General features: G+C 73.8%; 47 protein-coding genes (2 of these 47 running past the window's edge). 25 read left to right on the top strand and 22 right to left on the bottom strand.

Features of this window, described 5'->3' with window-relative positions; genetic code table 11:
• Together FGE12_RS13685 and FGE12_RS13680 are read left to right on the top strand one after the other, a co-directional pair.
• Positions 1-894 carry the 3' portion of a COX15/CtaA family protein gene (locus tag FGE12_RS13685; RefSeq protein WP_153866902.1) on the top strand. Its footprint begins 75 nt before the window's first position, so the window shows 894 of its 969 coding nt (coding positions 76-969); the start codon falls outside the window, past its left edge; it ends in the stop codon at positions 892-894.
• A gap of 44 nt (positions 895-938) precedes the next feature.
• Positions 939-2,303 (top strand): site-2 protease family protein, encoded by a 1,365-nt coding sequence (locus FGE12_RS13680; protein WP_153866901.1) that lies wholly within the window; start codon positions 939-941, stop codon positions 2,301-2,303.
• A 7-nt stretch (positions 2,304-2,310) separates the two neighbouring features.
• On the opposite strand, the gene FGE12_RS13675 is transcribed toward FGE12_RS13680, so the two are convergent.
• The 7 genes from FGE12_RS13675 to FGE12_RS13645 form a co-directional block, all read right to left on the bottom strand.
• Positions 2,311-3,162 (bottom strand): hypothetical protein, encoded by an 852-nt coding sequence (locus tag FGE12_RS13675; RefSeq protein ID WP_153866900.1) that lies wholly within the window; start codon positions 3,160-3,162, stop codon positions 2,311-2,313.
• 13 nt (positions 3,163-3,175) lie between these two features.
• Positions 3,176-3,826 (bottom strand): YceI family protein, encoded by a 651-nt coding sequence (locus FGE12_RS13670; protein WP_153866899.1) that lies wholly within the window; start codon positions 3,824-3,826, stop codon positions 3,176-3,178.
• Positions 3,827-3,899: 73 nt separating this feature from the next.
• Positions 3,900-4,466, bottom strand: a complete 567-nt coding sequence (locus tag FGE12_RS13665) for a DapH/DapD/GlmU-related protein (RefSeq protein ID WP_153867049.1) — start codon at positions 4,464-4,466, stop codon at positions 3,900-3,902.
• Between the two features lie 166 nt (positions 4,467-4,632).
• Positions 4,633-6,123: a methyl-accepting chemotaxis protein gene (locus FGE12_RS13660; RefSeq protein ID WP_153866898.1), complete on the bottom strand. Its 1,491-nt coding sequence runs from the start codon at positions 6,121-6,123 to the stop codon at positions 4,633-4,635.
• A gap of 126 nt (positions 6,124-6,249) precedes the next feature.
• Positions 6,250-7,131 (bottom strand): fatty acid desaturase, encoded by an 882-nt coding sequence (locus FGE12_RS13655; protein ID WP_153866897.1) that lies wholly within the window; start codon positions 7,129-7,131, stop codon positions 6,250-6,252.
• A 129-nt stretch (positions 7,132-7,260) separates the two neighbouring features.
• Entirely contained in the window at positions 7,261-8,751 is a 1,491-nt protein-coding gene (locus tag FGE12_RS13650) for a glycine betaine ABC transporter substrate-binding protein (RefSeq protein WP_194797858.1), read from the bottom strand.
• Positions 8,748-9,491, bottom strand: a complete 744-nt coding sequence (locus FGE12_RS13645; RefSeq protein ID WP_153866896.1) for an ATP-binding cassette domain-containing protein — start codon at positions 9,489-9,491, stop codon at positions 8,748-8,750. Before FGE12_RS13645 ends, FGE12_RS13650 begins: the two co-directional genes overlap by 4 nt.
• A 177-nt stretch (positions 9,492-9,668) precedes the next feature.
• Here FGE12_RS13645 and FGE12_RS13640 point away from each other — a divergent pair, with 177 nt between their 5' ends.
• Positions 9,669-11,144, top strand: a complete 1,476-nt coding sequence (locus FGE12_RS13640) for a DUF2252 domain-containing protein (protein ID WP_153866895.1) — start codon at positions 9,669-9,671, stop codon at positions 11,142-11,144.
• A gap of 101 nt (positions 11,145-11,245) precedes the next feature.
• Positions 11,246-11,671, top strand: a complete 426-nt coding sequence (locus tag FGE12_RS13635; protein ID WP_153866894.1) for a thiol-disulfide oxidoreductase DCC family protein — start codon at positions 11,246-11,248, stop codon at positions 11,669-11,671.
• Positions 11,672-11,674: 3 nt separating this feature from the next.
• Here the strand turns inward: FGE12_RS13635 and FGE12_RS13630 are convergent, their stop codons facing one another.
• Positions 11,675-12,919 (bottom strand): phosphatidylserine/phosphatidylglycerophosphate/cardiolipin synthase family protein, encoded by a 1,245-nt coding sequence (locus FGE12_RS13630; protein ID WP_153866893.1) that lies wholly within the window; start codon positions 12,917-12,919, stop codon positions 11,675-11,677.
• A gap of 105 nt (positions 12,920-13,024) precedes the next feature.
• On the opposite strand from FGE12_RS13630, the gene FGE12_RS13625 reads away from it, so the two are divergent.
• The 3 genes from FGE12_RS13625 to FGE12_RS13615 all read left to right on the top strand — a co-directional run bounded on the left by FGE12_RS13625 (position 13,025) and on the right by FGE12_RS13615 (position 15,689).
• The gene (locus tag FGE12_RS13625) at positions 13,025-13,801 is read left to right on the top strand and encodes a DUF481 domain-containing protein (RefSeq protein WP_194797857.1); all 777 of its coding nucleotides are present in this window, start codon (positions 13,025-13,027) and stop codon (positions 13,799-13,801) included.
• A 74-nt stretch (positions 13,802-13,875) separates the two neighbouring features.
• Positions 13,876-15,174, top strand: coding sequence for a sensor histidine kinase (locus FGE12_RS13620; RefSeq protein WP_153866892.1), 1,299 nt, complete (start codon positions 13,876-13,878; stop codon positions 15,172-15,174).
• Positions 15,171-15,689, top strand: coding sequence for a response regulator transcription factor (locus FGE12_RS13615; protein WP_153866891.1), 519 nt, complete (start codon positions 15,171-15,173; stop codon positions 15,687-15,689). Before FGE12_RS13620 ends, FGE12_RS13615 begins: the two co-directional genes overlap by 4 nt.
• 108 nt (positions 15,690-15,797) lie before the next feature.
• Here the strand turns inward: FGE12_RS13615 and FGE12_RS13610 are convergent, their stop codons facing one another.
• From FGE12_RS13610 to FGE12_RS13600, 3 genes are all read right to left on the bottom strand, one after another.
• Positions 15,798-16,205, bottom strand: a complete 408-nt coding sequence (locus FGE12_RS13610) for a tetratricopeptide repeat protein (RefSeq protein WP_228530778.1) — start codon at positions 16,203-16,205, stop codon at positions 15,798-15,800.
• 86 nt (positions 16,206-16,291) lie between these two features.
• Positions 16,292-17,176, bottom strand: coding sequence for a hypothetical protein (locus FGE12_RS13605; protein WP_153866889.1), 885 nt, complete (start codon positions 17,174-17,176; stop codon positions 16,292-16,294).
• 59 nt (positions 17,177-17,235) lie between these two features.
• Positions 17,236-17,847 (bottom strand): LysE family translocator, encoded by a 612-nt coding sequence (locus tag FGE12_RS13600; RefSeq protein ID WP_153866888.1) that lies wholly within the window; start codon positions 17,845-17,847, stop codon positions 17,236-17,238.
• 75 nt (positions 17,848-17,922) lie between these two features.
• On the opposite strand from FGE12_RS13600, the gene gcvA reads away from it, so the two are divergent.
• Entirely contained in the window at positions 17,923-18,825 is a 903-nt protein-coding gene (gcvA, locus tag FGE12_RS13595; RefSeq protein ID WP_153866887.1) for a transcriptional regulator GcvA, read from the top strand.
• Positions 18,826-18,832: 7 nt separating this feature from the next.
• Here the strand turns inward: gcvA and FGE12_RS13590 are convergent, their stop codons facing one another.
• Positions 18,833-19,510 (bottom strand): helix-turn-helix transcriptional regulator, encoded by a 678-nt coding sequence (locus tag FGE12_RS13590; RefSeq protein WP_153866886.1) that lies wholly within the window; start codon positions 19,508-19,510, stop codon positions 18,833-18,835.
• An 87-nt stretch (positions 19,511-19,597) separates the two neighbouring features.
• Here FGE12_RS13590 and FGE12_RS13585 point away from each other — a divergent pair, with 87 nt between their 5' ends.
• The 7 genes from FGE12_RS13585 to FGE12_RS13555 all read left to right on the top strand — a co-directional run bounded on the left by FGE12_RS13585 (position 19,598) and on the right by FGE12_RS13555 (position 26,580).
• Entirely contained in the window at positions 19,598-20,224 is a 627-nt protein-coding gene (locus tag FGE12_RS13585) for a flavin reductase family protein (protein ID WP_153866885.1), read from the top strand.
• Positions 20,225-20,321: 97 nt separating this feature from the next.
• Positions 20,322-20,849, top strand: a complete 528-nt coding sequence (locus FGE12_RS13580) for a hypothetical protein (protein ID WP_153866884.1) — start codon at positions 20,322-20,324, stop codon at positions 20,847-20,849.
• 189 nt (positions 20,850-21,038) lie between these two features.
• Complete coding sequence (locus FGE12_RS13575) at positions 21,039-22,148, top strand: S-(hydroxymethyl)glutathione dehydrogenase/class III alcohol dehydrogenase (RefSeq protein WP_153866883.1); 1,110 nt, start codon at positions 21,039-21,041, stop codon at positions 22,146-22,148.
• Positions 22,148-23,008, top strand: a complete 861-nt coding sequence (fghA, locus tag FGE12_RS13570) for an S-formylglutathione hydrolase (protein ID WP_153866882.1) — start codon at positions 22,148-22,150, stop codon at positions 23,006-23,008. The genes FGE12_RS13575 and fghA overlap by 1 nt, the downstream gene beginning before the upstream one ends.
• 236 nt (positions 23,009-23,244) lie before the next feature.
• A complete protein-coding gene (locus FGE12_RS13565) occupies positions 23,245-23,457 on the top strand; it encodes a hypothetical protein (protein WP_153866881.1) in 213 nt (70 codons plus the stop codon).
• Positions 23,458-23,512: 55 nt separating this feature from the next.
• Entirely contained in the window at positions 23,513-25,966 is a 2,454-nt protein-coding gene (locus FGE12_RS13560) for an ADOP family duplicated permease (protein ID WP_153866880.1), read from the top strand.
• Positions 25,967-26,220: 254 nt separating this feature from the next.
• Positions 26,221-26,580, top strand: coding sequence for a VOC family protein (locus tag FGE12_RS13555; RefSeq protein ID WP_153866879.1), 360 nt, complete (start codon positions 26,221-26,223; stop codon positions 26,578-26,580).
• 68 nt (positions 26,581-26,648) lie between these two features.
• Here the strand turns inward: FGE12_RS13555 and FGE12_RS13550 are convergent, their stop codons facing one another.
• Positions 26,649-27,545 carry a metallophosphoesterase gene (locus FGE12_RS13550; RefSeq protein WP_153866878.1) on the bottom strand — a complete coding sequence of 299 codons (897 nt, stop codon included), beginning with the start codon at positions 27,543-27,545 and terminating at the stop codon, positions 26,649-26,651.
• Positions 27,546-27,686: 141 nt separating this feature from the next.
• Between FGE12_RS13550 and FGE12_RS13545 the strand changes: the two genes are divergently transcribed.
• Together FGE12_RS13545 and FGE12_RS13540 are read left to right on the top strand one after the other, a co-directional pair.
• Positions 27,687-28,904 carry a glycoside hydrolase family 18 protein gene (locus FGE12_RS13545; RefSeq protein ID WP_153866877.1) on the top strand — a complete coding sequence of 406 codons (1,218 nt, stop codon included), beginning with the start codon at positions 27,687-27,689 and terminating at the stop codon, positions 28,902-28,904.
• Positions 28,905-28,973: 69 nt separating this feature from the next.
• Positions 28,974-31,379 (top strand): ABC transporter permease, encoded by a 2,406-nt coding sequence (locus tag FGE12_RS13540; RefSeq protein ID WP_153866876.1) that lies wholly within the window; start codon positions 28,974-28,976, stop codon positions 31,377-31,379.
• 80 nt (positions 31,380-31,459) lie between these two features.
• On the opposite strand, the gene FGE12_RS13535 is transcribed toward FGE12_RS13540, so the two are convergent.
• Positions 31,460-32,842: an aminopeptidase P family protein gene (locus FGE12_RS13535; protein ID WP_153866875.1), complete on the bottom strand. Its 1,383-nt coding sequence runs from the start codon at positions 32,840-32,842 to the stop codon at positions 31,460-31,462.
• A 115-nt stretch (positions 32,843-32,957) separates the two neighbouring features.
• Here FGE12_RS13535 and FGE12_RS13530 point away from each other — a divergent pair, with 115 nt between their 5' ends.
• The 3 genes from FGE12_RS13530 to FGE12_RS13520 are packed head-to-tail and all read left to right on the top strand — an operon-like array spanning position 32,958 to position 34,910.
• Complete coding sequence (locus FGE12_RS13530) at positions 32,958-33,731, top strand: alpha/beta hydrolase (RefSeq protein WP_153866874.1); 774 nt, start codon at positions 32,958-32,960, stop codon at positions 33,729-33,731.
• 16 nt (positions 33,732-33,747) lie between these two features.
• The gene (locus FGE12_RS13525) at positions 33,748-34,314 is read left to right on the top strand and encodes a DUF2378 family protein (RefSeq protein ID WP_153866873.1); all 567 of its coding nucleotides are present in this window, start codon (positions 33,748-33,750) and stop codon (positions 34,312-34,314) included.
• A complete protein-coding gene (locus tag FGE12_RS13520) occupies positions 34,311-34,910 on the top strand; it encodes a DUF2378 family protein (RefSeq protein ID WP_370458977.1) in 600 nt (199 codons plus the stop codon). The genes FGE12_RS13525 and FGE12_RS13520 overlap by 4 nt, the downstream gene beginning before the upstream one ends.
• Here FGE12_RS13520 and FGE12_RS13515 read toward each other — a convergent pair.
• The 3 genes from FGE12_RS13515 to ettA all read right to left on the bottom strand — a co-directional run bounded on the left by FGE12_RS13515 (position 34,907) and on the right by ettA (position 39,782).
• On the bottom strand, positions 34,907-36,067 hold the full coding sequence (locus tag FGE12_RS13515; RefSeq protein ID WP_194797856.1) for a carboxylate--amine ligase: 1,161 nt from the start codon (positions 36,065-36,067) through the stop codon (positions 34,907-34,909). The two genes, FGE12_RS13520 and FGE12_RS13515, sit on opposite strands and share 4 nt — an antisense overlap.
• 106 nt (positions 36,068-36,173) lie before the next feature.
• Positions 36,174-38,096 (bottom strand): PAS domain S-box protein, encoded by a 1,923-nt coding sequence (locus FGE12_RS13510; RefSeq protein ID WP_153866871.1) that lies wholly within the window; start codon positions 38,094-38,096, stop codon positions 36,174-36,176.
• Positions 38,097-38,102: 6 nt separating this feature from the next.
• On the bottom strand, positions 38,103-39,782 hold the full coding sequence (ettA, locus tag FGE12_RS13505) for an energy-dependent translational throttle protein EttA (protein WP_153866870.1): 1,680 nt from the start codon (positions 39,780-39,782) through the stop codon (positions 38,103-38,105).
• A gap of 111 nt (positions 39,783-39,893) precedes the next feature.
• On the opposite strand from ettA, the gene FGE12_RS13500 reads away from it, so the two are divergent.
• From FGE12_RS13500 to FGE12_RS13485, 4 genes are all read left to right on the top strand, one after another.
• Positions 39,894-41,255, top strand: coding sequence for a hypothetical protein (locus FGE12_RS13500; protein ID WP_153866869.1), 1,362 nt, complete (start codon positions 39,894-39,896; stop codon positions 41,253-41,255).
• A gap of 92 nt (positions 41,256-41,347) precedes the next feature.
• Positions 41,348-42,286, top strand: coding sequence for an ABC transporter ATP-binding protein (locus FGE12_RS13495; protein WP_153866868.1), 939 nt, complete (start codon positions 41,348-41,350; stop codon positions 42,284-42,286).
• A gap of 578 nt (positions 42,287-42,864) precedes the next feature.
• Positions 42,865-46,590, top strand: a complete 3,726-nt coding sequence (locus FGE12_RS13490) for a PAS domain S-box protein (protein WP_194797855.1) — start codon at positions 42,865-42,867, stop codon at positions 46,588-46,590.
• A 32-nt stretch (positions 46,591-46,622) separates the two neighbouring features.
• Positions 46,623-47,369: an ABC transporter permease gene (locus FGE12_RS13485; RefSeq protein ID WP_255449914.1), complete on the top strand. Its 747-nt coding sequence runs from the start codon at positions 46,623-46,625 to the stop codon at positions 47,367-47,369.
• Here the strand turns inward: FGE12_RS13485 and FGE12_RS13480 are convergent.
• From FGE12_RS13480 to FGE12_RS13470, 3 genes are all read right to left on the bottom strand, one after another.
• On the bottom strand, positions 47,359-48,363 hold the full coding sequence (locus FGE12_RS13480; RefSeq protein ID WP_153866865.1) for an aldo/keto reductase: 1,005 nt from the start codon (positions 48,361-48,363) through the stop codon (positions 47,359-47,361). The two genes, FGE12_RS13485 and FGE12_RS13480, sit on opposite strands and share 11 nt — an antisense overlap.
• A gap of 117 nt (positions 48,364-48,480) precedes the next feature.
• Positions 48,481-49,062 carry a DUF2378 family protein gene (locus tag FGE12_RS13475; protein WP_194797854.1) on the bottom strand — a complete coding sequence of 194 codons (582 nt, stop codon included), beginning with the start codon at positions 49,060-49,062 and terminating at the stop codon, positions 48,481-48,483.
• A gap of 116 nt (positions 49,063-49,178) precedes the next feature.
• Positions 49,179-53,744 (bottom strand): DNA topoisomerase 3, encoded by a 4,566-nt coding sequence (locus FGE12_RS13470; protein ID WP_153866863.1) that lies wholly within the window; start codon positions 53,742-53,744, stop codon positions 49,179-49,181.
• Between the two features lie 254 nt (positions 53,745-53,998).
• Here FGE12_RS13470 and FGE12_RS13465 point away from each other — a divergent pair, with 254 nt between their 5' ends.
• The gene (locus FGE12_RS13465; RefSeq protein ID WP_153866862.1) at positions 53,999-54,463 is read left to right on the top strand and encodes an HIT family protein; all 465 of its coding nucleotides are present in this window, start codon (positions 53,999-54,001) and stop codon (positions 54,461-54,463) included.
• On the opposite strand, the gene FGE12_RS13460 is transcribed toward FGE12_RS13465, so the two are convergent.
• Together FGE12_RS13460 and FGE12_RS13455 are read right to left on the bottom strand one after the other, a co-directional pair.
• Positions 54,450-55,139, bottom strand: coding sequence for a hypothetical protein (locus tag FGE12_RS13460; protein ID WP_153866861.1), 690 nt, complete (start codon positions 55,137-55,139; stop codon positions 54,450-54,452). The genes FGE12_RS13465 and FGE12_RS13460 overlap by 14 nt on opposite strands.
• Positions 55,140-55,215: 76 nt before the next feature.
• Positions 55,216-55,460 carry the 3' portion of a GFA family protein gene (locus FGE12_RS13455; RefSeq protein WP_228530777.1) on the bottom strand. It continues 247 nt past the right edge of the window, so the window shows 245 of its 492 coding nt (coding positions 248-492); its start codon lies off the right edge, out of view; its stop codon occupies positions 55,216-55,218.

Here is a 55,460-nt window from a genome sequence, read left to right as displayed (position 1 = left end):
CTCTGGGGCGCGTTCGTGCGCGCCACCGGCTCGGGGGCGGGCTGCGGCGACCACTGGCCGGTGTGCAACGGCCAGGTGCTGCCGCGCACCCCCACGGTGGCCACGCTCATCGAGTACACGCACCGGCTCACCAGCGCGCTGGTGGGGCTGGGGGCGGTGGCGCTCTTCGTGTGGGGGCGGCGCGCGCACCCGCGCGGCCACCCGGTGCGCCTGGGCGTGGCGCTGGGGCTCGCGCTGATGCTGCTGGAGGGGGCGCTGGGCGCGGGGCTGGTGAAGCTGCAGCTGGTGGCGCAGAACCCCTCGGCCATGCGCGCCTTCGCGATGAGCGCGCACCTGGTGAACACCTTCCTGCTGCTCGCCGCGCAGGCGCTCACCTGCGTGTGGGGGGCCGGGGGGCGCGAGCGCCCGCGGCTGCGCGGCCAGGGCCCGGCCGGCCCGCTCGTGCTGCTGTGCGCCGGCGGGATGCTGGTGCTCGGGGTGAGCGGGGCCATCGCTGCGCTGGGCGACACGCTCTTTCCCGCGAGCAGCCTCGCGCACGGCTTCGCGCAGGACCTGGACCCCGGCGCGCACTTCCTCCTGCGCCTGCGCGCGCTGCACCCGCTGCTCGCGGTGCTGGTGGGCGCGGGCGTGGTGGGCGCGGCGGCGCTGGTGGCGCGCGCGCGCCCCCACTCCCCGGAGGTGCAGCGCGCCGCGCGCACCCTGGGGCTGCTCTACGCGCTGCAGCTCGCGGCCGGGGTGGTGAACCTGGTGCTGCTCGCGCCGGTGGCGATGCAGCTGGTGCACCTGCTGCTCGCGGACCTGGTGTGGATCTCCCTCGTGCGCCTGGGCGCGCTCGCGCTGGCGGCGCCCGCGCCCGCGCCGCTGCCGACCGAGCAGCGGCCGGTCGCCGCCTGAGCGGCGATTGAACCCGGAGGGCCGGGCGTGAGAAGAAGTGGGCGATGTCATCGCGCGCCCGTGGCCCCCTCGAGCTGAGCTTCAACGTCGGCCCCTTCCCCGTCACCGTCGAGCCCTTCTTCTGGCTGACGACGGCCCTGCTGGGGGCCAGCTCGCGCATCACCACGCCGGTGGAGGCCGCCGTGTGGGCCGCGGTGTGCTTCGTCTCCATCCTGGTGCACGAGCTGGGGCACGCGCTGGTGGGGCGCGCCTTCGGCGCCCGCTCCTACATCCGGCTGCACTGGATGGGCGGCACCTGCCACGCCGACCGCGCGCTGAGCCGCTGGCGCGACGTGCTGATGTCCGCCGCGGGCCCTGGCGCGAACTTCCTGCTCGGCGGCCTCGTGGGGCTCGTCGCGCACGTGCTGCCGCCCACCAGCTTCCTCGGCTACTTCACCTACGGGATGCTGCAGGCGGTGAACTTCGGCTGGGGCCTCTTCAACCTGCTGCCCGTGCTCCCGCTGGACGGAGGCCACATCCTCGCCGGCTTCCTCGGCCCCACGCGCCGCCGCGCGGCGTACTTCCTCAGCACGGTGGTGGCGCTGGCGGTGATCGCGCTCGCCCTGCACGAGCAGGCGCGCTTCCGGGTCATCTTCTTCGCGCTGCTCGCCCTGCAGAACGTGCAGGCGCTGCTCGCCGAGCAGTCCGCGCCGCGCGTGCGCCGCCAGCGCCCCGCCCCGCCCGAGCCGGACGCGCTGCCGCGCGGCTGGACGGCGCTGCACGCAGGCCAGCTGCACGAGGCCGCGCGCCTCGCAGGCCTCGCGCGCAGCGCCGCGAGCACCGCCGAGGCGCTCAACGCCGCGCGCGACCTCGCGGCCTGGGTGGCGCTCGCCGAGGGCGACGCCGGGGCGGCCCTGCGGCACCTGGAGAAGGTGGCTCCGCCGAGCGCCGCGCGCGCCCTGAGCTGGGCGCTCGCGATGGAGGCGGCCGGAGCGCCCGAGCGCGCCCTGCCCCACGCGCTGCGCGCGCTGCAGCAGGAGCCCTCGGACACCACCGCCTCGCTCGCCGTGCGGCTCCTGCTGGGCCAGGGCCAGCTCGAGGAGGCCGAGCGCGCGTGCACCGCGCACGCGTGGAAGAGCGCCGCGCTCGCGGACTCGCAGCGCGGCGCGGTGGCGCTCGCGCGCGGGCAGCACGCGCTCGCGGCGGGGCTCTACGCCGCGGCCTTCGGCAGCGCCGCGCGCGCCGCGGACGCGGTGCAGGCGGCCACGGCGCACGCGCGCGGGGGCCAGCTCGAGCAGGCGGCCCAGTGGCTCTCGCGCGCCCTGGACGCGGGCTACGAGGACCTCGCGCAGCTCGCCTCGGACCCCGCGCTCGCGCCCGTGCTGCAGGCCGCGCCGGGGCTCGCCGCGCGCCTCGCCGCCAGCGCGTGAGGCCCCCCTAGCGCAGGCGCGCGAGCGCGAAGCGCACCTGCTGGCCGGGCACCGGGTGCTCGGCGTAGCGCGCGGCGAACTGGAAGCCCACGGGCACGCCGCGCCCGTCCACCTCGAAGCGGATGTAGCCCGCGCCCGCGCCTCCGCGCCGCTCTTCGGCGTCCCGTACGTCCGGGTAGCTGCGGCAGGCGGCATCCTGCGCCGCTGCCGCCGCGCGCGCGCGGGCGTCATGGCCCCGGGCGGCGAGCGCCGCCTGCACGTCGTCGCAGCCGTAGTGCTCGAGCGAGGAGGCGTCCAGCGCGAGCACGAAGGCGTGCGTCGCGTCCTGCCACGCAGGCGGCGCCGCCACGATGAGCAGGTGCCCGGTGTCCCCGCGCACGTGCGCGGGCCGCGCGGGCTCGCACCATGCCCCGAGGCACCACGCCACGAGGTCTCCGGGGCGCAGGTCCGCGAGCCGCGCCACGCGGGCGTAGGGTGCACCCGGAGGCAGGGCGGAGAGGTAGCGCCAGAAGAGGTAGGCGCGCGGGTACGGGAGGTGGCGCTCCTGGGGCTCGGCGTCCTTCAGCGCGAGCACGGCGCGGTAGTAGCGCGGGTCCGCCAGGTGCTGCAGCTGGTAGCTCACCCAGCCCGAGCAGTCCGCGTCCACCGAGACGCTCCCGTCCTCCGCCTGCGCGACCTGGGCGCCGTGCCCGTCGCCCTCGTGCCGGTAGCGCGTGGCGCGCAGGCTGCGGGTGAGCCCCTGCACGTGCTCGAGCAGCTGCAGGCCCGGCGACTGCGCCACCGCCCCGGCGGCCGCCGCCGCAATCGAGCCCAGCACCCCCGCGAGCCTCGCGCTGCGTCCCCTCGCGCTGCATCCCATCTTCCGGCTCTCCTCAGGGCAGCGCGGTGGCCGCGAGCTGCACCTCCACCTGCACCTCGTCGCGCACCGCGACGGTGCCCAGCAGCTTCTTGTAAGGCTTGATGCCGAAGGCGCTCTGCTTGAAGGTGACGGCCCCCTGCGCGCGGAGGTGGCCTGCGTCCCAGTGCAGGTCCACCGGGAGCGAGAGCGGCGCGCGGTGGCCGTGCAGCTCGAGCCACCCGGTGAGCGTGGCGCGCATCCCCTGGCGGTCGGCCCCCCGGCTCTGCACGAGCAGGTGCTGCAGCGCGAAGCGCGCCTCCGGGAAGCGCTGCACGTCCAGCACGCGCGGGCTGCGCATCTCCTGCTCCACCTTCTGGTGGTCCTCGTCCGAGAGCCCGGGCTCCACGTCGTGCAGCGAGTCGAGCTGCGCGCTCAGCTGCAGGGTGGCCTCCGCAGGCGCCTGAGGGTCGAAGCGCAGCGCCGCGCTCCAGCGGTCCGCGACGAGGTGGTGGTCGTGCAGCTGCGAGGCGAAGGCGCCCGCGCGAAACACCCGCACCCCGAGCGAGCTGTGCGCCGGATCCACGCGCCACGCGGCGGCCTGCACCGCGGCGGGCCACAGCGCGAGGAGGAGCAACAGCAGCCCCGCCTGCCGTCCAGCCCCGTCCTGCGCGTGCCCGAGCCGCATCCTCGCAGCCTCGTCCCTCAGGCCTGGTTGCCCATGGGACCGCGGTACGCCCAGCGCGCCGGCCAGGCGCCTGCTAGCGCCGCTCGCGCCGGTCGCCGATGACGCGCGCGGGGACGCCGGCGACGATGGCGTAGGCGGGCACGTCGCGCGTGACGACGGCGCCCATGCCCACCACCGCGTGGTCTCCCACCGTGACGCCGTCGGTGATGCCCGCGTTGGCGCCCACCCACACGTCGCGCCCGAGCACGATGCCGCGGCTCTTCACCGGCTGCTCGCGCACGGGGCGCTCGGGGGCGAGCCCGTGGTCGAAGGCGTAGAGCGTGGCGCCGGTGGCGATGCGGCTGCCCTCGCCGATGCGGATGCCGCCCGCGCCGCCGTCCAGGCTCACGCGCGCGTTGAGGCTCACGTGCGCCTCGAGCACCACCGGCCCGTGCACGAAGGCGTCCGCCGCGATGCTGCAGCCGGGGCCCACGCGGATGGCGCGCCCCGGCTCCGCGAAGAGGCGCGCCTCGGGCGCCACGAAGCAGCCCTCGGCGATCTCCACCGTCTCCAGCTCGCAGAAGTGGCGCTGCACCTCGCGCTGCCAGGCCTCCGCCCACGCGCGGTGGCGGGGCTTGAGGGTGAAGTAGAGCCAGGGCATCCAGGACAGGCGCAGCTTGTGCTGCTCGCGCCGGCGCAGCGCAAGCGCGGCACTGTCCGCCGCATCGCTCGCGTGGGTCTCGGCGGACGCGTCGGCTTCGGGCTCTGGAGGCGGGCGGCGCGAGGAGGACACGGGGCGTCTGCCTACCACGCCGGCCCCGGGCGCGTCAGGCGGGCGCGCCGGAGGCCTCGGGCAGCAGCGCCCGCAGCCCCGCGGCCAGCGTGCCCAGCTGCTGGCTCGTCCGGGTCACCTGCCCGGCGAGCAGCGCCTGGGCCTCCATGCGCTGCAGCAGCTGCGCGGTGCGGCGGGAGATCTCCTCGGTGGCGCCCGCCTGGGCGACCGCGTCCTGCGCGTTCTCGCGCATCGCGCCCTCGGTGTCCGCCACGCTGACGAGCACGTGGCCCAGCGTCTCGTGCGTCTCGGCGTAGATGGCGAGGAAGCGCCCGGTGCGCTCGCGCACCGCGTCCACGCTCGCCACGGTGCCGTCCATCTGCCGCTGCAGCTCGAGCACCACCGTGCCCACCTCGCGGCTGCTCGCCGCGCTCGCCTGCGCGAGCTGGCGCACCTCCGCCGCGATGACGGCAAAGCCCGCCCCCTGCGCTCCCGAGCGGCTCGCCTCGATGCCCGCGTTCACCGCGAGCATCTGCGTCTGCGCCGCCATCTCCTGCACCCCGTCCACGAAGCGGCCGATGCGCTCCGCGTGCGCCTGCAGCTTGCGGAAGGAGGCCTCGCTGCGCGCCACCGCCTGGTCGATCTCGCGCGCCCCCTCCTCCACGCCGGCGAGCAGGCTCTGCACCGTCTGGGCGTAGGCCTGGGCCTCCGCCGCCGTGCTCGCGCCGCCGCGGCTGCGCTCCTGCAGCGCGCGTGCGGCGCGCGCCATCTGCTCGGTCGCGGCCGCCATCTGCTCGCTCGCGCTGCGGCTCTCGGCGCTGCCGTGCGACAGCTCGTTCGCGCCCTGAGCGAGCTGCGACACGGAGCCGGCGAGCGTGGCCACCGCCTGCGTCACCTGGCCGCGGCTCGCCTCGAGCGCGCCGAGCGCCGTCTGCATCTCCTCGCGCAGGAGGAAGCTGCGGCGGTGGGCGCGGAAGAGGTTGTCCACGAGGTAGGCCATGGCCGCCGCGGCCAGCATCAGCACGGCGGTGTCCCACACCTTGAGCGAGAGCGCGCGCCCGCCGCCCCACGCGAGCTCCACCCCCAGGTGCCCCAGGCCGAACAGCGCGAGCAGGCCCAGCCGCGCCCCCGCGTGCAGCGGCAGGTAGCTGAGGCAGGCGAGCAGGATGATGGAGAGCGCCGCCAGGTGCATGGAGGAGCCCAGGCCCTGGCCGAGCTGGAAGTAGCCCCGGTCGATCCCCGCGAAGTACGCCGCGCTCATGGGCAGCACCACGAGCGCGCGCAGGCGCGCGGGCAGCCGGTACAGCCCCAGGCTCGCCAGCGGCAGCAGCGCCCAGGGCAGGCGCAGCAGCGCGAGCGTGCCCCAGGCCGGAGGACTGCGGCCCACCAGCACGGCCTCGAGCCGGTCGGCGAGCACCAGCAGGGGGCACATCACCACCGCGAGCACACCCAGCGCGCGCAGCCGCGTGCGCCAGCGTCCGTCGAGGTAGTGCGCGTAGGCGCGCAGCTGCGGGGAGGAGAAGCGACTGCGGGGACGGGGGCTCATCGAGGCGGGCACGGTTCGCGGCGCATCGTCGCGGCCTGCCCCGGGTTTGTCCAACCCGCCTGGACACCCGGTGCGCCGCACGGCAGGCAGGCAGCCTGCGGCGGCGCGGCCCGGGGGCCTGTGCGACTAGGTGGGCTGCGCCTCGACGGCCGCCCCCGCCTCCTGCGGCGGGAAGGTGGTGGAGGGCGCACCGCGCACCAGCGGGCGCAGGATGAACATCCGGAACATGAAGCCCCACCAGCTGCGCACCAGCAGCTCCGGGTGGATGTTCTGCGCCACCTGGGCGTGCAGCGCCGGCGTCTGGCTCCAGTGCACGCCGGGCTTCTGGTGGTGCACCGTGTGGTAGCCGTTGTTGAAGAGCAGCGCGTTGAGCACCGGCGAGACGAAGTTGCGGGAGTGGTTCCACTGGCTCCCGGTGTGCGTCTCGATGTGCTGCACGTAGTTGAAGACCTGGATGGTGAAGAGCGAGACCTGCTGCGGGATGAAGACGAAGACGAGCGCCTTCCGCCAGTCGAGCAAGAACAGCAGCGCCATCACCCCGAAGAGCACCCCGAACTCGCTCGCGGCCATGCGCCACGCCTTGGGGTCGCGCCGGCGCAGGTCGCGCATGTAGGCGCGGATCTCCGGCCCCTGCGCGATGCCCGTGAGCGTGGGGTACACCAGCAGGCTCAGCAGGTGGTTGCCCTTGAAGAACTTGGGGCCGCGGCTGCTGTCGCCGGGCGCGAAGTTGAGCTTGTGGTGCGCCTGGTTGTGCGTGGGCACCCAGCTCACCGCCGGCACGCCGTAGAACATGGCGATGACGTAGCTGGTGAAGAGGTTCGCCTTGCGGCTCTTCCACATGCCCAGGTGGTTGTGGTTGTGGCTGATGACCGCCACGGTGATGCCCATGAACAGGCCCAGCACGTACAGCGGCCACACGAAGTGCGGCAGGTTCCACTGCAGCGCGCACAGCGCCACGGCGAAGACGAGATAGGCGACCGTGCGGCGGTCGGCAGAGTAGCGGAGCAAAGCAGGGCCTCCTCGCGAGGCGGTGACGGGGGGAGCCGGGGACGACGGGTCCCCACCCTACCCGACCCCGGGGTGAACACGCAGCGCCATCCTTCCCCCCAGGTTCGCCTGCCGGGCAGCCGGGCGGCCTCAGTCCCCGCGCAGGCCTCGCGGGACCAGCAGCCGCTCCGCGCCCTCGAAGAGGGCGTGCACGGAGAGTGCGAGCAGGGCCGCCGGCACCGCGCCCTCCAGCAGCAGCGCGGTGTTCGCGAGCCGGATGCCGCTGAGGATGGGCTGCCCGTAGCCGCCCGCGCCCACCAGCGCGCCCAGGGTCGCGGTGCCCACGTTGATGATGGCCGCCGTCTTCACGCCCGCGAGCACGCTGCGCGAGGCGAGCGGCAGCTCCACCCGCCACAGCTGCGTGCGCGGCGGCAGCCCCAGCGCCTCGGCGGACTCGCGCACGTCCGCGGGGATGGAGGCGAGCCCTGCCGCCGTACTGCGCACGATGGGCAGCAGGCTGTAGAGGAAGAGCGCCGCGATGGCCGGCCGCGCCCCGATGCCCAGCAGCGGGATGAGCAGCACCAGCAGCGCGAGCGAGGGCACCGTCTGCAGGAGCCCCGTCCCCGCGAGCACCGCCTGCCCCAGCCGCGGGCGCCTTGCCGCGAGCACGCCCAGGGGCAGCGAGACGAGCAGCGCGGCGAGGAGGCTCACCCCCACCAGCGTGAGGTGCTCGCGCGTGCGCTGCAGCAGCCGGGCAACGAGCCGCGGCTCCGTTGACCGGGCCGCCGCGGACGGGGCGAGCCCGAGGCGCTGCTGCAGGAAGTCGCGCGCCACCTGCGCCTCCGGCACGTGCTCGAGCTGCGCGCGCGCATTGAGCGCCACCATGGTGGGCGCATCCAGCGCGCCCTCGAGCCGCGCGAGCGCGTGCGCGACCTCCGGTGCACCGTGCGCCCACGCCTCGCGCGTGAGGAGCACGGCGTCGTAGGCGGGGAAGTGGTGCAGGTCGTCCTCGAGCACGCGCAGGGAGAGGGACTTCACCTCGGGGTCGGTGGAGTAGAGGTCCGTGACCTGGATGGCGTTGCTCACCAGCGCCCGGTAGGCGAGGTCGTGGTCCAGCCCCGTCACCCGCGCGGGCGAGAGGCCGTAGCGCTGCGCGAGCGCGCGCCAGCCGTCCGCGCGCCCCATGAACTCGTTGCTGAAGCCCAACGCGAGCGCCGGGTGGCGGCGCAGGTCGCTGATGCGCCGGATGCCGAGCCGCTCGGCCTCGCTCTCGCGCATCCCGAGCGCGTAGGTGTTGTTGAAGCCGAGCGGGCGCGACATGCGCACGCCCACCTTGCCGAGCGCCCCCGCGAGCGCCGCGTCGTCCGGGAGCTGCTGCCCCGCGAAGAGCTCCTGGCGCAGCGTGCCGGTGTACTCGGGGTATGCATCGAGCTCGCCGCGCAGGAGCGCCTCCCAGAGGACGCGCGTCCCCCCCAGCTCGCGCCGGTGCTCCACCCGCGCGCCCGCGCTCGCCGCCACCTGCGCCGCGAGCTCGCCCAGCAGCACCGACTCGGTGAACTTCTTGCTCCCCACGCGGAAGGTGGGCGCCTGCGCGTGCGAGCACGCGAGCAGCGCGAGGAGCAGCAGCGCCGCGCGCCTCACGGCAGTTCCTCCGGGCGGGGGCGCGCCTGCGCCTCGAGGAAGCGGGTGACGAAGGGGTCCGCGGGCGCGCGCGCGAGCTCGCCCAGGGTGCCCTCCTGCACGAGCCGCCCCTCGCGCAGCAGCACCACGTGCTCGCCGAGCACGGCGGCCTCCGCGAGGTCGTGCGTGACGAGCACCACCGTCTTGCGCAGCTCGGCGAAGAGCGCGCGCAGGTCCTGCTGCAGCTCGGCGCGCACCAGCGGGTCGAGCGCGCCCAGCGGCTCGTCGAGCAGCAGGACCATGGGGTCCAGCGCGAGCGCGCGCATGAGGCTCACGCGCTGGCGCTGCCCGCCGCTCAGGCCATTGGGAAAGCGCGCGAGGCCCTCCTCGGGGAAGCGCGTGAGGGCGCACAGCGCGTGCAGCCGCTCCTCGCCGCGCGCGCGGTCCCAGCCGAGGTGGCGCGGCAGGAGCAACACGTTGTCCCGGGCGCTCAGGTGGGGAAAGAGCCCGCCACCCTGCAGGCAGTAGCCCATGCGCCTTCGCGCGGCGCGCACGTCCTGTGTGGAGAGCGGCTCGCCGTCGAAGAGGACGCGGCCCGAGTCCGGCAGCAGCAGCCCGTTCATCAGCTTGAGCAGTGTGCTCTTGCCGCAGCCGCTGGGGCCGAGCAGCACGGTGGTGCGGCCCGTGGGGATGCGCAGTGAGAGCGGGTGCAGGGCCTGCGTGGCTCCGAAGCGCTTGGACACCCCCTCCAGCTCGAACATGCGCCCTTCATAGCGACGCGGGCCTTTTGCGTGCGACCCCACGGCGTCCGATGTGTCCTCCCTCTCCCTCTGCGAGAAGGTCGGGGTGAGGGAGGTGGACGCTCCCTCGCCTGCTCAGCAAGCACCCGTCCGCGACCGCGCTTCCGCCCCCGCCCCGCCGCCTCCACCCTTGGCCCGATGGAGCGAGACGCGACACCGGAGCTGGGCAAGACCGAAGTCCCCCTCGTGGCCGCGGCGCCCACGCCCCTTCCCGAGCCTGCCGCGTCGCGCCGCCGCCGCCCCGCGCGCCTGCCGGAGGGCGACTTCCGCAGCGTGGACGAGCGCATGGCGGAGGGGCGCGCGCTGCGCAAGAAGTGCCCGCGCAAGAGCCACGCGGAGTGCGGGCTCGCGCGCGGGAGAGACCCGCTGAAGCAGCTCGCCGCGTCGGACCGCGGGCGCCTCCCCTGGCTCGTGCCGGTGCGCCACGAGCGCATGGCGGAGTCCGCCTTCGCCTTCCTGCGCGGCACGCCCTTCGTGATGGCGGCGGACCTCTCGCGCACGCCGGTGTCGGGGCTGCGCAGCCAGATCTGCGGCGACGCGCACCTCGCCAACTTCGGCCTCTTCGCCACCGCCGAGCGCCACCTCGTCTTCGACCTCAACGACTTCGACGAGACGCTGCCCGGCCCCTTCGAGTGGGACGTGAAGCGGCTCGCGGCGAGCTGCGTCGTCGCGGCGCGCCAGAGCGGTCTCGGGGGCAAGCTGGGGCAGAAGGCGGCGCGGCGCGCGGTGCGGGCGTACCGCAAGCAGATGCGCCAGCTCGCGGGCCTGGGGCTGCTCGAGGTCTGGGGCCTGCGTACGGATGCGCATGCGCTGTACGCGGAGTCCGAGCGCTCGCGGGCGGTCGCGGCCGAGGCAGTGGAGAAGGCGCGCAAGCGCACCAGCGCGCACGCGGTGGAGAAGCTCACCGTGGAGCGCGACGGGGAGCGCCACCTCGCCTACCAGCCGCCGCTGCTCTTCCCCCTCTCCGCGGTGAAGATGGACATCAGCGAGGCCGAGCTGCAGCGGCGCATGCGCCGCCTCACCCACGGGTACTTCGCCTCCCTGGACCCGGCGGTGCGAGACCTCTGCATGCGCTACCGGCGGCGGGAGTGGGGCTTCAAGGTGGTGGGCGTGGGCAGCGTGGGGATGCAGGCCTACGTCGTGCTGTGCGAGGGCAACGGCGCGGAGGACCCGCTGGTGCTGCAGGTGAAGGAGGCGCAGGCGAGCGTGCTCGAGCCCTACCTCGGCGCGAGCCCCGCGCGCAGCGCCGGAGAGCGCGTGGTGGTGGGGCAGAAGCGCATGCAGGCCGGCTCGGACCTCTTCCTCGGCTGGACGCACGTGCGCGGCATGGGCTCCTTCTACGTGCGCCAGCTGCGCGACATGAAGGGCGGCCTGGACGTCGAGGAGCTCGAGGCCGACGTCTTCCTCGACTACGCGGACGCCTGCGGCGCCACGCTCGCGCGCGCCCATGCCCGCACGGGGGACGCAGCGGCCATCGCGGGCTACCTCGGCAGCGGCGAGCACTTCGACCACGCGGTGGCGGACTACGCCTGCAGCTACGCGGACCAGGTGGAGCAGGACGCCGAGCGCTTCGTGGAGGCGCGCCGTAAGGAGACCCAGGCCCTCACGCACTGAGGCGAGGCAGTCCCCTCTCCCTCTGGGAGAGGGCCAGGGTGAGGGATAGACGCCGAGAGCGCACGCGCCGATTGAGCGTTAGTCTTCGAGACAGCGACGCTATGTCCCCCGACTCCGACACCCCGGTGCTGCTCTACGACGGCCTGTGCGGCTTCTGCGACCGCGCGGTGCAGTTCGTGCTCGCGCGCGACCGCCACGCCCGCCTGCGCTTCGCGCCGCTGCAGGGGGAGTTCGCGCGCGGGGTGCTCGAGCGCCACCCGCAGCTTCGCCAGGTGGACTCGCTCATCTTGGTAGAGCCGGGGGCCGCTGCCGGCGAGGAGCGCGTGCACGTGCGCAGCAGTGGGGCGCTGCGGGTGGCGCATTACCTCGGAGGTGCGTGGCGCGCGGCCGCCTTGCTGCGAGTGGTGCCGCGCCCACTGCGAGACCTCGCGTACGACGCCTTCGCGCGCTTGCGCTACCGCGTCTTCGGCCGGCACGACACCTGCCCCATCCCGGCTCCCGAGCACCGCGCGCGCTTCCTGGCCTGAGCGCTAATCCACCACCCACCAGATGGCCTTGCGCAGGAAGCTGTACCAGGGGCTGTGCGACTCGGGGTCGCCGGGGTGGATCTCCTTCGCGTGGGTGAGGTCCTGCTGGAACACCTGCGCGAGGCGCGCCGCCACGGCCGGATCCTCGACCACGAGCGAGCCCTCCTCGAGTTTCTCCATCGAGTAGGGGTCCAGGTTGTTGCTGCCCACGGCGATGACCGCGTCGTCCACGAGGATGGTCTTCGCGTGCATCATCGAGGGCTGGTACTCGTAGATGCGCACGCCGGCGGCGAGCAGCTTCTTGTAGGTGCCGCGCTGCGCGTCTCGGATGGGCTTGATGTCGTGGATGGGGCCCGGCGCGAGCACGCGCACGTCCACGCCCTCCTGCGCCTTGCGCTCCAGCTTCATCACCAGCGCGTCGGAGGGCACGAAGTAGGAGTTGGAGATCCACAGCCGCTTGTGCGCCGCGCTGAAGAGCACCTGGCTCATGCGCTCGCCGTAGGTCACGCCGGCCTCGGAAGAGGACGCGACGAAGGTGGCCTTCGCGGTGCCGCTCGGGTCCGGCTCGGGCTCGGGGTAGGCCGCGGGGGGCAGCAGCTTTCCGCCGGCCTCGAGCCAGTTCTCGGTGAAGGCGAGCTGCATCGCGCGCACCGCCGGGCCGCCGGTGACGCGCGCGTGCTCGTCGCGCCACTCCTCCTCGCTGAGGCCGTTGCCCTCCCAGCTCTTCCAGACGCCGAAGCCACCGGTGACGCCCACCTTGCCGTCCACGATGAGCAGCTTGCGGTGGTTGCGGCTGGAGAAGTCGCGCTCGCCGTCGCCCGGCTTGTTGAACACCTTCACCCCGCAGCCGATCTGCTCGAGCCGGGGCTTCACCTCCTCCTCGAACTTCGTGCTGCCGATCTTGTCCGCGATGACGCGGCAGGTGACGCCCGCGCGGGTGCGCTCCGCGAGCGCCTCGATGAGGCGGTCGGAGGGGTGCGAGGGGCGCCAGATGTAGGCGACGATGTTGACGGAGGACTGCGCCTTCTTGATCTCCTCCACCATCACGTCGAAGACGCGTCCGTTCTCGATGAGGTCCACCCGGTGCCCGGGCTCCCCCACTGCGGACGTGGCCTCCTCCAGCGCGAGCCAGAAGCCCGGCCCGGAGGACGGCACTTCCGCATCTGCCAGGTACTGCACGCTCCCCTCCTCCGACCGACAGGCGAGCAGGAGCGCGCCGCCGAGGAGGAACGCAGAGAATCGGTTCATTCCGCGAAGCTAGCCACGGCGGGCGGCAAGGCAGCCCCGCGGCCCGGGCGCTGCTCACCACCACACGTCTTGGCGCTCCCGGCAGGCCCTGCTAGAGCGCCGCGCGTGGCTCCCCGCTCCCTCCCGCCTCTCGCCCTGCTCGCCCTCGTGCTCGCGGCCCCGGCTGCTCGCGCGCAGATCGTCAACGTCCAGTCGCTCTTCACCGAGGAGGCGCCCCTGGGCCCCTCCGCCAGCGGCGAGGTCTCGGTGGAGTGGCGCACGGGCGCCAACGACCTGTTCTCCGCGCGCGGCTCCCTGGTGGGTCAGTACCGCACCGAGCGCGAGGCGCTGCTGGGGGTGGTGCGCGGCGAGTACGGCAAGAGCAACGGCGAGCGCATCCTCGCGCGCACGCTGGAGCACCTGCGCGGCCGCCAGCAGCTCTCCGAGCGCTGGGCGGCGGAGGCCTTCGCCCAGCACGAGTACGACGCCTTCCGCCGCCTGCAGCTGCGCATGCTGCTGGGCGCCGGGCCCCGGGTGCGCCTGCTCACGGCCGAGCGGCTGCAGCTGACGGGCGGGCTCGCGGTGATGTTCGAGCGCGAGCGGCTCGCGAATGACGCGCAGGTGGACGCGGGCGAGCGCAGCACGGCCCTGCGCCTGTCCAGCTACGGGCTGGGCAAGTGGGTGCTGGGCGAGAACGTGAGCCTGGTGGAGACCTTCTACGTGCAGCCGCGCGTGGACCTGCCCGCTGACCTGCGCCTGCTCAACGAGACCTCCTTCGTGGTGAAGGCGAACAAGCACCTGAGCCTCGCCGTGAGCTTCACCGCCACCTACGACAGCCGCCCGCCCGCCACCATCCCCCGCGCGGACACCCAGCTGCGCACCACGCTGGGCTTCACGCTCTAGCTGCGACATCGGGTCGCAGGTGCGCGGGGCGCCGGACGCGGTATGACGGGGCGGAAGGCCTGCCGGTGCCGACGATGACCCCTCCGCCCTCCCCTGCCGCCGCGCTCCCCGGGCGCATGCACATCAACCTGCGCTGGTTCCTGCGCCTGCGCAGCTGGGCGCTGGTGGGTCAGGCGCTGCTGGTGCTCGCGATGCACGCGGGCCTCGGCGTGGCGCTGCCCCTGACCGCGCTGGTGGCGCTGCTCGCGCTGGAGGCGGCGAGCACGGTGCTCTTGCGCGTGTGGCTGCCGCGAAGGGTTCACCTCACCGCGCGCACGCTCGCGGGCGTGATGCTGTGGGACTGCGCCGTGCTCACGCTGCTGCTCTTCCTCATGGGCGGCTCGTTCAACCCCTTCACCACGCTGTACCTGGTGAACATCGCGCTCGCCGCGGTGCTGCTGCCCGCGCGCCTCGCCTGGGGGGTGCTCGCCGCGACGCTGCTCGCCTTCGCCTCGCTCTTCGTGCTGCAGGAGCGCCCGGCGCCCTTCGGCCTCCAGCTGCCCGGGCATGCGGAGATGATGCGCCTGCACCTGCACGGCATGTGGGTGGCGTTCGCGGTGGCCGGCGCCTTCATCGTGCACTTCGTGCAGCGGGTCACCAGCGCGCTCGCCGCGCGCGAGGCGGAGCTGGCGCGCGCGGTGAGCTTGTCCGCGCGCAAGGACAAGGTGGCCTCGCTCGCCACGCTCGCCGCGGGCGCCGCGCACGAGCTCGCGAGCCCCCTGGGCACGATTGCCGTCGCGAGCCGCGAACTGGAGCGCGCGCTGGAGGGTGGCCCCGCGCGAGAGGACGTGCAGCTCATCCGCCAGCAGGTGGCGCGCTGCCGCGACATCCTGCAGCAGATGGCCGCGGACGCAGGGCAGCTGAGCGGCGAGCCCTTCGTGCAGCAGCCGGTGGCCGCGTGGGTGGAGGCGGCGCTCGCGGAGCTGCCGGAGGCCGCGCGCGTGGAGCGGCCCGTGGGGCCCGCGCTGCAGGCGACGGTGCGCGGCCCGCCGCGGGCGCTCGCGCGGGTGCTGCGCGGGCTGGTGAAGAACGCGCTGCAGGCCTCGCCCGCGGAGGCGAGGGTGCGCGTGAGCGCCGAGCGGGTGGACGGCGCGCTGCGGGTGGCGGTGCAGGACTCGGGGCGCGGGATGAGCCCGGAGACGCTCGCGCGCGCGGGCGAGCCCTTCTTCACCACGAAGGCCCCCGGCGAGGGCATGGGACTCGGGCTCTTCCTCACCCGCGCGCTGCTCGAGCAGCTCGGAGGCTCGCTGGAGCTCAGCTCGCGGCCGGGCGAGGGGACCACGGCGGCGCTGGTGCTGCCCGCGTCCGAGCAGGAAGCAGAGGTCGCGTCATGAGCGCGCCGAGCGTGCTGCTGGTAGACGACGATGCACCCCTGCGCGAGCGGCTCGCGCGGGCGCTGCGCGACCGGGGCTACGAGGTACGCAGCGCAGGAAGCACGGACGAGGCGCTCTCGCTCGCACACGAGGAGTCGCCGGAGCTCGCGGTGATCGACCTGCGCATGCCGGGGCGCAGCGGGCTGGAGCTGCTCAAGGAGCTGCGCGCGCAGGACCCGGGCACGCAGGTGCTGGTGCTCACGGGCTACGGGAGCATCGGCACGGCAGTCGAGGCGACGAAGCTCGGTGCGGTGGGCTACCTGCAGAAGCCGGTGGACGCGGACGAGCTGCTCGCGGCCTTCGCAGGGCAGACCGCGCCCGCGAGCATCGAGACGCCGTCGCTGGAGCAGGTGGAGTGGGAGCACATCCAGCGCGTGCTCGCCGATTGCGACGGAAGCATCAGCGAGGCGGCGCGCCGGCTCGGGCTGCACCGCCGCAGCCTGCAGCGCAAGCTGAGCAAGTACGCGCCGAAGTAGGAGGGGCCACGGAAGCCCCGCCTGGTCCCACCGCGTCCTCCCTCTCCCCCTGGGTGAGGGTGCCGGGCGAAGCTGCGTCGTCCTGGAAAAGTGAGCAGACGAGAGACGTCACGCCTTCCGCGTGAGCGCTTGCGCATACCGCGCCAGCGAGCGGTTGTACCGCGGCAGGTGCCGCGAGAGCGCCCCGAGCGCGAGCCCCACCGCCTCGCGCTCTCGGCCCACCTCCACGAGCGCGAGCGCGAGAAACGCACTCACCGCGTCATCCAGCTCATCCGAGCCCGCGGCCCGCTCCTCGGTGAGCAGCGCCACGCTCTCCTCGACCTGTCCCAGGTTGCGCAGCGTGCTCGCGAGCTGAATCGTGGCCCGCCGACGCCGGATTCCCGTGAGCCCCGCGGCGAGCGCCTGGCGATACAAGGGCGCAGCCTCCGCCTCGTGGCTCGTGGAGTCGTGCGCGGAGGCGAGCTCGAAGAGCGCCACCGCATTGCCCACCGGGACCTCTGCCGCGAGTGCCCGCATCCGGGCAAGGAAGTCCTGTGGTGGCATCTCATCGAGAGCAGCCCACAGCGCTGCAATGCGTTGTTCCCATTCGGTACCAGCGGCCGTCATCCGTGAAGTCCTTTCGCGTGGGGCGCCTCTTCCTGGAGGATTCGCCGAGCGGCGTCCACGGAGGTCTGGACCGGACCGCGGGCGAGTCCCCATGCGGCGAGCAGACGGACGAAGGGGTGATGCGCCTCCAGGCCCTGCTCGAGCACTGGAAGGCGTTCGCTCTCGGCCCTTCCAGCGGCGACATCGATCGCCGCCCGCTGGACCTGGAGGGCCATGCGCATCTCGCCGGCGCCGGGCCACCAGGGTGGCACCTGGGACAGTCGCTGCACCGCGCTGTGGAGGCGCTCTGCCTCGGCGAGGTCATGCTGGCAGAGCAGTGCAATCCACAGCTCGGCATTGAGCCGGCATGACTGCACGAGCGGAGCGCGCCCCTCCCAGCGCACCGCATCCAGCTGCTGACGGGCTGCCACCTCTTCACCGAAGAGCGCGTACAACTGCGCTCGCGACTGCGCTTCGTACGCATCGCGGTCGGGGATGCGCCGCATCCGCTGCATCTCGCTGTGGACGTACGAGAGGCCATCGAAGACGTCCGATGAGCGCAGCGTCCGCGCGAGCTGGCGATAGCGCTCCCTGCGCCTCCGCTTTGCCACCACGAAGCCATTGCCGAGGACGAGCAGGAAGATTCCGCCCGCTACCGCCATGCCCATCAGCGGGCGAGGTGGGGTGGAGGGACGCTCACTGCGCTCCACGCGGTGGGCGTCCAGGGGCTGCGTGCCTCCGGTCGCGGGAGCAGTGCGCGCGAGATAGAAGTAGTAGGCGCTGAAGAGTCCCAGCAGCGCCACCCAGAGCGCAGCCATGCGGAGCAGCCGCTGCCGGGTGCGTGCCTCGTGCGTCCCGGTGAGCACCTTCAGCAGGTAGGCGGTGTTCTTCTCGCGACTCATGGCTGCAGCGTTCTACCGCATCCTGCACTGCCCAGCCGCACGCCCTCCTGGACGGCCCTTCACGGGTGCAGCGGAAGCGCCGCCCCGAACGCGACGAAGATGCCGCCGCACACCCGGTTGAAGCGCTTGCCCACGCGCGCGAGCCAGGGGCGCACCCGGCCCGCGGCGCTCGCAAGGGCGTACTCGACGGCAAACTCCGTCACCGCGTAGGTCACCGCCAGCGCCGCGAACTGCGCCGCGAGGCCCCGGTGCGGGTCGATGAACTGCGGGAGGAAGGCGCTGAAGAAGAGCAGGACCTTGGGGTTGGTCGCGGCCGAGAGGAAGCCCTGGCGGAAGAGCGTCCCGCCCCGGGCCTCGGTGGGCGCGGCACGCACCTCGGTGTCGACGGCGGGAGAGCGCCACACCTGGATGCCGAGCCACACGAGGTAGGCGCCGCCCATCCACTTGAGCGCCACGAGCCACGTCACCGACGCCCGCACCAGCGTCCCGATGCCGAAGAGGCAGAGCGCGATGATGCCCACGAAGCCCAGCACGCCCCCGAAGACGGTGAACAGCGTCTTGCGGCTCCCGTGCAGCGCGCCGTGCGTGAGGACGAGGAGGCTGTTGGGACCCGGCGTGAGCGACAGGCCGATGCAGGCGACGAGGTAGACGAGCCAGGTGTCGAAGCGCATGCCTGAAGCCTGTGAGGCCGCGGGCCTTGCCGACAAACCATTCGTCGTCACAGGATGCGTGAGTCTGGCTCACACATGTTCGACCGCCTCCCGCCCCTGCAGACCCTGCGCGCCTTCGAGGCCACCGGCCGGCTGCTGAGCATGACGCGGGCGGCGAAGGAGCTGCACGTCACCCACGGCGCCGTGAGCCGGCACATCAAGACGCTCGAGGAGGACCTCGGGGTGGCGCTGTTCCGCAGGCTCACGCGCCAGCTCGTCCTCACCGAGGCGGGCGCGGAGCTGCTCGTGGCCGTCACCCGCGTACTCGGGGAGCTCACGCGCGAGGCCGAGCGCCTCCGCACCCAGGACCGCGTGTCGCGCCTCACCATCAGCACCAGCATCTCGTTCGCGAGCAAGTGGCTCGCCCCGCGCCTGCACCGGCTGCAGGCCCGCCACCCTGAGCTCGACATCCACCTGGACGTGACGGACGCCGAGGTGGACCTGAACGACGGCCAGGTCGACGCTGCCATCCGCTACGGCAACGGTCCCTACCGGCGCGCGCTCTCCGAGCGCATTCTCCAGGAGACGGTGACGCCGGTGTGCAGCCCGGCCTACCTCGCGCAGCACGGCGCGCTGCCCTCCCCCGCGAGCCTCGTGCGCTGCACGCTGCTGCACGAGGACCGCATGCTCGCGAACTGGGAGCAGTGGCTCGCCCTGGCGGGAGTCGACCGGGCGCGCCACGGCAGGGGTCCTGCCTACAGCCACGGCAGCATGGCCATCGACGCGGCCATCCGCGGCGAGGGCGTTGCGCTGGGGCGCAGCGCGCTGGTGGCGGACGACATCGCCGCGGGGCGACTCGTCGCGCCCTTCCCGCAGCTGCGGCTCACGGCCGAGCGCGGCTATGACCTCGTCTACCGCACGGGCAATCGCAGCCACCCCAAGGTGTGCGCGCTGCGCGACTGGCTCGAGGAGGAGCTGCGGCCATTCCGCACGGAGTGACCCCGGGTCATGCCCAGGCGAGCCCGAGGTCGCGCTCGAAGCCCTGCCGACCCGTGACGGTGAGCCGCACGCCGCGTCCCTCCGGTGCGCGCGCCACCCACTTGCGTTCGAAGAGGCACTCGGCGAGCGCGGCGCCCAGCGCGCCTGCGAGGTGCGGCCTGCGCTCGCTCCAGTCGAGGCAGGGCCTCGCGAAGGCGCGCTTGCCGCGCGCGAGCCGCTCCAGGTCCACGCCGAGGTGCGCGAAGTAGCGCTCGCCCTCCGCAGTGAGCGCGTAGGCATCCTCGCCGCCGGCGAGGTGCCCCTTGCGCTCCAGCGCGCCGACGAGGTCCACGGCGAGCTTCCCCGCGAGGTGGTCGTAGCAGGTGCGCGCGAAGCGCAGGGGCTCGGGCACGCGCGCGGCGGCGCGGGCCGCGGGGGTGAGGAGGCTGAGTGCTTCCAGCGCGCGCGCGACCTCGGGGCCCGCGAGCCGGTAGTAGCGGTGGCGGCCCTGCGCGGCCACCTGCACGAGGCCTCCCTCGAGCAACTGGGCGAGGTGCGCGCTCGCGGTCTGCGGGGTGATGCCGGCCTCGCGCGCGAGCTCTCCGGCAGTGCGCGCCGCGCCGTCGAGCAGGCGGGTGAGCATGTGGGCGCGGGCGGGCTCGCCGATGAGGTGGGCGGGAAGCGCGAGGTCGAAGTGGCGGGACATGGTGAGTGAAAGAGTAACGGGCGCCGGGCGCGGACGTTTCGCTCCGCACCGAAGCATCGCGGGGCCTCGCAGGTCCAGCCTCCTCGCATGCCTACGCCCCGCCACCGCGTCATCCAGCCGCGCATCCTCTATTTCGGCACGCCCGTCGCCCTGCTGAGCACCCTGCAGCCGGACGGCAGCGCCAACCTCAGCCCCTTCTCCAGCGTGTGGGCGCTGGACGATCGGCTCATCGTAGGGCTCGGCCTGCTGGGCCAGGGGCTCGCGAACCTGCAGCGCACGCGCGAGGCGGTCGTGAACCTGCCCTCCCCTGCGCTGTGGGAGCAGGTGGAACGGCTGGGGCCCACCACGGGGCGAGACCCGGTGCCGGTGGAGAAGCGGCAGATGGGCTACCGCTTCGAGCCGCGCAAGTTCGAGCGCGCAGGACTCACGCCCTTGCCCTCGGACACGGTGGGCGCCCCACGGGTCGCCGAGTGCCCGCTGCAGCTGGAGACGCGGCTCCTCGAGGTGCGCGGCTCGTGGCAGACGCCCGAGCAAGACGAGCCTGGCTTCGCCATCGCCGAGCTGCAGGTGACGCGCGTGCATGCGCACGAGGACATCACCGTGCCGGGCACGCACCACGTGGACCCCGCGCGCTGGGGCCCGCTGCTCTACGTGTTCCGGCACTACGTGGGGACCAGTGGCGCGCTCGGGCGCAACTTCCGTGCGGAGACGTGAAGCACTGTCCCCTCTCCCTTTGGGAGAGGGTCGGGGTGAGGGATTCCTACTCGCACCCTCGAGCCCACGAGGCCCCGTGGCGATACAGTAGGCGCGCATGCTCCGCGCCCCTTCCATCGTCGCACTCTGGCTGCTCGCCTCTGCGTGTGCGGGGCACCCGCCGAGCCCTTCGAGCGCCGGGGCGTCAGGTCTTCCTTCGGCGGATGCGCTGCTTCGGGAGGTCGACCGTGACGGCGCCCAGCAGGTCGTCACACGCCTGTGGAACGCGCCCGGGCAATGGGAGTCGCTGTGCGCGCGCGTCCAGTCGGGAGCGGCCGCATGGATCGAGGTCGCGCGCAGGTTGCGGCCGGGTACCGATGCGGGACCTTCCGAGGATCTCGCCATCTCTCTCGCGCTCGCGTTACCCGAAGCCCCGGAGAATGTGCTGCACCTCGTGGTCGGGGACCTTCTGCCGCTGGAGACGGTGTGCACCCCGCCGCACCTAGAGCCCGCGTCGGGCGTGGCCGAGCGCTGGACGGAGCGAGCCTTGAAAGCGCTCGGCCAGGTGGAGGCCCCTGCCCTGCGGGAGCGACGCGACGCGTGCCGGGCAATGCTCCTCCAACAACTCCATCCGCAAGCGCAGTAGGCACGCGCAGCGCGCCGGCATCCTGGTGGCCCGGCAGGCGTGGGACCGAGCCGCACGCGGGGCCCGCTGCCCGGCGACGCGCGGCGGACGGATGTTGCCGGCACGCTCACCAACGGACGCATCGCCGCACGCGTCCGGCCGCTCGGTGCGCGCCGCTCCCTATCCTCACCCCCCGGAGGAACGCCCCGCATGAAGACCCGCGCCGCCGTCGCCTACGAAGCCGGAAAGCCGCTCGTCATCGAGGAGGTGGACCTCGAGGGCCCGCGGGCCGGCGAGGTGCTCGTGGAGATCAAGGCCACGGGCGTGTGCCACACGGACGAGTTCACGCGCTCGGGCGCGGACCCGGAGGGGCTCTTTCCCGTCATCTTCGGCCACGAGGGCGCGGGCATCGTGCGCGAGGTGGGCGCGGGCGTCACCAGCGTGAAGCCGGGCGACCACGTCATCCCGCTCTACACGCCCGAGTGCCGCAACTGTAAGTCCTGCCTCAGCCGCAAGACGAACCTGTGCACCGCCATCCGCAGCACGCAGGGACAGGGGCTGATGCCGGACGGCACCAGCCGCTTCAGCATCAAGGGCAAGAAGATCCACCACTACATGGGCTGCAGCACCTTCGCGAACCACACGGTGCTGCCGGAGATCGCGGTGGCGAAGGTGCGCTCCGACGCCCCCTTCGACAAGATCTGCTACATCGGCTGCGGCGTGACCACGGGCATCGGCGCGGTGCTCTTCACCGCGAAGGTGGAGGCGGGCGCGAGCGTGGTGGTGTTCGGCCTGGGAGGCATCGGGCTCAACGTCGTGCAGGGCGCGAAGCTCGTCGGCGCGGACAAGATCATCGGCGTGGACGTGAACCCCGCGCGCGAGGCGCTCGCGCGCCAGTTCGGCCTCACCCACTTCGTGAACCCGAAGGAGGTGCAGGGCGACCTGGTCGCGCACCTGGTGGAGCTCACCGGCGGCGGCGCGGACTACAGCTTCGAGTGCGTGGGCAACGTGAAGCTGATGCGCCAGGCGCTCGAGTGCTGCCACCGCGGCTGGGGGGTGAGCACCATCATCGGGGTCGCGGGCGCGGGGCAGGAGATCTCCACCCGCCCCTTCCAGCTGGTGACGGGGCGCGTGTGGAAGGGCTCGGCCTTCGGCGGGGCGCGCGGGCGCACGGACGTGCCGCGCATCGTGGACTGGTACATGGACAAGAAGATCGAGATCGACCGGCTCATCACCCACAAGCTGCCGCTCGAGCGCATCAACGAGGCCTTCGACCTGATGCACGAGGGCAAGAGCATCCGCACGGTGGTGGAGTTCTGATGGCCGCGGCGCCGAGCCACACCGTGCGCAGCGAGCACCGCGCCTTCGGCGGCGTGCAGGGCTTCTACGAGCACGCGAGCGAGGCCTGTGCGGGGCCCATGCGCTTCAGCGTCTTCCTCCCGCCCGGCGCCGTCCCGGGGCGCGAAGCGCCGGCGCTCTACTACCTCGCGGGCCTCACCTGCACCGAGGAGACCTTCATGGCGAAGGCCGGGGCGCAGCGGGTGGCCGCGGAGCTGGGCCTCGCGCTCGTCACCTGCGACACCTCTCCGCGCGCCGCGCGCTTTCCCGGCGACGACGCCGCGTGGGACTTCGGCCAGGGCGCGGGCTTCTACCTCGATGCCACGCGCGAGCCCTGGCGCCAGGCCTACCGCATGGAGACCTACGTCACCCGCGAGCTGCGGCAGGCGGTGGAGGCGGGCTTCCCCGTGCGCAAGGACGTGCGCGGCCTCTTCGGCCACTCGATGGGCGGCCACGGCGCGCTCACCCTCGCGCTGCGCCACCCGCAGGACTACGCGAGCGTGAGCGCCTTCGCCCCCATCGTGGCGCCATCTCGAGTCCCATGGGGCCAGAAGGCCTTCGCGGGCTACCTCGGCGAGGACCGCGCGGCGTGGGCCGAGCACGACGCGGTGGCGCTGCTCGAGTCGGGGCGACGCCTGCCCGGCACCCTGCTCGTGGACCAGGGCACGGCGGACAAGTTCCTCGAGCGCGAGCTGCGCCCCGAGCTGCTCGAGGCCGCGTGCCGCAGGGCCGGCCAGCCGCTGCAGCTGCGCCGCCACGAGGGCTACGACCACGGCTACTACTTCATCGCCACGCTCGTGGAGGAGCACCTGCGCCACCACGCGCGCACATTGAAGCCGTGACGACGCCCTGACGCGCACCCGAGCCGCGCTTCTCCTGCGCAGCAGTGAGCCTGAGCACATGCGGTTGCGGTACAGGCCGTGCCCGCTAGAGTTCGACGCGTGTGCAGCGGCGTCGCGGCGCCTGCGCGGCAGGGAGCGAGCGGACGCTCGGCTCCTCGCGGCCCCGGTCGCTGCGCACACGAGGGCCGGCCCTTTCGCGCCGGAGGGCCCACAGCGGGCGTGGACGGAGAGGTGACATGGACATCTTGATCTTCGTGGGCGGCGCCGTGGCCTTCACCGCCCTGACGATGCTGCTCGGGCCCTGGATGTGGAGCTCGAACTGGCACAACTGGCGCATGTTCCGGGACAAGAACGCGCCCCCGCCGCCTCCTCCGGGGCCGGAGCACGCCCGCCAGCCGCCCCTGCCGCCCCGCGACTCCCGGCCGCCCGACTCCGCGCCGCGCGAGTAGCTGCAATCGCCGCCCTGCGCGCCCGTAGGCCTCCCGGACTGGCTTCGGAGGCCCCATGGACACGTTCACCGGTGACCTGCGCCACGCGCTGCGGGGCCTGCGCCGCACCCCTGGCTTCGCGCTCACCTGCATCTTGATGCTGGCGGTGGGCATCGGGGCGAGCACCGCCCTCTTCAGCGTGGTGGAGGGGGTGCTGCTGCGCCCCCTGCCCTACCCCCACCCCGAGCGCCTCGTGCGCGTCTCGCAGGTGGCCACGGACGGGCACCTGATGCAGTTCAGCGACCCGAACTTCGAGGACGTGCAGGCGCGCGTGCACGGCTTCGAGGCGCTCGCACAGCTCGCCGCCGGCCAGGAGGTGGCAGTCACGGGGGCGGACGCGCCCACCTTCGCCGAGCTGGCCATGGTCTCGCGCGACTTCTTCCGGATGATGGGAGTGCAGCCCACGCAGGGCCGAGGCTTCCTCCCCGAGGAGCAGCAGCCGGGCGGCGCGCCCGCGGTGCTGGTGAGCGACGCCTTCTGGCGCCGGCACCTGGGCGCACGGCCCCTCACGGCCGAGCAGCGCACCCTGCGCTTCGAGGGCCGCGCGTACACGGTGGTGGGCGTGCTCCCGCCGCGCTTCGACTACCCCGCGGGCACCGAGCTGTGGACGGCGCGCGAGCTGGAGCCGCGCTACGCGAGCCGCACCGCGCACAACTGGCAGGTGGTGGGGCGGGTGCGCGAGGGCGTCGCGCTGGAGGCGGTGGGCCGCGAGCTCTCGGCCGTCGCGCGCGAGCTGAAGGCGCAGTACGGGGTGGACACGCGCATGGCGGACGCGCGCGCGGTGCCGCTGCGCGAGAGCCTGGTGGGCGGCGCGCGCCCCACGCTGCTCATCCTGCTGGGGGCCGCGGCCTTCCTGCTGCTGGTCGCGGGCGCCAACGTGACGCACCTGCTGCTCGCCCGCGCGGCCACGCGGCGGCGAGAGCTCGCGGTGCGCGTGGCGCTGGGGGCGGGGCGCGGCGCGCTGGTGCGCCAGTTCCTCACCGAGACGCTGCTGCTCACGCTCGCGGGCGGTGGGCTCGGCGTGCTGCTTGCCGCGTGGAGCGTGCAGGGGCTGCTCGCGCTCGAGCCCGGGGACCTGCCGCGCGCGGGCGAGGTGGGGGTGAACGGCGCGGTGCTCGCTTTCGCACTGGGCCTGAGTCTCCTGCTCGCGCTCGGGCTCGGGTGGGTGACGGCGCTCAAGGCCGCGGGGCAGAGCCCGTGGGAGGCGCTGGTCTCGGGCGGACGCTCGCTCGCGGGCGGCGGGGGCCGCGGGCGCGCGGCGCTGGTGGTGGGGCAGCTCGCGCTCGCGCTGGTGCTGCTGGTGGGCGCGGCGCTGCTCGCGCGCAGCTTCCTGCGCCTCTTGCAGGTGGACCCGGGCTACCGCACGCGAGGAGTGGCGATGCTGAGCGTCGTCCTGCCGCCCGCGCAGGACGAGGCCGAGGGCCTGCGCCAGGTGCGCCAGCAGCAGGTGCTCTCGGAGCGGCTGCGCGCGCTGCCCGGCGTGCAGGAGGTGGGCAGCGTGAGCGACATCCCGATGGAGGGCTTCCACCCGGACGGCACCTTCCTCGTGCTCGAGCGTCCGGACGAGGTGAAGACGCTGGAGGACTTCGGGCGGCTCGCGCGAGAGCCCACGCGCACGGGCCAGGCCGCCTACCGCATCGCGAGCGAGGGCTACTTCCGCGCGATGGGCATCCCCCTGCTGCGCGGCCGGCTCTTCGGCCCCGGCGACACGCACGACGCGCCGCACGTGGCGCTCGTCAGCGAGTCGCTCGCCCGCGCGCGCTGGCCCGGCGAGGACCCGCTGGGCAAGGTGGTGCAGTTCGGCAACATGGACGGAGACCTGACGCCCTTCACCGTGGTGGGCGTGGTGGGCGACGTGCGCGACGAGTCGCTCGACGCCGCGCCGCAGCCCACGCTCTACGGCTCCAGCCAGCAGCGGCTGAAGGACGCGGGGCGCTTCCACCTCGCGGTCTCGGGGGACAGGCTCTCGTCCGCGGCGCTCGCCCAGGCGGCGCGGCCGGTGCTGCGCGAGCTGATGCCCGAGGTGCCGCCGCGGCTGCGCACGGTGGAGGCGCTGCTCTCGGGCTCGCTCGCCGAGCGCCGCTTCAGCCTGCTCTTGCTCGGGGCCTTCGGCAGCATCGCGCTGCTGCTCGCGGTGCTGGGGCTCTACGGCGTGGTGTCCTACGCGGTGGCGCAGCGCACGCGCGAGTTCGGCATCCGCTTCGCGCTGGGAGCGAGTGCGGGCACGGTGCTGCGCGGCGTGGTGCGCGAGGCGGCGGGGCTCGCGGCGCTGGGCCTCGGCGTGGGGGCGCTGTGCGCGCTGGGGCTCACCCGGGTGCTCTCGAGCCTCGTGTACGGGGTGAGCCCGACGGATCCCCTCACCTTCGCCGCGGTCGGCCTGCTGCTGCTCTCGGTCGCCCTGCTCGCGAGCGTGGTCCCCGCGAGGCGCGCCGCGAAGGTGGACCCGATGACGGTGCTGCGCGCCGAGTGACGCCGCGGGGGAGCTTGCTTCCCCCCAGCGTGCCCCGTACCCTGGGCCCCGTCGAAAAAGGCAGGGTCGGTTGATCTGGTGAGCCCGACCCCTCTCCACGGTGGAGAGCTCTGCTCCGCGCTGCTGTTCGCGAGAACCCACGACGAGGACCCCGCTCTGAGAGCGGGGCGCTCGGACGGGTGTGTCATGCGAAGGCCGCTCTCGACAGCTCGAGGCCACGTCCCGTCCGGGTCCCACCCGAAAGGACGTACGCCATGCAGCTCAACCACCTCGACCTCCCCGTTCCCGACGTGCGCAGCACCGCCACCTTCTTCGAGCGCTTCTTCGGCTTGAGGCTGGTGGAGATGAAGGGGCGCGACGCGCTCGCCATCCTGAAGGACGAGGCCGGCTTCACGCTGGTGCTCAGTCCCGTGCGCCCAGGCGGACACGCGCTGCCCGAGCCCTTCCACGTGGGATTCCACCTGGACACGGAGGACGAGGTGCGCGCGATGCACGCGCGCATCACCGAGGGCGGCGTGGAGCGCGTGTCGCCGCTCGACCACCGCCGCGGCGCGCTGCTCTTCTACTGCTACGCGCCCGGCCCGGTGCTCGTGGAGGTGGCGCACCGGGCGTGAGCGAGAGCTGAACGTGGGGCGCAGCTGCACGACGCGCCCTCTCCCTCCGGTTCGTGAGGGGAGTGCGCTCAGTGGCAGCTCCCGCTCCCCTCGTCGTGGAACTCTCCCTTCGTGGAGAGGAACTCCCAGCGGTAGCCGTCCTCCTCGAGCGTGAGCTTGAGCACGCCGTGCACCTCCGCGCGGCGCACCTCGCTGTTCGGGAGCACTTGGACGACGGGGTAGGTCGGCGCGCCGCCCGTGCCCACGACGAACGCGCGGATGCCGCGCTCGGGGTCCGCCTCACCGAGCGGCGTCTGCGGGGCGAAGCGCTCGTAGTGGTGGTCGTGCCCGCTGAGCACCACCTCCGCGCCGGCCGCGTACAGCGCGTCCCACAGCGGCTGCAGCTCGGGCGCGCTGCCGTGGGCGCCCGAGCTGAAGCGCGGCCGGTGCCAGTACGCGAGCGTGCAGTGCGCAGGGTGTGCCGCGAGGTCCTCGCGCAGCCACCTCACCTGCGCGCTCTCCGCGCCCGCGTCCACCTCGCTGTTGAGCACCACCACGTGCCAGGTGGCCACCTCGTAGCTGTAGTAGCCGCGGCCGGGCTCGCCTGCGGCCGCCCCGAAGTACTGGAAGTAGGGGCCCGCCGCGGCGTCCGCGTAGTACTCGTGGTTTCCCGGCGCGGGGCGCGTGCGCGCGAGGTGCCGCCCCCACGTCGGCCCGTAGCAGCGCGTGAGCGTCTCGCTGCTGCCATTGGGATACGCCGCGTCCCCCAGCATGAACACCGTGCCCGGTGTCGTGTCGAGCAGCTGCGCCGTGGCCTCGTCGTCGTCCCAGTCGCAGCTGGCGATGTCCCCTGCGCCCACCAGCACCCGGGGGTCCGCGGGCAGCTCGGGCGCGGGCGGGGTGGGCGGCGGCTGCGAGCTGCAGGCGCCGAGCGCGAGCGCCGCGGCGGCGAGGAGTCGAAAGCGCGAGACCATGCCGCGCAGCATCTCCCCTTTCCTCCGCCAGGGCACGCACCTGCAACTTTCGCGAAGGGGCGGAACGTTCAGTCGCGTGCCGCGGAGCAAACGAGCGCCCTACCCCGCAGGACTACGGGGCCGCAGGGAAGGGGCACGTAGCGTTGCGCGCTCATGAGAGCCCTGTTCGCCGTGCTCGCGCTGGGAGTGGCCGTGGGCTGTGGAGGCGCAAGCCCGGTCGCCAACCCCGATCCCCAGGACCCCGGCTCGCAGGTGGACGCGGGGACGCCGCCGCCCGCGGGCCGCTGGGTGACGGGCTACTACGTGGGCTGGACGATTCCGGGTGAGCCGCGCCACATGGCGCCCGCGGACATCGACTTCGGCGCGCTCACGCACGTGCTGCACTTCGCGGTGCAGCCCGGTGCGGGAGGCGCGCTCGCAGACCCGTACAACCTGGCGCCCGAGGCCCCCGCCCTCGTCGCCGCCGCGCACGCCAAGGGCGTGAAGGTGCTGCTCTCGGTGGGCTACACCTTCACCTCCGGCGGCAGCCCGCAGTACCGCGACACCCTCATCGCGAACATCCTGAAGAAGGTGAAGGCGGGCGGCTACGACGGGGTGGACATCGACTGGGAGTCGGGCACGGACGGCGCCGAGTTCCGCGACAACTACCCACCCTTCATCCGCGCGCTGCGCGCCGAGCTGGACAAGCTCAGCCCGCGCCCGGTGCTCACCACGGCGGTGCTCTACTCGCCGCTCGCGCCCACCTCGCAGCCGCAGGCAGTGGCCAGCGTGGCGGACCTGCTCGACCAGGTGAACCTCATGACCTACTACTTCATGGACGCATGGGACGCGTCGCTGCCCACCTGGCACAACTCCGCGCTCTACGCCGCGGGCTACGTCATGCCCGGCACGAGCATCAGCCCGGGCACGGTGGACGCGGCCGTGGCGGCGTACGTCGCTGCGGGCGTGCCGGCAGCGAAGCTGGGCGTGGGCGTCCCCTTCACCGGCCAGCGCTGGCAGGGCGGGCGGCGCGCGGACGCCGCGGGCGAGGGCGTCACCGGCCCGCGCCAGCGCTGGAGCCAGGCGCCCAGCACCCGCTCGGACGTGTACCTCTTCGAGCTGCTCGCCGAGCGCAGCGCCCACCCGGCGATGACCCGGGTGTGGGACCCGGACGCGCAGGCGAGCTACGACTCGCTGGACGCCGCGGGCGCCGACGACGACCTCTTTCTCTCCTTCGACGACGCGCAGGCGATGAAGGCCAAGTGCGACTACGTGAAGGCGAAGGGGCTGGGCGGCGCCATGCTCTGGCAGCTCAACGCGGGCTTCCTCGCAGGCCAGCCGGCCGGTCAGCGCGACCCGCTGCTGCAGCTGATCAAGCGCGAGCTTCGCTAGCCGCGCGCATCTCTGGCATCCTCGGGGCCCGCGCGCGCCGCCCGCCCTCCCGGCGCGCACTTCCCCCCCATGCCGCTGTCCCCGCTCGTCCAGGACGTGCGTCTCGCGCTGCGCTCGATGCGCCGCGAGAAGGCGCTCACGCTCGTCATCCTCCTCACGCTCGCGCTCTCCATCGGGGCGACGACGGCCGTCTTCAGCACCGTGTACCAGGTGCTGTGGCGCCCCCTGCCCTACCCCGAGGGCGCGCAGCTCTACCGGCTGCTGCAGCGCACCACGCCGGGCGGAGGCGCCGGGCCCCACAAGGAGTGGGAGCGGGCGAACGTGCACGTGTGGAACGCCTGGCGCTCGGGGGCGCGGAGCTTCTCCGGCATCGAGGGCTACGTGGCCGGAAGGCAGTTGCTCAGCGCGCCCACCTCCGATGCGCGGGTGATGGTGGCGTCAGCCTCTGCCGGCTTCTTCCCGCTGCTCGGCGTGCAGCCGGTGCTGGGGCGGCTGTGGGGCGCGGAGTCGGAGGTGGCGGGGCGCGACCGCGAGGTCCTGCTCTCCTACGAGCTGTGGCAGCACGACTTCGGCGCAGACCCCGCCGTCCTCGGCCGCAGCGTGCTGCTGAACGACGTGCCCCACACCGTCGTGGGGGTGCTGCCTCCGGCTTTCCACTACGAGCCGGAAGCGGAGCTCTGGAAGCCGCTGGTCCTGGGTACTCCCGAGGAGGTGGGCACCACGCTGCGCGTCGTGGGGCGCCTGCGCCAGGGAGTCTCACCGGCCCGAGGCCAGGAGGAGCTCACGCGGCTCGCCCTCGGCGCCGAGCGCGTGCGGGGCAAGGTGCTCCGGGGCGTCGCCATGGAGTCGCTGCGCGAGATGTGGACGTCGGGCTCCGCCTCGCAGCTGCAGCTGGTGACGGCCGTCGCGGCGCTGCTGCTCCTGCTGGGCTGCGCGAACCTCACGAACCTCCTGCTCGCCCGGGCGAGCGCGCGCCAGCACGAGCTGGCGGTGCGGCTCGCGCTCGGGGCGAGCCGCGCACAGCTGGTGCGCGGGGTGCTGGTGGAGAACCTCGTGCGGGCGCTGCTCGGGGGCGCTGCGGGGCTGCTGCTCGCGGTGTGGGGGCGCGGGCTGCTCCAGACCTTCGTCCCGGCGCAGCTGGCCTCCGGCTCCGGGGTGGAGCCCTTCGTGCTGGCCATCGCGGTGCTGCTCTCCGTCGCCGTCGCGGTGGGCGTGGGCCTGCTGCCCGCGCTGCACCTCTCGCGCGGAGATGCCCGGGGCGCGCTCGCTCCCACGGTGCGCGGCACCCGGGCCACGGCGCTGGGTCTCACCCGCTCGCTGCTCGTCGTGGTGCAGCTCTCGCTCGCGATGGTGCCACTGGTGGGCGCGGGGCTGATGCTGCGCAGCGCCTGGAAGCTGCAGCACGTGCCGCTGGGCTTCATTCCCGAGGGCGTCACGGTGGGCGAGGTGTACTTCCCGGACAGCAGGTATCCCCGCCCGAGCGACGCGGCGCGCGCGATGCGCGAGCTCTCCGCGCGCATGGAGGCCCTGCCCGGCGTGACGGCGGTGGGCTTCACCCGCTCCCTGCCCCTCTCCGGCGAGATGTGGCGTCCGTCCACCGTCTTCCGCGTGGATGGGGCTGCACCCACGGACGAGCCCTCGGAGCTGCGCGCGGGGCTGGTGCGCGCGAGTGAGGGTTACTTCCGGGCGCTGGGCATCGCGCTCAAGTCCGGGCGACTGCTGGACACGGTCCCGGGTGCGCGCGGCGTGGTGGTGTCGGAGACCTTCGCGCGCCGTCACCTCGCGGGCCTCGAGGCCGTGGGCAGCCACCTATGGCTCTCCGGCGAGGACGCGCCTCGCGAGGTGCTGGGCGTGGTGGACGACGTGCCGATGGAGCGGCTCTCGTCGGCGCCCGGGGGTGACATCTACGTGCCCGCGAACGAGGACCTGTCGGACAGGATGAGCTTCGCGGTGAAGTCCGCGCTGCCCGAGACCCAGCTCCTCCGACTGCTGCGGGAGGAGGCGCGGACGGCGAGCGAGGAGCTGCGCTTCGTGCAGGCGCAGCCGCTCTCCACGCTCGTGGAGGAGAGCGCCGCGCAGACGCGCGTGGTGACGGGGCTGCTCGCGGCCTTCGCGCTGCTCGCGCTGGTGCTCGCGGCCGTCGGCCTCTACGGCCTGCTCGCCTTCTGGGTGGCGCAGCGCACCCGCGAGCTGGGCATCCGCAGCGCGCTGGGGGCGACGTCCTCGCGCCTGCTGCGGCTCGTGGTGGGCCAGGGGCTGCGGCTCACGGCGGTGGGGCTGTGCGTGGGGCTCGTGGGCGCGCTGGCCGTGGCACGCGCGCTCTCCACGATGCTGTACGGCGTGTCGGCGTATGACCCGCTCATCTTCGTGCTCGCGCCCTCGCTGCTGCTGCTCACGGGACTTGCCGCGAGCTGGGTGCCAGCGCGCGGGGCCACGCGCGTGGCGCCGGGCGAGGCGCTGCGGCGCGACGGGTGACGCGGGTGGGGAACCTTCATCCCTCACCCTCTCCCAGGGGAGAGGGGACCTTCACTCAGATGCAACTCAGCAACATCTAGCTAACGGCGCGCCATCTCGGACTCGATGATGTCCGGGTTCTTCGGGATGCGGCCGGTGAGCACCTCGTGGCCCGTCTCGGTGACGAGCACGTCGTCCTCGATGCGGATGCCGCGCACGTCGCCGAACTCGGCGAGGCGCTGGCGATTCAGCCGGTCCCCGGCGCGCCGGGTGAGGGCCGGGTTGTCCAGGATGGCGGGCACCAGGTAGAGCCCCGGCTCGATGGTGACGCACATCCCCGGCTCCAGGTCCCGGTCCAGCCGCAGGTAGCGGTGCCCGAAGCCCTGCGGGCGCGTGCGCCCCGGTGCGTAGCCCGCGCGGTCTCCCAGGTCCTCCATGTCGTGCACGTCCAGGCCGATGAGGTGGCCCACGCCGTGCGGGAAGAGCAGCGCGCTCACCCCGTCGTTCACCAGCGCGTCCACCTCGCCCACCAGGATGCCCAGCGCCACCAGCCCCGCGGTGAGCTCGCGGTGCGCGAGCTGGTGCAGGTCGCGGTAGCGCGCGCCCGGGCGCACCGCCGCCACCGTGGCCTCCTGGGCGCGCAGGACCACGTCGTAGAGCGCGCGCTGCGTCGTGGAGAAGCGGCCGCTCACCGGCCAGGTGCGCGTCACGTCTCCCGCCCAGCCGCCGGGGCTCTCCGCGCCCACGTCCGCGAGCAGCAGCTCCCCGTCCTGCAGCGTGTGCCCGTAGTGGTGGTTGTGCAGCACCTCGCCGTGCACGGTGACGATGGGGCTGTAGGCCGGCTCCACGTTGCGCGCGAGGATGGCCGCCTCCATCGCGGCGCGCACCTGGGCCTCGGTGACGCCGGGGCGGGTGGCGGCGAGCCCCGCGGCGTGCGCCTCGCGCGTCACGTCCGCGGCGAGGCGCATCTCGCGCGCGCCTTCCGCGTCGTGGCGCAGGCGCAGCGCGATGAGCGCGTCCGCGAGCTTCTCGTCCTGCGCCGCGAGCCGCCCGTAGCGCACCTCGCGCCCCAGCAGCCGCGAGAGCTCGGCGTTCGTCTCCATGTCCGGCGCGGGCAGCGTCGCGGTGGCCGCGGGCAGCTGCGTGGCGAGCTGGGTGCGCTCGCGCACCGGCACGCCCACCGCCTGGGAGATCTCGAAGAAGCCCGGCACGCTGCCCTCCCACAGCGCGTCGTCCTCGGCGGGCGGCGGCAGGTACAGCGTCCAGCCCTCCCCGTCCCAGTACGCGAGCGCGTCCGGGTGGGGCAGCGCGAAGAGGTAGAGGAAGTGGCTCGTCGCGCGGAAGGGGAACTGCTGGGCGGCGTAGTTGCGCGCGCGGGGCTTGCCCGAGGCGAGCAGCGCGGGCGCGCGGCCCAGCAGCCCCTGCAGGCGCGCGCGGCGCTCCTGCAGGGCGAGGCGGGTGGTGGCAGTGGGCAGAGAGAGCATGGCGTGGGTCCGAGTATGTCAGCCCGCCTGGTCCTCGGGTGTACGGACAACAGTCGATGGGTCCGCGGGCGCGTTGGCGCGGGAGCCCAGCCGTGCTCTACGGTGGCCTCTCCCCATGGGCCACGTGCACATCCTCCGAGACTTCCACTCCCCGCCCGAGGGCTTCGCCCGCACGGTGCGCATCTACACGCCGGATGCCTACGACGCCGAGCCGGGCCGCCGCGTCCCCGTCCTCTACATGCAGGACGGGCAGAACGTCTTCGCCCACCCCGAGAGCGCCACCTACGACACCTGGTGCGCGAACACCGCCATCGAGCGGCTGGCAGGCGAGGGCCGGCTCGAGCCCTGGCTCATCGTGGGCATCGACTCGGGGGCCGGGCGGCTCGCCGAGTACTCGCCCTGGGACGAGCCGCGCGCCGGCATCAAGGCCCGCGGCCCCGAGTACGCGCGCTTCCTCGTGGAGCACCTCAAGCCCTGGGTGGACCGCACCTACCGCACGCGGCCCGGCCCCGAGTCCACCGCCGTCATCGGCTCGAGCCTCGGCGGGCTCATCTCGCTCTACCTCGGCCTCGCCTACCCGCACGTGTTCGGCCGCGTGGGCGGGATGAGCCCCACGGTGATGTGGAGCGAGGGCCGGCTCTTCCACGCCTGGCAGCAGCACTCGCGCCAGTGGAGCCGCATCTACCTGGATGCCGGGAGCAACGAGCACATCGAGGCGGGCGGCATGCCGCTCAACTACGGCGAGGCCACGCGCGACTTCTTCCACCACCTGCGCCGCCTGGGCTACGGGGACCACGAGCTGTTCCTCGTGCTGGAGCCGGGCGGCATCCACCACGAGCGCGACTGGCAGCGCCGGCTCCCGCTCGCGCTGCGCTGGCTGCTGAGCTGAAGCGAGGCCCCCCCCGATGCCGATGCGCCGCCCCGAGCCCTCCGAGCGCCTCGTCTACGCGAGCGTCGTGGAGGGGCTCTTGCGCCACGGGGTGCAGGAGCCGCTGCCGCTGGTGCTCAAGGAGCGGCTGCGCCACATCGGGGTGGACGTGGACCGGCCGCTGCTTCCCGCCTACCCCGTGCCCATGTGGATGCACTGCCTGCGCGCGGTGGCCGAGGAGCTGTACCCGGGCGAGCCGCTGGAGCGGGCCCTGCGGGCACTTGCGGTGCGCCACGCGGAGGGCTACGGCCACACCGTGGTGGGCCACGCGCTCTACGCGGTGGCGCGCATGATGGGGCCGCGGCGCATGGTGCACCGGCTGCCGCACCTGCTCGCCTCGGGGGACAACTACACCCGCGCCGAGCTGCTGGAGCTCGCGCCCGCGCACTACGAGCTGCGCATGAACTCGGAGGTCGACATGCCGGGCTACGCGGAGGGGCTGATGGAGGCGCTGCTCGGGCTCTCCGGCGCGCGCGAGCCACAGGTGCAGGAGCTGGAGCGCGGCGACGGCCACACGCGCTTCTCGCTGCGCTGGGCGGGGTGAGCGCCGTGGGCACGGGCGGCCGGAAGGAGCCCCGCGAGCGCCTCACCTACGGCAGCGTGGTGGAGGGGCTCCTGCGCCACGGGCTGCAGGGGCAGGTACCGCCGGGCTTGCGCGCGCGGCTGCAGCGCATCGGGGTGGACGTGGAGCGGCCGCTCCTGCCCGCCTACCCGCTCCCGGTGTGGCTGCACTGCCTGTGGGCCATCATCGAGGAGCTGTACCCGGGCCAGCCCCCCGAGCAGGCCTTCCGCGCGCTGGGGGCGCGCACCACCGAGGGCTACAGCCACACGCTGGTGGGGCGGGCGATCGGGGTGCTCACCCGCATGCTGGGCCCGCGCCGCACGGTGCTGCGCATCCCGCAGCTGCTCGCCAGCACGGACAACTGGAGCCGCGTCGAGGTCCTCGAGCGCGGGCCCTGCCACTTCGAGCTGTGGCACAACGCGGCGCTCGGCACCCCGGGCTACCTGGAGGGGGTGCTCGAGGCGCTGCTGCGCGAGGCCGGGGCGAAGGAGCCGCGCGCGCGGGCGCTGGAGCTGGGCGAGGCGCACACCCTCTACGAGCTGCGCTGGGGCGATGGGCTCACGCGCGCGCCTGGTTAGGCGCGAGCCTGGATAATGCGCACGCACTCGCGCAGGTCCTGCAGGTCCGCGTGGCGGGTGAGGTACATCTCGTGGCCCATGGCCGCGTGGTACACGGAGGGCAGCGTGCGGTGCAGCACGAGCCGGTCCCCGAGCCGCCCCAGCAGCTCGCCGGTGTCCAGGCGGTAGGCGCGCTCGGCGCGGCGCGCGCTGTGGCAGATGTGGGAGCGCGGCGTGTAGCTGAAGCCCTTCATCAGGTCGCCCGTCACCAGGCGCGCCCACAGCCGGTACACGTCCACGTCGCAGGCGTAGTTCATCATGTCCGTCATGAAGGCGCCGGGCGGGCGCAGGTTCGCCTCGAGCGCGACGTACGAGCCGTCTGCGAGCCGGAAGAACTCGAGATGGAACCAGCGCTCGCGCAGCCCCAGCGCGCGCAGGCAGGCGCGCCCGAGGCGCTCGAGCTCGGGCGGGGTGCTCTTGAGGCTCCAGAAGGAGATGTCGCGCGCCTCGTTCACCGTCTCCATCACGCCGTCGCTGTACTCGTGGCTGAGCGAGAAGAAGGGCTCGCCCTCGCGGTCCACCATGCCGTCGTAGGTGACGATGGTGCCCTTCACGTAGGGCTGCGCCACGCGGTCGCCCACGCTGCCCGCGAGCGCCCGGTCCACCTCCGCGTCGCTCGCCACGCCGAAGGTCTGCGCCGCGCCCACGCCCACGTTGGGCTTGAGCACCAGCGGGTAGCCCACGCGCGCGGCGAAGGCCTTGAGCCCCGCGGGGTCCCTCACGCGCAGGGTGGGCGGGTGCGGGACCCCGGCCTCCTCGAAGACGCGCGCCATGCCGGCCTTGGTGCGCAGCCGCTCGAGGTCCGCGGGCAGCAGCCCCGGCACGTGGAAGGCCTCGCGCAGCTCCGCCTCCACCGCGAGCCAGCTCTCGTTGAGGCTCTCGATGCGCGCGATGCGCCCGTGGCGCCAGGTGAAGTAGCCCACCGCGCGCAGCAGTGCGTCCGCGTCCCCGAGGCTCGGCACGTAGTAGTACTCGGCGAGCGCGCCCCGCAGCTCGCCCGGCAGGGAGTCCTGCGGCGCATCCCCCACTCCCAGCACGCGCACCCCGCGCTCGCGCAGCGCCGAGACGAAGTGCGGGTACTGCGGCGGGAAGTGCGGGGAGAGGAAGACGACGTTCACGTTCGCGCCTCCAAGCAGGCAGCCAAAGGTACGCAGCCCCCCGCACGGGCGTCCACGGCTCCCCGGCCCGGCGGCCCAGCGGGCGAACGAGCGCGGGGGAGTGCGCCTACGCGCCCTGCAGCCGCGCCTGCACCAGCGCCTGGAGCGCCTCGGGGTCGAAGGGCTTGTCGAGCTTCGCGTTGGGCACGGCCTCGAGGAAGGCGCGGGCGCGCGGGGTGAAGCCGCCGCCGGTGAGGAAGACGACGCGCGGCAGCAGCACGGGGAAGCGCTCGGCGAGCGCGGCGTGGAAGTCCATGCCGCTCATGTGCGGCATCATCAGGTCGCAGAGGATGAGGTCGAAGTGCTCGCCCGAGGCCAGGCGCGCCAGCGCCTCGTCCGCGCGCGTGGTGACGTGCACCTCGTGCGCGCGCGCGAGCGTGCGGCGCAGCGCCGCGCCCACCAGGGCCTCGTCGTCGATGATCAGGATGCGGCCGCGGCGCGCGGGGGCCGAGGCGGGAGACGGGGGCGCGGGCTCGGCCGTGCTCGCCGCGGGAGCCGCCGGCAGGCGCACGCGGAAGGTGCTGCCCTGGCCGACCGCGCTCTGCACCTCGATGCTGCCGCCCAGCGCCGCCACGATGCCCTGGCAGATGGAGAGGCCGAGCCCCGTGCCGCGGCCCGCGGGCTTGGTGGTGAAGAAGGGCTCGAAGAGGCGGGGCAGCAGCTCGGGTGCGATGCCGCTGCCGGTGTCCTGCACCTCCACCAGCGCCTCGCCCGTGGGCGCGGCGGCGGTGCGCAGGCGGATCTCGTGGCGCTCCACCTGCCCCTCGGGCAGCGCGTGCGCGGCGTTCACGATGAGGTTCACGAAGAGCTGCACCAGCCGCCCCTCGTGCGCGAGCACCTGCGGCACGCCCCCGCGCACGCGCACCAGCCGCGCGCGGTGGCGCACCTCGTTCGAGGCGATGCTGCTCGCGCTGTCCAGCACCCGCTCCAGGTCCACCGGGGCGAGGACGGCGTCGTCCACGCGGCTGAAGGTGCGCAGGTCGCGCACGATGTCGCGCATGCGCTGCGTGCCCTCGCGCGCCTCCTGCAGGGCCTGCTGCGCCTCCTCCACCAGCGCGGGCGCGAGCGCCCTGCCCTCGCGCGCGAGCACGTCCGAGACGAAGCCCACGTTCGCCTGCACGTAGGCGAGCGGGTTGTTGATCTCGTGCGCCACCCCGGCCGCGAGCATGCCCACGCTGGCCATGCGGTCGCTCGCCACCAGCCGCGCCTCGATCTGCTTGCGCTCGGTGATGTCGGTGATGAAGCCCTCGAGCGCGAGCAGCCGCCCGTCCGCACTCCACACGCCGCGCCCCTGCTCCCACACCCAGCGCTCGCTCCCGTCGCGGCAGCGCAGGCGATAGGTGAGCTGGAAGGGCGCGCGCCGGGCGAGCGCCGCCTGCACCCGCTCCCAGGTGTCGGCCTGGTCCTCCGGGTGGATGATCGTGTTGAAGGAGAGCCCGCCGGGGCCCAGGAAGCGCTCGGGCGGGTAGCCGGTGAGCGCGAGCGTGCCCTCGCTCATGAACTCCATCGTCCAGTCGCGGTTGTTCTGGCAGCGGTACGCGATGCCGGGCAGGTTCGCCATCAGCGTGGAGAGCGTGCGCTGCGCCTCGCGCAGCTGCCCCTCGGTGCGCTCGCGCTCCGTCACGTCCTCGAACGACACGAGCGCGCCCACGCGCTCGCCCCCCTCCACGAGCGGGTCCACCACGTACGCCACGGTGAGCGGCGCGCCGTCCGCGCGCGTGAGCTTGAGCGTCTGGCGCTGGCCGAAGCTGCCGCTCAGCCGCCGCGCGCGCGCCGCCTCCTCGCCAGGCGCGGGGGGCGCGACGAGGAAGCGCTGCACGCCCTGGCCCAGCACCTGCGCGGGCGTGACTCCGAGCAGCGCGCAGGCTGCGCGGTTCACGAAGGTGACGCGCCCCTCGCGGTCCACGGCGCACAGCCCCTGGCGCATCGCGTCCAGCATGGACGCGAGCGCGGGGATGCGCAGGCCGGGGCCGGGGGGCGTGTCGCTCACCGGGCTCTACGCGCGGGTGAGGGGGCGGTAGCGGATGCGGTGCGGCTGCACGCTCTCGGGGCCGAGGCGCTTCTTCTTGTCCGCCTCGTAGTCCTGGTAGTTGCCCTCGAAGAAGAAGACCCGGCTGTCGCCCTCGAACGCGAGGATGTGGGTGGCGATGCGGTCGAGGAACCAGCGGTCGTGGCTGATGACCACCGCGCAGCCGGCGAAGCCGAGCAGCGCGTCCTCGAGGCTGCGCAGCGTCTCCACGTCCAGGTCGTTGGTGGGCTCGTCGAGCAGGAGGAGATTTCCGCCGCTCTTGAGCATCTTGGCCAGGTGCACGCGGTTGCGCTCGCCGCCGGACAGGTCCTTCACGCGCTTCTGCTGGTCCTGGCCCTTGAAGTTGAAGCCGCCCAGGTACGCGCGGCTGGGGATCTGCCCGCCCTTGCCCAGGTCGATGAAGTCCAGGCCGCCGCTCACCTCCTGGAACACGCTGTTGTCGCCCTCGAGCGCGTCGCGGCTCTGGTCCACGTAGGCGAGCTTCACGGCATCGCCCACGCGGAACTCGCCCGCGTCCGGCTTCTCCACGCCGGTGATGAGCTTGAACAGCGTGGTCTTGCCGGCGCCGTTGGGCCCGATGACGCCCACGATGCCGCCGGGCGGGAGGCGGAAGTTGAGGTTCTCGAAGAGGAGCCGGTCGCCGAAGCCCTTCTTCACGTCGCGCGCCTCGACCACCAGGCCGCGCAGCGGCGGGGCGGGCGGGATGACCACCTCGCCCGTGGCGTCGCGCTTGTCCTGGGTCTGGTTGAGCAGCTCCTCGTACTGCGCCACGCGCGCCTTGCTCTTCGCCTGGCGCGCCTTGGGGCTCGCGCGCACCCACTCGAGCTCGCGCTTGAGGGTCTTCTGGCGGGCGCTCTCGGTCTTCTCCTCCAGCGCGAGCCGCTGCTGCTTCTGCTCCATCCAGCTGGTGTAGTTGCCCTTCCAGGGCACGCCCTCGCCGCGGTCCAGCTCGAGGATCCACTCGGCCACGTTGTCGAGGAAGTAGCGGTCGTGGGTGATGGCCACGATGGTGCCCTTGTACTCCTTGAGCGCCTGCTCGAGCCACGCGACGCTCTCGGCGTCCAGGTGGTTGGTGGGCTCGTCGAGCAGGAGCAGGTCCGGCTTCTCGAGCAGGATGCGGCACAGCGCCACGCGGCGCTTCTCGCCGCCCGACAGCTTGGTCACGTCCGCGTCTCCCGGGGGCAGGCGCAGCGCGTCCATGGCCATCTCCAGGGTGCGGTCCAGCTCCCAGCCGTTCGCCGCGTCGATGGCGTCCTGCAGCTTGCCCTGCTCGGCGAGCAGCTTCTCCATCTGCGCGTCGTCCATCGGCTCGGCGAACTTCTCGGAGAGCGCGTTGAAGCGGTTCATCAGGTCGCGCACGTGCTTGAGGCCCAGCTCCACGTTGCCCTTCACGTCCAGCGAGGGGTCCAGCTGCGGCTCCTGCGCGAGGTAGCCCACCTTGGCGCCCGGGTCCGGCTTGGCCACGCCGAAGAACTCGGTGTCCACGCCGGCCATGATGCGCAGCAGGGTGGACTTGCCCGAGCCGTTGGGGCCGATGACGCCGATCTTCGCGCCCGGGTAGAAGGACAGGTAGATCCCCTTGAGGATGTCCTTGCCGCCCTTGACCTTGCGCAGGTCCTGCATGGTGAAGATGAAGTTCTGGGCCATGGGTCTTTCGAGAGTGGGGGAAAGCCCAGCCGGATAGCGTGGCGGCGGGGGAGGCGCAAGGGCCCTGGCGGTGGGGCGCGCGGCGGGCGTCCGTGACACACTGCCGGTGCCATGGCCTTCCGCACCCGCCACCCGCGCCTGCTGCTCTGCTCGCTCCTCGTGCTCGCAGGCATGGCGGTCGCCGGCGGCGCCGAGCTGTGGCGGCGCGAGCGGCGGGGAGAGCAGCTCGCGGCGGAGGCGCAGGCTCACGTCGCGCAGCCGTTCGCGCGTCCCTCCCACGGACAGCCACCCATGGCCGGGAGCTTCGGAGCGCTCGTGGCGCCGCTGCTCGCGCCGCTCGGCAAGGACGCCCAGGCCTACCGGGCGCTCGACGAGAAGACGACCCAGGCGTGCAGCGAGGTGCGCGAGGGGAAGCGGCCCTTCGAGCAGCTCCCCCAGGCCTGCCGCGATGCACTCGAGCGCGGCGGCGAGCTGGCGCGCCGGGCACTCCGGGCCACACGCGCCGAGCGCGGAGGCGTCCCGCCGGGCTTCGGGGCGCTCGACGACCCGGACCTCCCGCGCGAAGGAGACGTGGGGCTGGCGCTCCAGCACGCGACGAGGCTGAGCGCGCTCTCCATGCAGCAGCAGCTGCAGGCAGGTGCAGCCGCCGAGGCGCTGGACACCTGCCTCGATGTCATCGCCCTCTCGCGTGACCTGGGCTCCGAGGCCACGCTCCTCGCACAGCTCATCTCGGTGAGCACGCTGAACCTCGGCTACCGCGCCTGCGCCACGGCCCTCACCGAGGCCCCCCTTTCCGACCTGCAGCGCGCACTGCCCGCGCTGGAGCGGCTGTCGGTCGGCTGGATGTCGTTCGCGGACACGATGAGGGGCGAGGCCCTGTGGGCGGGCATCACCTTCGAGAGCCGCTGGCTCGGAGAGGCGCACCTGCGGGCCCTGCCGGATGGAGCGCGCGCCCTCGCCCTCTCGAAGATGGGGATGGACTTCGACGCGGACCCGTCGCTGCTCCGGCGTTTCTGGCACTGGGAGCACGCGCGCCGCCTCTCCGGCATCAAAGAGCGCTACATCGCCGCGGCGGCGCTGCCTCCGGACGCCCGGGACTCGCGGCTGCAGGCCCTCTGTGCCGAGGAGCAGCGCTCGTACAACCCCGTGGAGCGCGACGTTCTCTGTGGCGAGAACGCCGGCTTCGCCGCCTTCGCCCGACGCATCGATCGCCAGCACGCGCAGCTCGCCCTGCTGTTCGCGGCCGCCAGGGCGCGCGCGGCGCAAGCGGCGACCGGTGTGTGGCCCACCAGCTCCACGGTCCTCGCCGCTGCTCCGCCGCTGCCTCGACCGACCCTGCGTGTCGTGGATGGCGCGCACGCATCCCTGGCGTTCTCGCAGTCCGACCTCGAGGACCTGTCGTTCCCACTCGTCGCCGCGGGCGCGCTGGCCCCGGGAGACACGCGCAGTGCCTCCGGGGCGCAGGCTCCGTAGGGTGTGCGGCAAACGGTCGTGTTGACCCGCCGAGACGGGCCGCGCGTTTCGAGCGGTGCGCGCGCCCCGGCGATGCTAGAGCAACGGGCGCCATGTCCTCCGCCCCCGTCACGCCCGCCCTCGAGATCTCCGGCCTCTCCAAGCGCTACGGCAAGTTCACTGCGCTGCAGGACCTGTCGCTCACCATCGCGCCGGGGGAGATCTTCGCCCTGCTCGGCCCCAACGGCGCGGGCAAGACCACGATGATCGGCAGCGTGTGCGGGCTGGTGAAGAAGACCACCGGCACCATCCGCGTCTTCGGCCACGACCTGGACCAGGACCCGGTGCGCCCGCGCTACGAGGTGGGGCTGGTGCCGCAGGAGATCAACTTCGACCCCTTCTTCACGGTGAAGGAGAGCCTGCAGATCCAGCTCGGCTACTACGGCCGCCCGCGCGACGACGCGCGCGTGACCGAGGTGCTCACCGCGCTCAACCTCCAGTCCAAGGCGGACGCCATCACGCGCCAGCTGTCCGGCGGCATGAAGCGACGCCTGCTCATCTCGAAGGCGCTGGTGCACCGCCCGCGCCTCGTCTTCCTCGACGAGCCTACCGCGGGCGTGGACGTGGAGCTGCGCCGCGACCTGTGGACCTACGTGCGCAAGCTCGCGAGCGAGGGCACCACCATCGTGCTCACCACGCACTACCTCGAGGAGGCCGAGGAGCTCGCGGACCGCGTGGGCGTGATCAACGAGGGCCGCCTGCTGCTGGTGGAGGAGAAGACCGCGCTGCTGCGCCGCATGGGCGAGAAGCGCCTGGTGGTGCAGCTCTCCTCCGCCCTGCCCACGCTTCCCGAGGCGGCGGCACGCGTGGGCGCCACGCTGGCCCCGGACGGGCGCACGCTGACCTACGTCGAGCGCAGCGGCGGCGCTCCGGCGGGCGAGCTGCTGCGCGCGCTGTATGCCGCAGGCGTCCCCGTGGCGGACGTGGAGACACGACACTCGCGGCTCGAGGATGTGATGCTCGAGGTGCTGCGCGGCCGTCCCGCCGCGTAGGGTCTGGCTCGGCTCCCAGCGCCCAGGCGAGCACGTCACGCGCGCTCATAGGAAGCCGGACGGGACGGGCTCCTGTCGTGGGTGCCGAGCGCGCGCGGGCGTCGGCCTGCGCGGCGCTCCGGGGAGGCTCGGGAGAGAACCGGTTTGCAGCAGGCGCGGCGAGCCGGCTCGACGTCCCCGCGCTTCGGTCGCCGAAAAGCACGCGCGTGCGGGTTGGGCCGGGGCAGGCCGGTGCGCTCCTGATGACAAACCTCGGGAGTTTTCAGAAGTCCCGAGGTTTGTATTCAGGGCCGCACAGCACTCGGCCCGACACCCCTCTCCCCTTCACTCGCGCCTCCCCGGGGCGCCTCGCAGGCCGGCGCCCTGACGCGCTGGGCGCAGGCCTCCCGCCTCCGTCCCTCCCGGCTTCCCTTCGAGCCCTCTGCGGCGCACCTCGGCGCTGCAGGCGGGTATCCCTCTACCCACGTGGGTCACCCGCACCCGCCCCGCTGCCCCGCAGCCGCTCGCATCCCGGGCAGGCGAGCGCAGCTGGCCCGCATCAGGGGCTGGAACACCCATTGCTACAGTCGCGCGCGTCCATGACCGCAGCGGCCCTCCACGACGAGAAGCGCAGGCTCGAGACGCTGCACGGCTACGCGCTGCTGGACACGCCGCCGGACGCGGCGCTGGACGATCTCACGCGCGTGGCGGCGGCGCTGTGCGCGGCGCCCATCGCCTTCATCTGTCTGCTGGACGGGACGCGCAGCTGGTTCAAGGCCCGCCACGGGACCTGCGTGACGCAGGTGCCGCGCGAGCTCGCCTTCTGCCACTACCTGCCGCGCGACGGCACCCCGCTGCTGGTGGAGGACGCGACGCAGGACCTGCGCTTTGCCCGCAGCCCGCTCGTCACCGGCGAGCCCCACGTGCGCTTCTACGCGGGCGTGCCCCTGCGCAGCCCGGACGGCCACACCCTGGGCGGGCTGTGCGTGCTGGACGTGCGGCCGCGCACGCTCGAGGCCGCAACGCTCGAGGCGCTGCAGGCGCTCGCGCGCCAGGTGATGGCGCTGCTCGAGCAGCGACGCGCAGCACCGCCGCTGCTGCACGGAGCGCGAGCGGCGCGGGGCCCGGCGGAAGCGGTGGCGCACCTGACGCTGCTGGACGCGGCGCTGCGGGCGCTCGCGCAGCCCACGCTGTCGGCCGGAGGGCTGATGCTCGAGGTGGCCGAGGGCGCGCGCGAGCTGACCTGGGCCGCCACCGCGCTCGTCACGCTGCGCGAGGGCGAGGGCTGCCTCACCCGCTGCGCAGGCGACGTGCCGGAGGACCTGCGGCCCCTCGTCGCCGACGGCAAGCAGCTGGAGGCCCCGCTGCTGCTGGGCGACTGCCGGGCGGACGCGCGGACCGACGGGGGGCTCATCGACAGGGCGCGGGCCGCGGCGCGCGGGGTGGCGAGCCTCGCCGCGGCGCCGCTGGTGCTGGACGGCACGCGCGGCGGCGTGCTCGAGGTGACCAGCCCCCTGCCCCACGCCTTCGGCGAGCGCGACCTGCGCACCCTGCAGCTGCTCGCGCACGGGGCGGGCATGGCGCTCGCGCGGCTGCGCGCGGTGGGCGGCCTCGCGCTCGCGCTGGAGGAGCAGCGGCGCAGCGAGGCGCTGTTCCGCTCCACCTTCGAGCACTCTCCGCTGGGGCTGGTGCTCGTCCACCCGGACGGGCACCTGCTGCGCGTGAACCGCGCGGTGTGCGAGCTGTTCGGCTACGAGGAGCACGAGGTGCTGGGGCAGTCCGCAGGCCGCTTCGTCTGGCCGGAGCTGGAGGGCTGGGAGCTGCCGGGGGTGCGAGAGCTGCACGACGGCACGCGCACCTCGTTCCAGGTGGACCGCCGCTACCTGCACAAGAGCGGGCGGCCCCTGCTCGCGCGCCTCACCATGTCCCTGGTGCGCGACGCCGAGGGCGCCCCGCTGCACTACCTCGGCCAGCTGGAGGACACCTCCGCGGCCACCGCTGCCATGGAGACGCTGATGCAGCAGGCGGAGCTGCTCGAGGCGGCCCACGACGCCATCATGGGCACGGACCTGGACGGCCGGGTGACCTACTGGAACCGCGCCGCCGAGGAGCTCTACGGCTTCCGCGCGCAGGAGGCGCTGGGCCAGCTGAGCCAGGAGCTGCTGCACTCGCAGCTCCCCGCGTCCCCCGAGCAGCTGCGCGAGGAGTTCCACCGCACGGGGCGCTGGGAGGGCGAGCTCGGGCAGACGGCGCGCGACGGCCGGCGCCTCGTGGTGAGCAGCCGCTGGAGCCTGCGCCGCGACGCCGCGGGCCGCCCGCTCGGCGTGCTCGCGGTGAACCGCGACGTGACGGCCCGGCGCGAGGCGCAGGACGCGCTCGCGCGCAGCGAGGAGAGCCTCGCCGCCACCCTGCGCTCGCTCACCGAGGGCGTCATCGTCACCGACCCCGACGAGCGCGTCACCCGCATGAACCCCGCCGCCGAAGCGCTCACCGGCCTCCGCTTCGCGCTCGCGCAGGGGCAGCGGCTCTCCGAGGTGTTCCCACTCGTGGACGAGCTGAGCGGCGAGGCGCTGGAGAGCCCCGTGCAGCGGGCGATGCGCGCGCGCGCCCCGGTGGAGCTCGCGGACCGGGCCAGCCTGCGGGACCGCGCGGGCCAGCGCGTGCCGGTGGCGGCGAGCGGCGCGCCCCTGCGGGACGCGCGCGGCCAGGTGGCCGGGGGCGTGCTGGTGTTCCGCGACGTGACCCAGGAGCGTCGCGCGCACGACGAGCTGCGGCGCAAGGAGCAGGAGTTCCGCCAGCTCATCGACCTGCTGCCGGACGCGGTGATCATCCTGCGCGCGGAGCGCGTGCTGTACGCGAACGCGGCGCTCGCGCGGCTGCTGGGGCGCGGCAGCCCGCAGGCGCTGGTGGGCGAGGACGTGGGCGCGCTCGTGCACCCCGCGGACCGCGAGCGGATGCGCAAGCAGGCCGCCCAGCTGCCGCAGCGCGCCTCGGGCGAGCGCGCGATGAGCGAGCTGCGCTTCGCCCGCGCGGACGGCGAGGAGCTGGTGGTGGAGGTGGCGCCCCTGCAGCTGCGCGGCTTCGAGGGCGGGCCCGCGGTGATGCTGGTGGGGCGCGACCTCACCGAGCGGCGCAAGCTGCAGCAGCGCCTGCTGCTCGCGGACCGCATGGCCAGCGTGGGCACGCTGGCGGCCGGCGTGGCGCACGAGATCAACAACCCGCTCGCCTTCGTCATCGGCAACCTCGCCTTCCTCGAGGAGGAGCTGCGCGAGCTCTCCTGCGCGCTCGCGGACCCCGCCGCCCAGGCGCGCCTCGCCGAGGGGCGCCAGGCGCTGAGCGAGGCGAGCCAGGGCGCCGAGCGGGTGCGGCTCATCGTGAAGGACCTGCACACCTTCAGCCGCGCGGACGAGGCGCAGAAGGGGCGGCTGGACGTGCGCCGCGCGCTGGAGTCCAGCATCGCCATGACGGGCAACGTGGTGCGCCACCGCGCGCGCCTGGTGCGCGAGCTCGCCGAGGTGCCCGCGGTGTGGGCGAACGAGGCGCGGCTCGGCCAGGTGTTCGTGAACCTGCTGGTGAACGCCGCGCACGCCATCCCCGAGGGGCTGCCCCCGGCGAGCGGCGTCGCGGCGCACGAGATCCACGTGCGCACCCGCAGCGCGGGGCCCTGGGTGGTGGTGGAGGTGCAGGACACGGGCGTGGGCATCGCGCCGCAGCACCGCTCGCGCATCTTCGACCCCTTCTTCACCACCAAGCCGGTGGGCCAGGGCACGGGGCTGGGGCTCGCCATCTGCCACGGCATCGTCACCGCGCTGGGCGGGAAGATCGAGCTGGAGAGCGAGGTGGGCCTGGGCACCACCTTCCGGGTGCTGCTGCCCGCCTGCGCGGAAGGGGGCGCGAGCGCGCCCCAGGCCCTGCCCGCGCCGCCCCCTGCGCGCCCCGCGCTGCGCGGACGGGTGCTGGTGCTGGACGACGAGGTCCACGTGGGCGCCCTGGTGCGCCGGCTCTTCAGCGGCGAGCTGGAGGTGGTGACGGAGACCAGCCCCCGCCAGGCGCTCGCGCGCATCGCCTCCGGCGAGCACTACGACGCCATGCTCTGCGACGTGATGATGCCGGAGATGGCCGGCCCGGACGTGCACGCGGAGGTGAGCCGCCTCGCCCCCGCGCTCGCCTCCCGCATGCTCTTCGTCACCGGGGGCGCCTTCAGCCCGCGCGCCCAGGCGTTCCTCGCGGGCCTGCCGCCCGGCGGGTTCCTCACCAAACCCTTCGAGCTGCCGAAGCTGCGCGAGCGGCTGCAGACGCTGGTAGCGCGGCGCGAGGGGTGCTAGGCGCACGGGTACGCGCCATGAACACGCTCGGGATGAAGACCCTCCTCGCGAAGGAGGTCCGCCGTTTCCTGCGGGTGCCGGGGCAGACCGTGCTCTCGCCCCTCATCAGCACCTCGCTCTACTTCGTCGTCTTCGGCTACAGCCTCGCGGGGCGCGTGCACGAGGTGGACGGGCACCCCTACCTGCCCTTCATCGTGCCGGGGCTCGTGTTCCTGGGCATCGCGAACAACGCCTTCCTCAACAGCTCCTCGAGCCTCTTCATCACGAAGATCCAGGGCACGGTGGTGGACCTGCTCGCCGCGCCCCTGGGCCCCTTCGAGCTGCTCTTCGGCTTCATCGGCGGCGGCATGGTGCGCGGGCTGATGGTGGGCCTGCTCACCTGGGGGGTGGCGGCGCTGTTCACCGGCGTGAGCCTCGCGCACGCGCCCGCGGTGCTCTTCTTCCTGCTGCTCGCCTCCTACGTGTTCAGCATGCTGGGGCTGCTCGCGGCCATGTGGGCCGAGAAGTTCGAGCAGGTGAACTTCTTTCCCACCTTCGTGATGCTGCCCCTCACCTTCCTGGGCGGCGTCTTCTACTCGGTGCGGGAGCTGCCCAGCCCCTGGGCCCAGGTGAGCCTCTTCAACCCGGTGGTCTACATGGTGGAAGGCCTGCGCTACGGCATGCTGGGGCGCAGCGCCTTCCCGCCGCTGCTGGGCGGGGCCATCCTCGTCGCGCTCGCGGTGGTGGCCACCGCGGTCGCGTACACGCTGCTGCGCCGCGGCTACAAGCTCAAGGCCTAGCGCCGCCGCCGCGCTCGCTGTCCAGGTCGCGCATCTGCTGCGCGCCGTAGCGCGAGCCCTCCAGCGCGCCCAGGCGCTCGAGCGCCGCCACGTCCTCCGGCGAGAGCGGCCGCTCGAGCGCCCCCAGCGCGTCCTCCAGCTGCGCCACCTTGCGCGCCCCCACCACCGGCACGAAGCCCGGCTGGCGCGCGAGCACGTACGCGATGGCGAGCTGCCCGGAGGTCATCCCGCGCTCCCCGGCGAAGCGCGCGAGCCGCTCCACGAGCTGCTGGTTCCTCGCCCCCGCCTCGCCGCTGAAGCGCGGCAGGAACGCGCGGAAGTCCCCCTTCGCCTGGGGCTTGCTCCCGGTGAGCAGCCCGCGCGAGAGCACCCCGTAGAGCGTGGCGCTCATCCCCAGCTCGCGCAGGCAGGGGAAGATGTCCGCCTCCGGCCCGCGGGTCGCGAGCGAGTACTCGATCTGAAGATCGACGATGGGGTGCACGCGCGCGGCGCGCCGCACCGTCTCCGCGCCCACCTCGGACAGGCCGATGTGGCGCACGTAGCCCGCCTTCACCAGGTCCGCGATGGCGCCCACCGTGTCCTCGATGGGCACCGCTGCATCCAGGCGCGCGGGGCGGTAGATGTCGATGACGTCCACGCCGAGGCGCTTGAGGCTGTAGGCGCAGAAGTTCTTCACCGCCGCGGGGCGCGCGTCGTAGCCGCCCCAACCCCCGTCCGGGCTGCGCAGCGCGCCGAACTTCACGGAGAGCTGCACCCGCTCGCGGCGGCCGGCTTCCCTGAGGGCACGGCCCACCAGCAGCTCGTTGTGCCCCATGCCGTAGAAGTCCCCGGTGTCCAGCAGGGTGACGCCCCGGTCGAGGGCGGCGTGGATCGTGCGCACGCTCTCCGCCTCGTCCGCCGCGCCGTACATCCCGCTCATCCCCATGCACCCGAGCCCCAGGGGGAACACCTCGGGCCCCGTCGCTCCCAGCCTCACCGTGCGCTGCGCTGCCATGTCTGCCTCCCCGCGTGTGGGGGCAGAGATGGTGCGGGCGCGGGGGAAAATCGAGCGAAATGCGGGCGCGAAGACGGGTGCCGGACGCCCGCTGCCGCACGCCTGCGGGAGGGGCCCTCAGGCCGGCAGGGGCTCGGGCGCGTCCCAGCGCACGTAGTACACCGCGCAGCCGTCGCGCCCGACCATCTGCCCCACCCGCACGCCGTGCGCGCCGGCGAAGCAGAGCCCCTGCTCGAGCAGCCCGCGCACGAAGCCGGGGCGCAGGGCCACGTTGATCCACACCTCGAAGTGGCGCGGGCCCACCTCGCGCACCTGCGTCTCGGTGTAGTTGTTCGTGCTGCGGAAGGTCTTGGTCAGCCGGTACAGCACGCGCTCGGGGCCCAGCACCCGCAGCATCTGCAGCAGCACCCGGCCCATCAGCGTGCCCTCGTAGGCCTCCACCGTGGCGCGGCCCAGCGCCGCGTAGCCCTCGTCCCCGGGAAGCTGCGCCCAGCGGCTCTGCACCAGGTGGTCCAGCAGCGCGAGGTGCGCCTCCAGCGGGTACGTCACCTCGAGCGCGTCCAGGGACATCCCGAGGCGGTGGAGCACGCGCAGGTCCTCGTCCGTGGGCTCGGGGCCCAGCACCCGCAGCAGCCCCTCCATCGCATGGCCGAAGATGTGCCTGCTGGGCGCAACTGCCGTGCTGGCCTGGCTCTGCATGGACGCGGTTCCCCCGTGCTGCGACGCGCGAGCCACCACCATGCCACACTCCGGCCGCCGCTGTCCCCCCACCCTCCGGTGCGTAGTCCGGGGCGAGGGGCTTCGGCGGCTCCCGCTCAGCCGCTCTCGCCCACCAGCGCGAGCAGCGCCTTGCCGTAGCGCGAGGCGAGCTGCGGCCCCACCCCGTCCAGCGCGCGCAGGGAGGCCACGTCCCGGGGGCGCGCCTCGACGATGGCGTGCAGCACCCGGTCGGTGAAGATGCGGAAGGCGGGCACCCCGCGCTCGCGCGCCTCGGCGAGCCGCCAGCTGCGCAGCGCCTCGGCGAGCCCCGCGGAGGCGCCCCACTTGAGCGGCGCCGCGGCGCTGGTGCGGCTGCGCGGCGCGGGCGTGCTCGCGGACACCGGCTCGCGGCGCCAGCGGCTGCGGGGCGCGGCCTGCGCGTACTCGGCGTCGTCCGAGTCCGAGCCCGAGCCCGAGCCCGCCTCGGCCTTCGCGCGCGCCCCCCGGCGCGCCCGACGCGAGGTGGACTTGGACGAGGTGGGCTTGGGCTGGGCGCGGCCGCGCTTCCGGGGCCCCTTGGCCTCGGGCGCGGCCTCCGCCGTGAGCGAGACGTTGGAGAGCAGGCCGCGCGCCTCGCGCCCCTCGTGGGTGAGGTGCGCGCGCTGGAAGGGGATGGTCTTGCCGTCCTTCTCGAAGGCGTCGTCCGAGAGGCGCACCAGCCCTGCGCGCACCAGGCCTCCCACGAGCCGCTCGAAGGCGCGGCGCGGCAGTGCGTCCGCGAACAGCTCGCGGTGCAGGCGGCCGGTGGCCTGGGCGTCGCGCTCGTGCAGCGCCTCGAGGATGCGCTCGAGCGCGTCCGCCTCCAGGGCGGTGGGCGGCACGAAGGAGAGCGAGCCGCAGTCCTCCGGCGCGCACACGTCACAGATGCCGCAGGGGCCGCCCCTGTCCTGGCTGTCGCCGAAGTGCTCCACCAGCTGCTGCATGCGGCAGGCGGCGCGCTCGGCGTACTTGCCCATGTCCTCCAGGTGGCGCAGCTTGCGCTCGCGCTGCTCCACGTAGGTGGCGCGCCAGCCGGGATTGCCGCGGGCCACCGTGCCGTCCTGGCCGCGCTCCAGGCCCTTGTGGATCCACAGCTGCTCGAGCGCCTTGGCGAACAGCTCCTGCTCCATGCGCAGGCGGCTGTAGAGCAGCTCCTCGGGCTCGGGCTCGGCCCGGGCCGCGAGGTACACGCGCTCCAGCACGCTGGGCTCCGGGTAGTCGCGCTTGTGGAAGTGCTCGTGCGTCTTGCGGTCCACGAAGGAGTGCAAGAGCACCGCGCGGCTGGGCAGCCCGTCGCGCCCCGCGCGCCCCAGCTCCTGGTAGTAGCCCTCCACGCTCGCCGGCAGCGCCGCGTGCACCACGGTGCGCACGTCCGCCTTGTCGATGCCCATGCCGAAGGCCGTGGTCGCGACGATCACCTCGAGCCGCCCGCCCAGGAAGGCCGCCTGCACGCTGTCGCGCGCGCTCGCGCTGAGCCCCGCGTGGTACACGGCCGCGGGGAAGCGCTCTCCGAGCGCTTCCGCCAGCGCCTCGGCGTGCTTGCGCGTGGGCGCGTACACGATGGCCGGCCGGCGCTCCTCCTGCGCGAGCAGCGTGAGGATGGCCTCGGGGCGCTGCTTCGGGGCGAGCTCGCGCACCTCCACCGCGATGTTCGTGCGGCGAAAGCCGTGGATGAAGGTGCGCGCATTTCCGGCGCTGCCGGGATGGCCTTGCAGCCGCAGCTGCTGCACGATGTCCTTCTGCACGTCCGGCGTGGCCGTGGCGGTGAGCGCCACCACGGGCGCGGGGCGCAGGAGCGGCAGGCGCGAGCCCAGCAGCCGGTAGTCCGGCCGGAAGTCGTGGCCCCACTGGCTGATGCAGTGCGCCTCGTCGATGGCGACGAGCGCGGGGGTGCGCTTGGCGAGCAGCTCCGGGAAGCCCGGCACCCCGAGCCGCTCGGGCGCGATGAAGAGGAAGTCCAGCTTCCCCTCCAGGTAGTCCTGGCACACCTGGCGGCTCGCCGCGCGCTCGCGCCCGGAGTGGATGCGCTCCGCCGCGAAGCCCAGGCTCTGCAGCCGCAGCACCTGGTCCTCCATCAGCGCGATGAGCGGGCTCACCACCAGCGTGGTCCCCGCCCGCGCGAGGCCCGGCAGCTGGTAGCACAGGCTCTTGCCCGCGCCCGTGGGCATCACCAGCAGCAGGTCCTGGCCCTCCGTCGCCGCGCGGCACACCGCCTCCTGGTAGGGACGGAAGTCCGGGAAGCCGAAGGCCGACTGGAGCAGCGAGCGCAGCTGGTCCGGCGGCGTGGGCTCGCGCCGGGCGCGCGGGCTCGGAGCCTGGGGATTGAGGAGGTCACCCTGCGCGGCGTTCTGGGCCATGTCGCGCAGGCTCGCACGGCGCGGGGCGGCAGTGGCAGCGGCCAGCGTGTTGCGCACGGGAGTCGGCGCGAAGAGGCCCGGCTGGGTGGGTGCGGTGACGGCGCTGCGTCCGGCACCCTGTCCCACAGGGGACGTAGGCGAGGAGCTGCGTCCCCTTCCCTCACCCTGACCCTCTCCCGGAGGGAGAGGGGACACTCGGGACGGGGGCGCGTCGTGGGCCACCGGAAGACGGGGGGCGCTCTGTGTGACTGCGCGCGCAGGGCCGGCGGGCACGTGGCCCACCACCTCGCGCACGTAGGCCTCGATGTCGCGCAGGAAGGCCGGCAGCTCGCCGCTGCCCTGCTCGATGCGCTGCAGCCGCGCCTCCCACGCGCCCGTCATCGCCGGGCTCTTCACGTCCGGGTGCACCACGCCGATGAGCTGGATGCCCTTGTCCGTCGCCTCGAGCGACTTGCCCCGGCGAACCAGGTACTCGCGCTCGAGCAGCGTCTCGATGATGGCGGCGCGCGTGGCCGGCGTGCCCAGCCCCGTCTCGCGCATCGCGTCCGAGAGGGCCTTCTCGTCCAGCGTGCGCCCGGCCGTCTCCATCGCGGTGAGCAGGCTCGCCTCGGTGAAGCGCGCCGGGGGCCGCGTGCGCTTGTCCACTGCGCGCACGTCGTGCACGTGCTGGCGCTGCCCCTGCGCGAGCCCCACGGGCAGCTCCTGCGAGTCGTCTTCCTGCGGCTCCCCGGCGTCCGCGTCCTTCGCGCTCTCGGGCTTCTTGCCCTTGCTGGCGGCGCGCTCCTTCGGCGGCTTCGCGCCCCCGCCCACGTCCAGCACCTTCCAGCCCTGGCTCTGCACCAGCGTGCCCTGGCTGTGGAAGCGGTCCACCTCCTGCCGCGCGCCTTCGGTCGACGTCACGGCGGTGATGACGGTGGTCACCTGCCACACGAAGTCCTCGTGCCAGGCGGCGAGGAGCCGGCGGCACACCAGCTCGTAGATGCGGCGCTCGTCGGGCGAGAGGCTCGCGCTGGACGGGGACACCGCAGTGGGGATGAGGGCGTGGTGGTCGGTCACCTTGCCGTCGTCCACGTAGCGGCGCGAGAGCGGCCGCGTGCCCGTGCCCGGGGCCAGCTGGGTCTCGAAGGGCGCGCGGATGGCCTGCACCACCGAGGGCAGGGTCGCGGCCACGTCCTGGGACAGGTGCCGGCTCGCGGTGCGCGGGTAGCTCAGCAGCTTGTGCTTCTCGTAGAGCGCCTGGGCGAGCTCGAGGGTGCGCTGGGCGCTGAAGCCGTAGAGGCGGTTCGCGTGGCGCTGCAGCTCGGTGAGATCGTAGAGCAGCGGAGGCGCCATGCGCCGCGTCTCCGCGGTGAGGCTCTCCACCTCGGCCCGGCCGCCCTTCACCCGCTCGACGATGCGCTTCGCCTCGGCGCCGTCCGACGGGAGCCGGCGCGCCTCGCGCGCATCGGACGCCGCGGACTCGTTGGGCTTGAGCTGAGGGCCGCTGCGAAACCACACGCCCTCGTAGCGGCCGGTCTGACTTTGCGCGGGCCCGAAGGTGGCGAGCACCTCCTTGTAGTCCTGGGGCACGAAGTTGCGGATGGCGAGCTCGCGCTCCACCACCATGGCGAGCGTGGGCGTCTGCACGCGGCCCACCGAGAGCGTGTCCCCCAGCGCGTCGCGGTAGGCGAGCGTGTAGAGGCGGCTCAGGTTCATGCCCACGAGCCAGTCGGCGCGGCTGCGTCCCTTGGCGGCGTCGGCGAGCGGCTCGTACTCGCGGCCGTCCTTGAGGCGGCGGAAGCCCTCGCGGATGGCGCCGTCGGTGAGGCTGGACACCCAGAGGCGGCGCACCGGCTTGCGGCAGCGCGCGGCCTCGTAGATGTAGCGGAAGATGAGCTCGCCCTCGCGCCCCGCGTCCGTGGCGCAGATGACGGCCTCGACGTCGGGCGCGTTCATCACCTCGCGCACGATGCGGAACTGGTCCGCGGTGGAGTTGGAGACCACGAGCGGCCAGTCCTCGGGGAGCATGGGCAGCGCCGCGCGGCTCCACTTCTTCCACTCGGGGCGCATCTCGTGCGGCTGCGCGAGCCCCACCAGGTGGCCGATGGCCCACGTCACCACGTAGCCGTTGCCGCGGTAGAGCCCCTCGCCGCGCTGCTCGGCGCCGAGCGCCTTCGCGAGGTCTCGCGCCACCGAGGGCTTCTCGGCCACGACGGCGAGCACGCCGCCACCGCCGCCTGCGCCCGCAGTCGCCGCGCCGCCCCGGCCCGCCCTACCCTCGCCGCCGCCTGCCGCCCTCCGGACCATCGCGCGCTCCCGACCTCGCTGCCCTCGTGCGCCCGGGCTCCGGAGCTGGAGCGATCAGGACAAGAGGGGGAAGCCCTGAGTATCGCCCGGCCCTGACACCGGCGGGGACCCGTTCGAGGCCTGGATAGACAGCAGGGAGGCAGCCGTGTCCTCCCTCTCCCCCTGGGAGAGGGTCGGGGTGAGGGTGCAGGGCGAAGCTGCGCCCCTGCGCAAAGCGGTCGGGACGAGGGCATCCGGGCACTACGCTCTGCCACATGGCCACGGACCCGAACGACCCCTGCCTCGGCTGCGCGATTTCCAGTGGAGCGCTGCGCCCGCCGGGCGGCGTGCTGCTGCGCGAGGGCGGCCTGGTGCTGCACGGCCTCTCGGGACCGAGCCCGCTCGCCGGCTGGGTGGTGCTGAGCGCGGAGCGCCACGCGCGCGCCCTCTACGACCTGGATGCGCAGGCGACCTCCGCGCTCGGCCCGCTCGCTGCGCGCGTGATGCGCGCCCAGCGCGAGGTCCTGGGCGCCGAGCACGCGTACGCCTTCGCGATCGGAGACGTGCTGCGCCACTTCCACCTGCACCTCGTGCCGCGCTACGCGGACACGCCCGAGCGCCTGCGCGGCCGCGGCGCCTTCGACGCGCAGGCCGCGGACATGCTCACCGCGGAGCGCATCGAAGAGGCGTGCGCGCGGCTCGCCAGGGCGCTGCGCGAGTCAGGCCCTACCGGCGCTTGATGAAGCGGCTCGCAGCCCACGTGGCGTCTACCGCCACCTGCGCCACGATCTCCAGCCCCTCGCGCGTCGCCGCCTCCCAGCCGCGGTCGCGGGTGAGGTCCGTGTCCACCTTCGAGGACTGCTTCGGATAGGCGAACCAGAGCAGCGTCTTCGGCGTGAGGCGCACGGCGAGCTCCTTCATGCGCCGCGCGAGCTCCTTCTGGTTCCGCACGAAGACGAGGAGGAAGGGCGGCTCCCCCGAGCCCAGCTCCGTGCTGATGCCCGCGCCCACCGGCAGCTCGCCCAGGAGCGCCTTCACGTCGCCCGGCGCGTCGAGCACGGTGGCGAGCATCCCCTCGCGCAGCCGCAGCTTCTGCGCGAGCGGCTTCGTGCTGTGCGTCACCCGGCTCACGGTCTCCGCGAGCAGCGCGGGCGCGCCCGTCACGGCCTCGAGCACGCCCTTCACCGCGTCGAACGCGCGGCGCATCGGAGCGGCCTTCGGTGCGGCGCTCTTGCGGGCGCCCTTCTTCGCCGCAGCACTCTTCCTCGCCGCGGTGCCCTTCTTCGCTGCGACCTTGCGCGCCGGAGCCCGCTTCTTCGCGGCCGTGCCCTTCTTCGCCACCGTCTTGCGCGCCGGCGCACGCTTCGTGGCGGTCTTCTTCGCGGCGGGGGCGCTGCGCTTCTTCTTCGCGGCCATGGGCTCACTCCTCACGCGTGTCACTGCGAACGGCTGCGACATCTAGCACGGCGACTCGTCCCGCCCCCCGGTGCAGCTACAGCCCGTGGCGCTCGTGCCACTGCGCGATGGACTCGCGCGGGTAGCGCTTGAACCGCTTGTCCTGCGGGTCCGCGCGCACCACCACCCAGGGCGCCTTGAACTCCAGCATGATGTGCACGCGCTCGGGCGGGATGGGCAGGGCCGTGTCGATGGCGGACGCGAAGGGGTGCACGAGCTCCGGCCACGTCGGGTCGTAGAGCCACAGCGCCGAGCCGCACTCGCCGCAGAAGTTGCGCTGTC

It is taken from the genome of Aggregicoccus sp. 17bor-14 (assembly GCF_009659535.1).
In the GTDB taxonomy this organism is placed as follows: domain Bacteria; phylum Myxococcota; class Myxococcia; order Myxococcales; family Myxococcaceae; genus Aggregicoccus.
Note: the sequence above shows the minus strand (reverse complement) of the source record. Positions and strands in the feature narration are given on the sequence as shown.

What these genes read in the sequence shown, in the direction of transcription:
- FGE12_RS13680 (WP_153866901.1), top strand. Translation starts at nt 939, where the DNA reads ATGTCATCGCGCGCCCGTGGCCCCCTCGAGCTGAGCTTCAACGTCGGC.
- FGE12_RS13675 (WP_153866900.1), bottom strand. Translation starts at nt 3,162, where the DNA reads ATGGGATGCAGCGCGAGGGGACGCAGCGCGAGGCTCGCGGGGGTGCTG.
- FGE12_RS13670 (WP_153866899.1), bottom strand. Translation starts at nt 3,826, where the DNA reads ATGCGGCTCGGGCACGCGCAGGACGGGGCTGGACGGCAGGCGGGGCTG.
- FGE12_RS13665 (WP_153867049.1), bottom strand. Translation starts at nt 4,466, where the DNA reads ATGCCCTGGCTCTACTTCACCCTCAAGCCCCGCCACCGCGCGTGGGCG.
- FGE12_RS13660 (WP_153866898.1), bottom strand. Translation starts at nt 6,123, where the DNA reads ATGAGCCCCCGTCCCCGCAGTCGCTTCTCCTCCCCGCAGCTGCGCGCC.
- FGE12_RS13645 (WP_153866896.1), bottom strand. Translation starts at nt 9,491, where the DNA reads ATGTTCGAGCTGGAGGGGGTGTCCAAGCGCTTCGGAGCCACGCAGGCC.
- FGE12_RS13640 (WP_153866895.1), top strand. Translation starts at nt 9,669, where the DNA reads ATGGAGCGAGACGCGACACCGGAGCTGGGCAAGACCGAAGTCCCCCTC.
- FGE12_RS13635 (WP_153866894.1), top strand. Translation starts at nt 11,246, where the DNA reads ATGTCCCCCGACTCCGACACCCCGGTGCTGCTCTACGACGGCCTGTGC.
- FGE12_RS13630 (WP_153866893.1), bottom strand. Translation starts at nt 12,919, where the DNA reads ATGAACCGATTCTCTGCGTTCCTCCTCGGCGGCGCGCTCCTGCTCGCC.
- FGE12_RS13620 (WP_153866892.1), top strand. Translation starts at nt 13,876, where the DNA reads ATGACCCCTCCGCCCTCCCCTGCCGCCGCGCTCCCCGGGCGCATGCAC.
- FGE12_RS13615 (WP_153866891.1), top strand. Translation starts at nt 15,171, where the DNA reads ATGAGCGCGCCGAGCGTGCTGCTGGTAGACGACGATGCACCCCTGCGC.
- FGE12_RS13610 (WP_228530778.1), bottom strand. Translation starts at nt 16,205, where the DNA reads ATGCGGGCACTCGCGGCAGAGGTCCCGGTGGGCAATGCGGTGGCGCTC.
- FGE12_RS13605 (WP_153866889.1), bottom strand. Translation starts at nt 17,176, where the DNA reads ATGAGTCGCGAGAAGAACACCGCCTACCTGCTGAAGGTGCTCACCGGG.
- FGE12_RS13600 (WP_153866888.1), bottom strand. Translation starts at nt 17,847, where the DNA reads ATGCGCTTCGACACCTGGCTCGTCTACCTCGTCGCCTGCATCGGCCTG.
- gcvA (WP_153866887.1), top strand. Translation starts at nt 17,923, where the DNA reads ATGTTCGACCGCCTCCCGCCCCTGCAGACCCTGCGCGCCTTCGAGGCC.
- FGE12_RS13590 (WP_153866886.1), bottom strand. Translation starts at nt 19,510, where the DNA reads ATGTCCCGCCACTTCGACCTCGCGCTTCCCGCCCACCTCATCGGCGAG.
- FGE12_RS13585 (WP_153866885.1), top strand. Translation starts at nt 19,598, where the DNA reads ATGCCTACGCCCCGCCACCGCGTCATCCAGCCGCGCATCCTCTATTTC.
- FGE12_RS13580 (WP_153866884.1), top strand. Translation starts at nt 20,322, where the DNA reads ATGCTCCGCGCCCCTTCCATCGTCGCACTCTGGCTGCTCGCCTCTGCG.
- FGE12_RS13575 (WP_153866883.1), top strand. Translation starts at nt 21,039, where the DNA reads ATGAAGACCCGCGCCGCCGTCGCCTACGAAGCCGGAAAGCCGCTCGTC.
- fghA (WP_153866882.1), top strand. Translation starts at nt 22,148, where the DNA reads ATGGCCGCGGCGCCGAGCCACACCGTGCGCAGCGAGCACCGCGCCTTC.
- FGE12_RS13565 (WP_153866881.1), top strand. Translation starts at nt 23,245, where the DNA reads ATGGACATCTTGATCTTCGTGGGCGGCGCCGTGGCCTTCACCGCCCTG.
- FGE12_RS13560 (WP_153866880.1), top strand. Translation starts at nt 23,513, where the DNA reads ATGGACACGTTCACCGGTGACCTGCGCCACGCGCTGCGGGGCCTGCGC.
- FGE12_RS13555 (WP_153866879.1), top strand. Translation starts at nt 26,221, where the DNA reads ATGCAGCTCAACCACCTCGACCTCCCCGTTCCCGACGTGCGCAGCACC.
- FGE12_RS13550 (WP_153866878.1), bottom strand. Translation starts at nt 27,545, where the DNA reads ATGCTGCGCGGCATGGTCTCGCGCTTTCGACTCCTCGCCGCCGCGGCG.
- FGE12_RS13545 (WP_153866877.1), top strand. Translation starts at nt 27,687, where the DNA reads ATGAGAGCCCTGTTCGCCGTGCTCGCGCTGGGAGTGGCCGTGGGCTGT.
- FGE12_RS13540 (WP_153866876.1), top strand. Translation starts at nt 28,974, where the DNA reads ATGCCGCTGTCCCCGCTCGTCCAGGACGTGCGTCTCGCGCTGCGCTCG.
- FGE12_RS13535 (WP_153866875.1), bottom strand. Translation starts at nt 32,842, where the DNA reads ATGCTCTCTCTGCCCACTGCCACCACCCGCCTCGCCCTGCAGGAGCGC.
- FGE12_RS13530 (WP_153866874.1), top strand. Translation starts at nt 32,958, where the DNA reads ATGGGCCACGTGCACATCCTCCGAGACTTCCACTCCCCGCCCGAGGGC.
- FGE12_RS13525 (WP_153866873.1), top strand. Translation starts at nt 33,748, where the DNA reads ATGCCGATGCGCCGCCCCGAGCCCTCCGAGCGCCTCGTCTACGCGAGC.
- ettA (WP_153866870.1), bottom strand. Translation starts at nt 39,782, where the DNA reads ATGGCCCAGAACTTCATCTTCACCATGCAGGACCTGCGCAAGGTCAAG.
- FGE12_RS13500 (WP_153866869.1), top strand. Translation starts at nt 39,894, where the DNA reads ATGGCCTTCCGCACCCGCCACCCGCGCCTGCTGCTCTGCTCGCTCCTC.
- FGE12_RS13495 (WP_153866868.1), top strand. Translation starts at nt 41,348, where the DNA reads ATGTCCTCCGCCCCCGTCACGCCCGCCCTCGAGATCTCCGGCCTCTCC.
- FGE12_RS13490 (WP_194797855.1), top strand. Translation starts at nt 42,865, where the DNA reads ATGACCGCAGCGGCCCTCCACGACGAGAAGCGCAGGCTCGAGACGCTG.
- FGE12_RS13485 (WP_255449914.1), top strand. Translation starts at nt 46,623, where the DNA reads ATGAAGACCCTCCTCGCGAAGGAGGTCCGCCGTTTCCTGCGGGTGCCG.
- FGE12_RS13480 (WP_153866865.1), bottom strand. Translation starts at nt 48,363, where the DNA reads ATGGCAGCGCAGCGCACGGTGAGGCTGGGAGCGACGGGGCCCGAGGTG.
- FGE12_RS13475 (WP_194797854.1), bottom strand. Translation starts at nt 49,062, where the DNA reads ATGCAGAGCCAGGCCAGCACGGCAGTTGCGCCCAGCAGGCACATCTTC.
- FGE12_RS13470 (WP_153866863.1), bottom strand. Translation starts at nt 53,744, where the DNA reads ATGGTCCGGAGGGCGGCAGGCGGCGGCGAGGGTAGGGCGGGCCGGGGC.
- FGE12_RS13465 (WP_153866862.1), top strand. Translation starts at nt 53,999, where the DNA reads ATGGCCACGGACCCGAACGACCCCTGCCTCGGCTGCGCGATTTCCAGT.
- FGE12_RS13460 (WP_153866861.1), bottom strand. Translation starts at nt 55,139, where the DNA reads ATGGCCGCGAAGAAGAAGCGCAGCGCCCCCGCCGCGAAGAAGACCGCC.